Origin of the sequence: Lactobacillus melliventris (assembly GCF_013346935.1) — a bacterium.
Lineage (GTDB): Bacteria > Bacillota > Bacilli > Lactobacillales > Lactobacillaceae > Lactobacillus.
Map to the genome: position 1 here is coordinate 1 of NZ_JAAEEB010000011.1, position 56,080 is coordinate 56,080.

At 36.8% G+C, this 56,080-nt stretch carries 54 protein-coding genes, 1 tRNA gene and 1 other annotated feature; of the genes, 47 read left to right on the forward strand and 8 right to left on the reverse strand.

Going from position 1 to position 56,080, the window contains the following annotated elements; translation table 11 throughout:
- Positions 1-2 precede the first annotated feature (2 nt).
- A complete protein-coding gene (locus GYV61_RS09905) occupies positions 3-95 on the forward strand; it encodes an IS3 family transposase (protein WP_420870818.1) in 93 nt (30 codons plus the stop codon).
- Between the two features lie 57 nt (positions 96-152).
- Here GYV61_RS09905 and GYV61_RS08485 read toward each other — a convergent pair whose 3' ends face one another.
- Positions 153-1,067, reverse strand: a complete 915-nt coding sequence (locus GYV61_RS08485) for an N-acetylglucosamine kinase (protein WP_046325099.1) — start codon at positions 1,065-1,067, stop codon at positions 153-155.
- Positions 1,068-1,351: 284 nt separating this feature from the next.
- Here GYV61_RS08485 and GYV61_RS08490 point away from each other — a divergent pair, with 284 nt between their 5' ends.
- From GYV61_RS08490 to GYV61_RS08535, 10 genes are all read left to right on the forward strand, one after another.
- A complete protein-coding gene (locus tag GYV61_RS08490) occupies positions 1,352-3,379 on the forward strand; it encodes a peptidoglycan D,D-transpeptidase FtsI family protein (protein WP_194240839.1) in 2,028 nt (675 codons plus the stop codon).
- Positions 3,380-3,461: 82 nt separating this feature from the next.
- Positions 3,462-3,611: a 50S ribosomal protein L33 gene (gene rpmG, locus GYV61_RS08495; protein ID WP_081945351.1), complete on the forward strand. Its 150-nt coding sequence runs from the start codon at positions 3,462-3,464 to the stop codon at positions 3,609-3,611.
- A gap of 53 nt (positions 3,612-3,664) precedes the next feature.
- Positions 3,665-4,237 carry a 5-formyltetrahydrofolate cyclo-ligase gene (locus GYV61_RS08500; protein WP_174795490.1) on the forward strand — a complete coding sequence of 191 codons (573 nt, stop codon included), beginning with the start codon at positions 3,665-3,667 and terminating at the stop codon, positions 4,235-4,237.
- A gap of 11 nt (positions 4,238-4,248) precedes the next feature.
- Positions 4,249-4,929 carry a rhomboid family intramembrane serine protease gene (locus GYV61_RS08505; protein ID WP_174795491.1) on the forward strand — a complete coding sequence of 227 codons (681 nt, stop codon included), beginning with the start codon at positions 4,249-4,251 and terminating at the stop codon, positions 4,927-4,929.
- Complete coding sequence (locus tag GYV61_RS08510; protein ID WP_046325095.1) at positions 4,929-5,147, forward strand: YqgQ family protein; 219 nt, start codon at positions 4,929-4,931, stop codon at positions 5,145-5,147. The genes GYV61_RS08505 and GYV61_RS08510 overlap by 1 nt, the downstream gene beginning before the upstream one ends.
- A gap of 50 nt (positions 5,148-5,197) precedes the next feature.
- Positions 5,198-5,602: a rhodanese-like domain-containing protein gene (locus GYV61_RS08515; protein WP_046325094.1), complete on the forward strand. Its 405-nt coding sequence runs from the start codon at positions 5,198-5,200 to the stop codon at positions 5,600-5,602.
- Between the two features lie 69 nt (positions 5,603-5,671).
- On the forward strand, positions 5,672-6,592 hold the full coding sequence (gene miaA, locus GYV61_RS08520; protein WP_174795492.1) for a tRNA (adenosine(37)-N6)-dimethylallyltransferase MiaA: 921 nt from the start codon (positions 5,672-5,674) through the stop codon (positions 6,590-6,592).
- On the forward strand, positions 6,585-7,838 hold the full coding sequence (locus tag GYV61_RS08525) for a methionine gamma-lyase family protein (protein ID WP_174795493.1): 1,254 nt from the start codon (positions 6,585-6,587) through the stop codon (positions 7,836-7,838). The genes miaA and GYV61_RS08525 overlap by 8 nt, the downstream gene beginning before the upstream one ends.
- A gap of 169 nt (positions 7,839-8,007) precedes the next feature.
- On the forward strand, positions 8,008-9,345 hold the full coding sequence (gene glnA, locus GYV61_RS08530; RefSeq protein WP_174795494.1) for a type I glutamate--ammonia ligase: 1,338 nt from the start codon (positions 8,008-8,010) through the stop codon (positions 9,343-9,345).
- A gap of 254 nt (positions 9,346-9,599) precedes the next feature.
- Positions 9,600-10,784 carry an MFS transporter gene (locus GYV61_RS08535; protein ID WP_046325090.1) on the forward strand — a complete coding sequence of 395 codons (1,185 nt, stop codon included), beginning with the start codon at positions 9,600-9,602 and terminating at the stop codon, positions 10,782-10,784.
- Between the two features lie 92 nt (positions 10,785-10,876).
- Here the strand turns inward: GYV61_RS08535 and pyrE are convergent, their stop codons facing one another.
- On the reverse strand, positions 10,877-11,512 hold the full coding sequence (pyrE, locus tag GYV61_RS08540; protein WP_046325089.1) for an orotate phosphoribosyltransferase: 636 nt from the start codon (positions 11,510-11,512) through the stop codon (positions 10,877-10,879).
- Complete coding sequence (gene pyrF, locus GYV61_RS08545) at positions 11,512-12,219, reverse strand: orotidine-5'-phosphate decarboxylase (protein ID WP_174795495.1); 708 nt, start codon at positions 12,217-12,219, stop codon at positions 11,512-11,514. Before pyrF ends, pyrE begins: the two co-directional genes overlap by 1 nt.
- A 242-nt stretch (positions 12,220-12,461) precedes the next feature.
- Here pyrF and GYV61_RS08550 point away from each other — a divergent pair, with 242 nt between their 5' ends.
- The 6 genes from GYV61_RS08550 (at position 12,462) to carB (ending at position 20,760) form a co-directional block, all read left to right on the forward strand.
- A complete protein-coding gene (locus GYV61_RS08550) occupies positions 12,462-13,385 on the forward strand; it encodes a dihydroorotate dehydrogenase (protein WP_046325087.1) in 924 nt (307 codons plus the stop codon).
- 196 nt (positions 13,386-13,581) lie between these two features.
- Positions 13,582-14,124, forward strand: coding sequence for a bifunctional pyr operon transcriptional regulator/uracil phosphoribosyltransferase PyrR (gene pyrR, locus GYV61_RS08555; RefSeq protein WP_046325086.1), 543 nt, complete (start codon positions 13,582-13,584; stop codon positions 14,122-14,124).
- 144 nt (positions 14,125-14,268) lie between these two features.
- Positions 14,269-15,225: an aspartate carbamoyltransferase catalytic subunit gene (locus GYV61_RS08560; RefSeq protein ID WP_174795496.1), complete on the forward strand. Its 957-nt coding sequence runs from the start codon at positions 14,269-14,271 to the stop codon at positions 15,223-15,225.
- The gene (locus tag GYV61_RS08565) at positions 15,225-16,499 is read left to right on the forward strand and encodes a dihydroorotase (RefSeq protein ID WP_046325084.1); all 1,275 of its coding nucleotides are present in this window, start codon (positions 15,225-15,227) and stop codon (positions 16,497-16,499) included. Before GYV61_RS08560 ends, GYV61_RS08565 begins: the two co-directional genes overlap by 1 nt.
- Positions 16,500-17,585 carry a carbamoyl phosphate synthase small subunit gene (locus GYV61_RS08570; RefSeq protein WP_046325083.1) on the forward strand — a complete coding sequence of 362 codons (1,086 nt, stop codon included), beginning with the start codon at positions 16,500-16,502 and terminating at the stop codon, positions 17,583-17,585.
- On the forward strand, positions 17,578-20,760 hold the full coding sequence (carB, locus tag GYV61_RS08575; protein WP_174795497.1) for a carbamoyl-phosphate synthase large subunit: 3,183 nt from the start codon (positions 17,578-17,580) through the stop codon (positions 20,758-20,760). Before GYV61_RS08570 ends, carB begins: the two co-directional genes overlap by 8 nt.
- A gap of 77 nt (positions 20,761-20,837) precedes the next feature.
- Here carB and GYV61_RS08580 read toward each other — a convergent pair whose 3' ends face one another.
- Positions 20,838-23,240, reverse strand: a complete 2,403-nt coding sequence (locus GYV61_RS08580; protein WP_174795498.1) for a Xaa-Pro dipeptidyl-peptidase — start codon at positions 23,238-23,240, stop codon at positions 20,838-20,840.
- A gap of 109 nt (positions 23,241-23,349) precedes the next feature.
- On the reverse strand, positions 23,350-23,706 hold the full coding sequence (locus tag GYV61_RS08585) for an arsenate reductase family protein (RefSeq protein WP_110446250.1): 357 nt from the start codon (positions 23,704-23,706) through the stop codon (positions 23,350-23,352).
- Between the two features lie 135 nt (positions 23,707-23,841).
- Here GYV61_RS08585 and GYV61_RS08590 point away from each other — a divergent pair, with 135 nt between their 5' ends.
- From GYV61_RS08590 to GYV61_RS08600, 3 genes are all read left to right on the forward strand, one after another.
- Entirely contained in the window at positions 23,842-24,849 is a 1,008-nt protein-coding gene (locus GYV61_RS08590; protein WP_174795499.1) for a LuxR C-terminal-related transcriptional regulator, read from the forward strand.
- Between the two features lie 280 nt (positions 24,850-25,129).
- Positions 25,130-26,320, forward strand: a complete 1,191-nt coding sequence (locus tag GYV61_RS08595; RefSeq protein ID WP_046325080.1) for an MFS transporter — start codon at positions 25,130-25,132, stop codon at positions 26,318-26,320.
- Positions 26,321-26,334: 14 nt separating this feature from the next.
- Positions 26,335-27,960 carry an amidohydrolase gene (locus tag GYV61_RS08600; protein ID WP_174795500.1) on the forward strand — a complete coding sequence of 542 codons (1,626 nt, stop codon included), beginning with the start codon at positions 26,335-26,337 and terminating at the stop codon, positions 27,958-27,960.
- Positions 27,961-28,027: 67 nt separating this feature from the next.
- Here GYV61_RS08600 and GYV61_RS08605 read toward each other — a convergent pair whose 3' ends face one another.
- Positions 28,028-29,065, reverse strand: coding sequence for a PTS sugar transporter subunit IIC (locus GYV61_RS08605; RefSeq protein ID WP_174795501.1), 1,038 nt, complete (start codon positions 29,063-29,065; stop codon positions 28,028-28,030).
- A gap of 513 nt (positions 29,066-29,578) precedes the next feature.
- Here GYV61_RS08605 and GYV61_RS08610 point away from each other — a divergent pair.
- A complete protein-coding gene (locus tag GYV61_RS08610) occupies positions 29,579-30,064 on the forward strand; it encodes a hypothetical protein (RefSeq protein WP_052724654.1) in 486 nt (161 codons plus the stop codon).
- An 84-nt stretch (positions 30,065-30,148) separates the two neighbouring features.
- Here GYV61_RS08610 and GYV61_RS08615 read toward each other — a convergent pair.
- Positions 30,149-30,222, reverse strand: a tRNA-Arg gene (locus tag GYV61_RS08615).
- 201 nt (positions 30,223-30,423) lie between these two features.
- Between GYV61_RS08615 and GYV61_RS08620 the strand changes: the two genes are divergently transcribed.
- The 16 genes from GYV61_RS08620 (at position 30,424) to GYV61_RS08695 (ending at position 44,924) form a co-directional block, all read left to right on the forward strand.
- Entirely contained in the window at positions 30,424-32,187 is a 1,764-nt protein-coding gene (locus GYV61_RS08620) for a DUF2207 domain-containing protein (RefSeq protein WP_174795502.1), read from the forward strand.
- Positions 32,188-32,274: 87 nt separating this feature from the next.
- Positions 32,275-33,594, forward strand: coding sequence for a DUF2325 domain-containing protein (locus tag GYV61_RS08625; protein ID WP_174795516.1), 1,320 nt, complete (start codon positions 32,275-32,277; stop codon positions 33,592-33,594).
- 174 nt (positions 33,595-33,768) lie between these two features.
- The gene (locus GYV61_RS08630; protein ID WP_110446243.1) at positions 33,769-34,608 is read left to right on the forward strand and encodes a YitT family protein; all 840 of its coding nucleotides are present in this window, start codon (positions 33,769-33,771) and stop codon (positions 34,606-34,608) included.
- 87 nt (positions 34,609-34,695) lie between these two features.
- Positions 34,696-34,770: a sequence feature (ribosomal protein L21 leader region), on the forward strand.
- Between the two features lie 13 nt (positions 34,771-34,783).
- Positions 34,784-35,098, forward strand: coding sequence for a 50S ribosomal protein L21 (gene rplU / locus GYV61_RS08635; protein WP_046332289.1), 315 nt, complete (start codon positions 34,784-34,786; stop codon positions 35,096-35,098).
- Positions 35,099-35,111: 13 nt separating this feature from the next.
- Positions 35,112-35,405: a 50S ribosomal protein L27 gene (gene rpmA, locus GYV61_RS08640; RefSeq protein WP_038523172.1), complete on the forward strand. Its 294-nt coding sequence runs from the start codon at positions 35,112-35,114 to the stop codon at positions 35,403-35,405.
- A gap of 138 nt (positions 35,406-35,543) precedes the next feature.
- Positions 35,544-36,653 carry a M24 family metallopeptidase gene (locus tag GYV61_RS08645; RefSeq protein WP_174795503.1) on the forward strand — a complete coding sequence of 370 codons (1,110 nt, stop codon included), beginning with the start codon at positions 35,544-35,546 and terminating at the stop codon, positions 36,651-36,653.
- Positions 36,654-36,725: 72 nt separating this feature from the next.
- On the forward strand, positions 36,726-37,295 hold the full coding sequence (gene efp, locus GYV61_RS08650; protein ID WP_046325073.1) for an elongation factor P: 570 nt from the start codon (positions 36,726-36,728) through the stop codon (positions 37,293-37,295).
- Between the two features lie 17 nt (positions 37,296-37,312).
- Positions 37,313-37,771: an Asp23/Gls24 family envelope stress response protein gene (locus GYV61_RS08655; RefSeq protein ID WP_046325072.1), complete on the forward strand. Its 459-nt coding sequence runs from the start codon at positions 37,313-37,315 to the stop codon at positions 37,769-37,771.
- Entirely contained in the window at positions 37,749-38,141 is a 393-nt protein-coding gene (gene nusB, locus GYV61_RS08660; protein ID WP_110446241.1) for a transcription antitermination factor NusB, read from the forward strand. The genes GYV61_RS08655 and nusB overlap by 23 nt, the downstream gene beginning before the upstream one ends.
- A 57-nt stretch (positions 38,142-38,198) precedes the next feature.
- Positions 38,199-39,050 carry a tetrahydrofolate dehydrogenase/cyclohydrolase catalytic domain-containing protein gene (locus GYV61_RS08665; RefSeq protein ID WP_174795517.1) on the forward strand — a complete coding sequence of 284 codons (852 nt, stop codon included), beginning with the start codon at positions 38,199-38,201 and terminating at the stop codon, positions 39,048-39,050.
- Positions 39,037-40,395: an exodeoxyribonuclease VII large subunit gene (gene xseA, locus GYV61_RS08670; RefSeq protein WP_174795504.1), complete on the forward strand. Its 1,359-nt coding sequence runs from the start codon at positions 39,037-39,039 to the stop codon at positions 40,393-40,395. Before GYV61_RS08665 ends, xseA begins: the two co-directional genes overlap by 14 nt.
- Positions 40,385-40,627 (forward strand): exodeoxyribonuclease VII small subunit, encoded by a 243-nt coding sequence (locus GYV61_RS08675; RefSeq protein WP_046325068.1) that lies wholly within the window; start codon positions 40,385-40,387, stop codon positions 40,625-40,627. Before xseA ends, GYV61_RS08675 begins: the two co-directional genes overlap by 11 nt.
- Before the next feature lie 12 nt (positions 40,628-40,639).
- Positions 40,640-41,506, forward strand: coding sequence for a polyprenyl synthetase family protein (locus tag GYV61_RS08680; protein ID WP_174795505.1), 867 nt, complete (start codon positions 40,640-40,642; stop codon positions 41,504-41,506).
- Complete coding sequence (locus tag GYV61_RS08685; RefSeq protein ID WP_174795506.1) at positions 41,506-42,318, forward strand: TlyA family RNA methyltransferase; 813 nt, start codon at positions 41,506-41,508, stop codon at positions 42,316-42,318. Before GYV61_RS08680 ends, GYV61_RS08685 begins: the two co-directional genes overlap by 1 nt.
- Before the next feature lie 9 nt (positions 42,319-42,327).
- Positions 42,328-44,016: a DNA repair protein RecN gene (recN, locus tag GYV61_RS08690; RefSeq protein WP_174795507.1), complete on the forward strand. Its 1,689-nt coding sequence runs from the start codon at positions 42,328-42,330 to the stop codon at positions 44,014-44,016.
- Between the two features lie 20 nt (positions 44,017-44,036).
- The gene (locus GYV61_RS08695) at positions 44,037-44,924 is read left to right on the forward strand and encodes a GNAT family N-acetyltransferase (RefSeq protein ID WP_174795508.1); all 888 of its coding nucleotides are present in this window, start codon (positions 44,037-44,039) and stop codon (positions 44,922-44,924) included.
- A 35-nt stretch (positions 44,925-44,959) separates the two neighbouring features.
- Here GYV61_RS08695 and GYV61_RS08700 read toward each other — a convergent pair whose 3' ends face one another.
- Entirely contained in the window at positions 44,960-45,232 is a 273-nt protein-coding gene (locus GYV61_RS08700; RefSeq protein ID WP_174795509.1) for a hypothetical protein, read from the reverse strand.
- Positions 45,233-45,409: 177 nt separating this feature from the next.
- On the opposite strand from GYV61_RS08700, the gene gmk reads away from it, so the two are divergent.
- From gmk to GYV61_RS08750, 10 genes are all read left to right on the forward strand, one after another.
- Positions 45,410-46,024: a guanylate kinase gene (gene gmk / locus GYV61_RS08705; protein ID WP_110446233.1), complete on the forward strand. Its 615-nt coding sequence runs from the start codon at positions 45,410-45,412 to the stop codon at positions 46,022-46,024.
- Between the two features lies 1 nt (position 46,025).
- Positions 46,026-46,244, forward strand: coding sequence for a DNA-directed RNA polymerase subunit omega (gene rpoZ, locus GYV61_RS08710; RefSeq protein ID WP_046325061.1), 219 nt, complete (start codon positions 46,026-46,028; stop codon positions 46,242-46,244).
- A gap of 61 nt (positions 46,245-46,305) precedes the next feature.
- Positions 46,306-48,705 carry a primosomal protein N' gene (gene priA / locus GYV61_RS08715; RefSeq protein WP_174795510.1) on the forward strand — a complete coding sequence of 800 codons (2,400 nt, stop codon included), beginning with the start codon at positions 46,306-46,308 and terminating at the stop codon, positions 48,703-48,705.
- A gap of 13 nt (positions 48,706-48,718) precedes the next feature.
- Positions 48,719-49,663 (forward strand): methionyl-tRNA formyltransferase, encoded by a 945-nt coding sequence (fmt, locus tag GYV61_RS08720; RefSeq protein WP_174795511.1) that lies wholly within the window; start codon positions 48,719-48,721, stop codon positions 49,661-49,663.
- The gene (gene rsmB / locus GYV61_RS08725; protein WP_174795512.1) at positions 49,650-50,975 is read left to right on the forward strand and encodes a 16S rRNA (cytosine(967)-C(5))-methyltransferase RsmB; all 1,326 of its coding nucleotides are present in this window, start codon (positions 49,650-49,652) and stop codon (positions 50,973-50,975) included. Before fmt ends, rsmB begins: the two co-directional genes overlap by 14 nt.
- A 4-nt stretch (positions 50,976-50,979) precedes the next feature.
- Positions 50,980-51,729, forward strand: a complete 750-nt coding sequence (locus GYV61_RS08730) for a Stp1/IreP family PP2C-type Ser/Thr phosphatase (RefSeq protein ID WP_110446716.1) — start codon at positions 50,980-50,982, stop codon at positions 51,727-51,729.
- Positions 51,726-53,705, forward strand: coding sequence for a Stk1 family PASTA domain-containing Ser/Thr kinase (pknB, locus tag GYV61_RS08735; protein WP_174795513.1), 1,980 nt, complete (start codon positions 51,726-51,728; stop codon positions 53,703-53,705). Before GYV61_RS08730 ends, pknB begins: the two co-directional genes overlap by 4 nt.
- A complete protein-coding gene (gene rsgA, locus GYV61_RS08740) occupies positions 53,698-54,591 on the forward strand; it encodes a ribosome small subunit-dependent GTPase A (RefSeq protein WP_174795514.1) in 894 nt (297 codons plus the stop codon). The genes pknB and rsgA overlap by 8 nt, the downstream gene beginning before the upstream one ends.
- 8 nt (positions 54,592-54,599) lie before the next feature.
- A complete protein-coding gene (gene rpe, locus GYV61_RS08745; protein ID WP_122026198.1) occupies positions 54,600-55,250 on the forward strand; it encodes a ribulose-phosphate 3-epimerase in 651 nt (216 codons plus the stop codon).
- Positions 55,247-55,933, forward strand: coding sequence for a thiamine diphosphokinase (locus tag GYV61_RS08750; RefSeq protein WP_174795515.1), 687 nt, complete (start codon positions 55,247-55,249; stop codon positions 55,931-55,933). Before rpe ends, GYV61_RS08750 begins: the two co-directional genes overlap by 4 nt.
- Positions 55,934-56,080: the final 147 nt, after the last annotated feature.

Sequence of the window (56,080 nt, forward strand, 5' to 3'; positions counted from 1 at the left end):
GGATCAAATACTACAATCAAGCTAGAATTAGGCACACGCTAAAAGGCCGCACCCCGATTGAATATCGGAATACGGCCTTAGCGAATATGAAATAATGTTAACGTCCAATTCTAGGGGTTAACTTCACCGTCCGGTCTTTTTTATTTTTAAATTTAATGACTAGTAAAGTAGCGGTAGTCCTTGCTTTTATCAAAGATAACACCACGAGCATTTTCACCGTTAGAAATTGAAAATTGGGCTTGTGGATATTTTTCATGAACTTTGTCTTCTAAGAAGTTACGCAACATTTGGTTATTGGCGAGTACAGAACCAGTCAGCGCAATTTTCATTGGCTTAGGCTCTTCATACCGGTCCATTCCGATTGTAATATCTCTTGCAAGCAGTTCAGCTTGCTCTTTTATTACAGCCGAAGCAAAAGGATCACCTTTATCAGCTAATTGTGCCACGCTCACAGCCATTGAGGCAAAATCAGAATTGCTGGTTTTATAAAACTTGGCAGTAGCATCATTTAAATTATCGACTTTAAACAGTTTATTAAACATGCCAATTAATTCGTTGTCTTCTCGTTTATCCCAACTAAGTAAAGCAGATTTTAAAGCACTTAGAGAGATAGCATAGCCTGAGCCTTCATCACCTAAAATGGAACCATAGCCACCCGTGGTGATAATGCTGCCATGCTGTAAGCCATTGAAAACGGAACCAGTACCAGCAATAACCAGACCACCATCTTCTCCTTCAAGGCCATTATAAAGAGCCAGGAGAGAGTCGGTAACTGCTCTGGTTGGCAGATTATCAACCTTGGCAGAGATTTCAGCGGCTACTTCTGGCGCGTGACCGATAACTGATAAACCAGCCATTCCACAGAGAATCCGTTGACAATCTCCATCAATTTCATCAACTAATTCGTTGATTGCTTTTGTGATGTTAGTAATGGCATTATTATAGTCCGTATTTACTTGTCCAGGACCGGCTTGAGCCTCTGCTAGTTTTTGCCCCTTTAAGTCATAAGCTATTGCTGTAGTATGCGTTCCTCCAGCATCAACTCCAATAAGATATTTAAGTGTCATAGTTTGATCTTCTTTCTATATTTTATCCCACTTTTATTTTATTACATTTAGAAAAAATACTGAAGATTTTTCGCAAAAGTATTTGTGTGCAGTTTTGGCCTTACTGGTCAACAAGTATTCTATCTTAAAGTTTTTCCAAAACGTTACCATCTCAATAGATTTGTACTCTAGTTTTTGTTAAAATTACACTAGTTTAGTGAGGTTGAGGCTAAGTGAATTTTTTCAAGAAAAAACTGAAAACTAAAAATAATAATGCCAAAAAACAAGCTTCTACTCCAATCAGAATGAAGATAATTTTGGGTATCATTTTTGTTCTTTTTGCGGCTTTGATTGGACAGCTGGCTTATTTACAAATAGGTTATGGCTCGCGCTTTAAAGCTGAAGTACAAAAATCTAATTCGGCTATAGTTTCCAGTCAAGTTCCCCGCGGTGTTATGTATGACAATAAAGGCCGTGTACTGGTAGGAAATAAGGCTAAAAATGCCATTACTTATACCAAAAGCGTTTCAACTACAACTGAGGATATCTATGCAATTTCCAACTCTCTTAGTCATTATATTTCTATCAAGGATGAGCAGCCGACTGAACAACAAGTAATTGATTATTATTTGGCAAATAAGGAAAATAGTGCAAAAGAATCTGCCAAAGTTCCTAAATCCGTCAGAGCTACTCAGGATGACAATTTAATTAATCAAAAAATCCAAGAACAGGTTAGTGCAGAACACATTAAGCTGAATGCACGTGAGAAAACAGCGGCATTAATTTATAATAAAATTTCTGGTGCTTATACTCTTTCTACAATCTATATTAAAAATAATCATTTAACAGATAAAGAAATTGCGCAGGTGGGTGAGCACCTTTCAGAGCTTCCTGGTGTGGGTATTGGAACTGATTGGCAAAGATCTTATCCTAATGGTTCGTCTATTCGCAGTATTATTGGTTCTGTATCAACAGAAAAAGCCGGCTTGCCTAGTGATAACTTACAATATTACTTAACAAATGGTTATTCGCGCAATGATCGGGTAGGCACATCGTATTTGGAAGAAAAATATGAACCCCTGCTCAAAGGAACTAAATCAACCAGCAAAGTTTGGACTAAGAATTCAGGAGATATTGAACAGTCAAAAGCGGTTTATTCCGGGCAGGCTGGGGCAAGTTTAGTTTTGACCCTTGATGCTCAATATCAAAAACAGGTTCAAAGTTCATTAGAAAAAATCTATGCTTCTGCCATTGGGTCAGGTGCCGCTCACTATTCAAATGGTGCATATGCCATTGCTATGAATCCTAAAACTGGCGCAATTTTGGCTATGGCGGGAATCAGTCGTGACCCTAAGAAAAATAAAACTACCAATAATGCACTAGGCGTTATTAATCAATCGTTTGTCATGGGTTCGGCAGTTAAAGGCGCAATGGTAAGTGGCGGATTAATAAATAAAGTAATTACTCCTACCAATAATGTAATGCCTGATACCCCTGTTTATTTACCTAGTACGCCGGTCAAAAAGTCAGTCTATCCAATTGGTACTTTTAGCGCTTTAGACGCTGAAACTGCCCTAGAAGTTTCCAGTAATATTTACATGATGCATTTGGCAATGAAATGGGTTAATGCGTCTTATGTTCCTAAAATAAAGATCACTATGCCTCAAACAGCCTTTGAAACTTTGCGCCATAATTTTAATATGTTTGGTTTGGGTCAAAAGACAGGAATTGATTTACCGGGAGAGATATCGGGTATTCAAGGTAGATCATTCAATGATCAGGGATTAGTTCTTTCTGGTTCTGTACTTGACTTATCATATGGTAACTATGATGCTTACACGCTTATCCAAATGGCACAATATGTTTCAACTATAGCCAATGGTGGCTATCGCATGCAGCCTTATGTGGTGCAATCGGTTGGTAGAACGGCAAATAATGGTAAAAAAGTTTACATTGACTATGACAAAAAGCCTCAAGTACAATTACGCATACCTTGGACTCAAGATGAGCTTAACATTATCAGACAGGGCTTTTGGCGTGTTGTTCATGGTACAAATTCCTGGGGTACTGCTCATAAACTGAAAAAAGTAAAACCATCTATCTCGGGAAAGTCGGGAACAGCCCAAACTTTTTATTACGATCCCGATAATCCTAACCAGAAAAATCCACCAGAACTAGTTAATGCTACTTTTGTTGGTTATGCACCATCAAATAACCCTGAGATTGCTACAGCTGTGATTTTTCCCGGACTGGATCCCAAATTGGAAGGATCCTATACATTACAAATGACCAAAGCTATGGTACAGGACTACTTTAAATTACATAAAAAATAGAATTTTGTTAATATTACTGGTAATAATAATAGAAAAATGCTAAGATAATACAGTCAGAATAAAAGCGTAGGTGGTGAAAGAAATGGCAGATAACATCATTTTGGAATGCACCGAATGTGGCGATAGAAGTTACTTATCTAAGAAAAACAAGCGTAAGCATCCGGAACGTTTAAGTTTGAAGAAGTATTGCCCAGTTGAAAGACATACTACTCTTCATCGTGAAACTAAGTAATAAACTAATATAGTAGGAGCCTATGCTCCTGCTATTTTTTATATGGAAGAATCATGACAAAAAAAGAAATAAGACAACAACAAATTGAAAATTTGAGCAAATTTGCTGAAACGGCAGAAAAAGATGCTGAAGATCAGGTTTTGCTTAAAAGTATTATGAACTCTGAGATCATTAGTAATTGTCAAAGCATTGGCATAACCTCCTCCTTGAGTTATGAAGTTGACACTTCAGGTTTGATTGCTCAGTTATGGGATCAAGGTAAGGACGTTTACTTAGCACGTGCAAATGATAATGCTGAACGTACTCAAGATTTTATCTATTATAGTTATATGACGAAATTAACCAAGTCAAAGTTTGGTGTTGAAGAAGTAAATGAGCCGAATGCTCAAATCAACAATGATTTAGATCTGATTATTGTTCCTGGACTAGCCTTTGCCTTGGATTCACATCAACGTTTGGGGTTTGGCGGAGGTTATTATGACCGCTTTTTGTCAAAGCATCCTAATTCTAAAACGGTAGCTTTGGCTAATTCCAAGATGATTTTTAAGACAGCTCCCTGGAAAGTGGAAGCGACCGATATAGCTATTCAAACAATTATTACTCCGGAATCCATTCTAAAGAATTAATTGAGGCTATAATGAATCAGCGACAAAACCTGAAAAGTTGTTACATAACCGTCAGTATATTGGCCGTCCTTTTACTAGTCTTTTTAATTGAAACGGCTATTGGTGGTTCAGAAAATATTTATGTTTTAATGAAAATGGGAGCCATGAAAAATGATGCCGTTGTCATAGGTAATCAGTGGTGGCGTCTATTTACGGCTCAATTTTTGCATATGGGAATTATGCATCTGGTCTCTAACGCGGTTATGATCTATTATCTTGGAATGTACATGGAAACCATTATTGGTCATTGGCGCTTTTTAATAATATACCTTCTTTCTGGTATAGGTGGTAACTTATTAAGCTTAGCCTGGGGCAGTGATAATGCTATTAGTGCCGGCGCTTCAACAGCCTTATTTGGATTATTTGGTGCTATGACCGCAATTGCTTTGCAAAATCGGTCCAACCCTATTTTGGTGTATCTTGGCAAACAATCATTTTGGCTGGCTTTAATTAATATAGTAATTGATTTGTTTGCACCTAATATTGATATACCTGGTCACATTGGCGGATTCGCTATGGGATTTTTAGTTGCAGTAATTCTGGGTGAAAAAACGTTAAGGCAATACTCAGTTAAAAAACGTGTTATCGCTCTTTGTTTACTAATTATTTATTGTGTAGCAACTGTCAGGATGGGCATGGTAATCAATTTATAATGAAAACTTTGTATGATGTGCAGCAACTTCTTGAAAAATATGGTATTTTTGTTCATGTAGGCAAAAGAATCTGGGACATTGAGTTGATGGCACTTGAACTTGACAACATTAATCATTCACACTTAATTGACCAGCATGATTATTTAGTCGCTAAATTAATATTGCGACGTGAATATGAGTATGAAGAACGCCACAATAAAGATAAGCATAAATATTAGATTGTTTATGTGCAGCAGTTTTTAAAATTTTAGTGGGAGAAATACAACTTATGTCATCTTTTTTACTTATTCTAGACGTAGTTTTAATTGTTATCATATTAGCTTTTGTGGCAGTTTGGCTATGGAATAAAATACAAACTAAACGCTTGGGTAATGGAGATTTAACCAACGAAGAATTTAATAAAGGAATGCGTAAAGCGCAAGTGGTAGATTTACGTGAAAAAGCTCCTTTTAAACGAAAACATATTGATGGAGCCAGAAACTTGCCTTACACAATGCTTAAATACCAATATACTGAATTGAGAGCAGATTTACCTGTTTATTTGTACTCCGACTCTTTATCAGTTACTTTACGTGCTGCCAGATTTTTACAAAAAAAGCATTTTTCTTCAATTAAATGGTTGAAGAATGGTTTTGATGAGTGGGATGGACGCACCAAGAAATCTAAATATTAAATAAAAAACATGTTTGTTGCACTGATCAAACGTGTTTTTTCTATGTTATTCATGAATGAGAATGTGATTATGCAAAAAGTTTTAGCTCTCGTCGGGCCGACAGCTATTGGTAAAACTGCTTTGGCAATTGAGCTTGCTCAGAAAATTAATGCCGAAATAATTTCAGGTGATTCCATGCAGGTCTACAGAGAGGTCGCAATTGGAACCGCTAAGGCAACTCCTACAGAACAAAAATTAGTACCACATTATTTGGTCGACACTCAAACAATTTTTAAACCTTATTCAGTAGTTGATTTTGTCACGCAAGCAGAAAAAGCTATTGAGCAAATAGTGCAGAAAAATAAAGTGCCTCTGTTGGTTGGCGGCACGGGCTTTTACGTTAATGCTTTGCTTAATAAAATGCAATTAGGTGAGCCGAGTAAAGAAAGTGCAGCTATATCAGATAAATGGCAGGACTACTTAAATAAAACTGATCAGGCGGAGCTTTGGCGAGAACTAAAAAAACGCGATCCAGTAGCTGCTCAAAAAATTCCGTTAAACAATTCACGTAGAGTTTTAAGAGCTTTAACGGTAATTGATCGTACAGGACATAAGTTTTCAGAACAACAGGATAAAATTGAACCGCGATACCAGTATTTTATTATTGGATTAAATTCTGCACGTCCAGAAATTTACTCTAGGATTAATAAACGTGTTGATCAAATGATGGACGAGGGCTTACTTGACGAGGCCCATTTTGTCTATCAAAATCGTGACCAAGAATATACTATTTTACAGGCTATTGGCTATAAAGAATTTTTTCCTTATTTTGCTGGTCAGGATAATCTGGAAAATTGTATTAAAAATTTAAAAAGAGCTTCAAGAAGATATGCTAAAAGACAGCTGACATATTTTCACCACCAGTTACCCGTTTACTGGTTTGATCCTTTAGCTGATGCAAATTGTGTGCAAGAGATTTTACAGAAAGTTGAGGAATGGTTAAATGAATAATTGGCCAAAAGAATTACAAGAAATTGTAAGTGATATTGATAAAAAGATTGAGCCGCAGCTGGCAAAAATTGAGCAAAACATTCTTTTTAATCAAAATAAAGTTTTGCAGGCGTTTAAAGATAAAGCAGTAGCAGAATCGGATTTGATTGGCAGTACCGGTTATGGCTCCGATGACAGTGGACGAGATAAACTTGATCGTATTTATGCCCAAATTTTTCATACGGAAGATGCTTTAGTACGTTCACAGTTTGTTTCTGGTACCCACACTTTGGCTACAGCCATGGCTGGTAATTTATTGCCAGGTGATGAATTAACGTACTTAACCGGTATGCCTTATGACACTTTGCAACAAGTTATCGGAATTGCCGGTAATGGCAGGGGCAGTTTAAAAGCATATGGAGTAAAATTCTCTCACGTTGATTTATTACCCGATGGCAGCGTTGATTTTGCTTCTGCCCGCAAATTGCTTGCAGATCATCAACCTAAAATGGTAGTCATCCAGCGTTCACGTGGTTATAATACTAGGCCTAGCTTCACTGTAAGTAAGATTAAGCCGATGATTGCTATGATTAGGGAGGTTTCACCTAAGAGCATTATTTTTGTTGATAATTGTTACGGGGAATTTTCAGAAAAACATGAACCTACAGAATATGGTGCTGATTTAATGGCAGGCTCTTTAATCAAAAATGCTGGTGGTGGTTTAGCCAAAATTGGTGGTTATGTTGTTGGTAAGCATGAGTTGATTGAAAACACAGCGGTCCGTCTTACAGCTGGCGGAATAGGTAGAGAAGAAGGTGCCAGCTTAAATAACAATTTAGATTATTTTGAAGGCTTGTTTATATCTCCGAGCGTTACTGGCAATGCCATTAAAGGTGCAATATATGCGTCTGCACTTTTAGAAAAGATGGGGTTAGAAGTTTCTCCTAAATGGAATGAAGACAGAACTGACTTAATTCAAACCGTTATTTTCCATAATAAAGATAAAATGATTAGGTTCGCTAAAGCTTTACAGGAAAACTCGCCCATTAATTCATTTGTGGATCCGATACCAAGTAATGACACCGGTTATGAGGATCAGGTAATCATGGCAGATGGATCCTTCGTTGAGGGTGCCAGCATAGAATTTTCAGGAGATGGCCCAATCAGGCCACCATATGCTTTATATATGCAGGGTGGATTGACCTATGCCCATGTGAAAATAGCGATTACTAATGCAGTTAACGAATTATTTTTTGAAAACAAATAATAGATAATCATAAATGTAAAGTAAAACTTTGGTAAAGTTTTAATATTTTTTGTTAGACCACTTTACAATGATTTAATCATTTGCTAATCTTATATCTAGTTTTAAATGAGGAATATAATTCCAATTAAGACTATACCAATTATTGTATGATTTTTTTAGGTGGAGAAGCATGACAAAGAAAATTTCAGCAGACGACATCAGAAAAAGTGTAGCAGAGGAAGATGTCAGATTTATTAGACTAGCTTTTACAGATATTAACGGAACTCTTAAAGCGGTTGAAGTTCCAAATAGTCAGCTAGACAAAGTTTTAAATAATGATGTCCGCTTTGATGGTTCTTCAATCGACGGATTTGTTCGTTTGGAAGAAAGTGATATGATATTATATCCTGATTTTTCCACTTGGTCCGTTTTACCTTGGGATGACAGCGCAGGTGGTAAAATTGGCTGTTTAACATGTTCAGTTCATACCACAGATGGTAAACCTTTTGCTGGAGATCCACGAAATAATCTCAAAAGAATCATTGGCCAGATGAAGGAAATGGGTTTTACGGCTTTTGACATTGGTTTTGAAGCGGAATTTCATTTACTTAAACTTGATCAAAACGGCAACTGGACTACAGAAGTTCCTGATCATGCATCATATTTTGATTTAACTTCAAATGATGAAAGTGCGAGCTGCCGTAGAGATATTGTTGAAACTTTAGAGAGTATTGGCTTTGAAGTAGAAGCTGCTCACCATGAAGTTGGAGACGGTCAGCAGGAAATTGACTTTAGGTTTGATGATGCTTTAACAACGGCTGATCGTGTTCAAACTTTTAAAATGATCGTACGAGAGATTGCCAAACGACATGGTTTGTTTGCGACATTTATGGCTAAGCCTTTACAAGGCCAAGCAGGAAATGGCATGCACACTAACATGTCATTATTTAAGGGTAATAAAAACGCCTTTTATGATGAAAACAACGAGTATCATTTGTCAAAAACGGCTTTGTACTTCTTAAATGGTATTTTGGAACATGCTCGTGCAATTACAGCTGTCGGTAACCCCACTGTTAATTCTTATAAACGTTTAATTCCTGGTTTTGAGGCACCGGTATATATTTCTTGGGCTTCAAAGAATCGTTCACCAATGGTTCGAGTACCGGCTGCTGGTGAATTGAATACTCGTCTTGAAATGCGTTCAGCTGATCCTACTGCCAACCCATATTTGCTTTTGGCTGCTTGCTTAAGTGCTGGTATGGCAGGAATTAAGGAAGAAAAAATGCCGATGGAACCAATTACTTGCAACTTATTTACTTTAAGTGAAAAGCAACGTAATGAAATGGGGATTAAACCATTGCCTTCGACTTTGCATAATGCCCTTAAAGCATTTAAGAAAGACAAGTTAATTCAAGACGCTTTAGGAGAACATTTAACTCAAAGCTTTATTGATTCTAAAGAATTGGAATGGTCCCAATATACTCAAACGGTTTCTGACTGGGAAAGAAATCGTTATATGGGTTACTAAACTAACTTGCTCTAGTATAGAAACTATTTCTGAATCTGGGTAATAAATTAATTAAAGATCTTTATGTCAAGCTATGGTTAGCTTGGCATTTTTGTTTTGACAGTTTTTATAAGCAACCTGCTTAGCGGATGAATAAAAAAGCTAATAAACTAGCATTAAACGCAAAATAATATATTCATTATAAACTGTTGGAAAAAACAAATGAATTTAAGTGATAAAATAAATGAGTTGGGTTTTAAGTATAAGAGGTAAAAATGGTAAAAAGAAAACGAATATATACTAAAGACGTAATATTAGTTATGGCAGCTTCGTTCTTTTTTATGTTTAGTACGATGTTTGTAAATCCTTTAATCAATGGTTACGCCAAAAGTTTAGGTGCTAGTAGTACTTTTGCGGGGATAATTGTGGGAATTATGAGTATTGCTGCGATGTTTTTGCGCCCGATTGCTGGTAATTTAACGGATAGATTTTCCAAATATCGTTTATCCTTGGTTGGGGGAGTTTTAATAGTAGTCGGAGTAATTGGCTATGTGTTGGCGCCTACAAGCAATTGGCTACTTCTTTTTCGTTTAATTAATGGTTCGGGCTACGTTCTTTGCACCGTTTGTATGACTACCTGGCTTGCTTTTTTGGTACCGCGTGCTCATGTCGGTCAAGCGATGGGATTTTATGGCTTGATGAATGCCCTAGCCATGGCTATTGCTCCAGCGCTAGCAATTAATATTTATCAAAAAACCGGGTATCGGTTAGCAATTATTGCTTCCGGCATTTCTGCATGTTTAATGGTCATTATGATTCAGTTTGTAGGAAATAAGGCAAAACCGCAAAATATTAATAAATCTCAAGCACAGAATTCATTACTGCACATTAAAATTATTCAAAAAAATGTATTGCCCATAGCAATGCTTACTACCTTATTTGCTTTTCCTTATTTCGCCACTCAGGCAGACCTTGTAACTTATGCTGAAGAGCAGCATCTTAATATAAATGTGGGCTCGTACTTTCTAATATATGCCGTAGTATTATTGCTTATTAGAATTACACTTAAAAATCTGTTTGATACTGTCAAATTCGGTACATGGTTTTGGGTGAGTGTTGCAGCTACTTTGATATATCTTATTTTATTGGCCACAATGAAAAATAATTTTTTAATGGGTCTGGCGGCTGCTTTTATGGCAGTAGGATATGGTTTAATGTATTCTGTTTTGCAGTCAACTGCAATGCTTTTGGCACCAATTAGTGAGCAGGGCCTAGCAAGTAGTACATTTTACTTGGGGCTAGATATTGGTATGGCTTTTGGACCGATAATCATGGGCTTTGTGAATGATATGCTACCAGCTGAATATTTTTATTTGGTGCAATTAATTTTAATACCATTTATGATATTGATCTATTTACATTACCGTACTCGTCTAAACAGTGCAATTAGGCATCATTAAGTTAAATTTTGAATAAAAAGAAACTGACTAAGCTTGTTTTTTGTGCAAACTTAGCCAGTTTTTAATGCATGTTAAAATATTGAAACTACTTTTTACTGAAACTTTTCACCCCATGCCCACGGGTCTTCATGCCAAGTTTTTAAATCTTCGTATTCATTAGCATTTATATAATTCATTTCTTTTTCTTTTTGCAGCAGTTCTGGGTATGTTAATAGCGGACTATAATCAACACCGGCTTGAGCAAAATTAGCTGTGGTATCCTTTAAATAATAGGTGAATATTGAGCTTACCCCGATCACATGACCACCCTCTTTTTCAGTGGCTTTCACTGCGTTAATAACTGATCCACCGGTGGTAATTAAATCATCAATTAGAACAATCCGATCATTTTCAGTAAAAAGACCTTCGATTTGCTTACCCTTACCGTGATCTTTGGGCTTTGGCCGTACATAAATCATTGGTAATTTTAATTTAGCAGCAACCCACGCAGCATGAGGAATGCCAGCCGTCGCAACCCCGCCAATGATACTTACATCTGGATACTTTTCTTTAATAAGAGCTGCTAAATCTGAGGCAATCCAGTCGCGTAAATCTGGATAAGATACAGTTAATCTCAGATCTGTATAAACAGGTGATAACATTCCACTTGCATAAGTGTAAGGCTTGTTAGGGGATATTGTAATAATCTTCTTTTCAACTAACTTGTTAATGATTTGATCTTGATACATTATTCAAACTCCTTTTTAATTTCATGATATATTTGAGCAGGATTTTTTGCCTGGGTAATCGGACGACCAACTACAATTGCGCTGGAGCCAAATTCTTTGGCTTTCTGTGGAGTTGCAATCCGCTTTTGATCATCGTTAGATTTATTAGTTAATCTAATTCCCGGTGTAACATATAAAAAATCAGAACCAAAGTGCTTTCTTAGATTTTTGACCTCAAGTGGTGAACAAATCACGCCATCAGCTCCGGCCTTTTTTGCGGTTTGGGCTAAGCTGACAACTTGTTCAGGCATTGACAAAGAACAATTTTGCTCAGTAGACAAGACTTTTGCAGTAATTGAAGTTAGTTCTGTTACTGCTAGTAACTTTGGCACCTCACTACCTTGAACTGTGCCATCTTTTAAACCGTTCTTGGCGGCAGTAATCATTTCACTGCCCCCTAAAGCATGAATGGTTGTGTAGTAGACACCTAGATGCGCTATCTGTCTTGCAGCTTGGTATACCGTGTTTGGAATATCATGTAATTTAAGGTCTAAAAAAATGTGGTAACCTTGTTTTACCAGGCTGGTAACTAAATCTGCGCCATAATGATAATAAAGTTCCATCCCGATTTTGAGGTAGGTTTCTTCAGGCCGACCCAGATTTGCCAGTAAATTTTGCACTTCTTTTTGGTTATCATAGTCCAAAGCCACAAATACTGCTTTTTTCATTAAAAACCTCCACGAAAAAAAAGCCTATTTTGGTACGAGAGTGCATCAAAATAGACTAGCTAAAATTTGCGTCATGTTTTCAACTTGCGGTCTCTCTGTACCGTTTAAAGTTTATCATTATTGAGATTACCATTTTTATTTAAAAAATACAACCAAATTTTATTTTGAAATGGTGAAAAAATTGTGTAAAATATAGCCAAAATAATTGTACTGACAGAGAGCTTACATTTTGGGAGGATAAAATGACCAATATTAGTGTTAAATTACCCGGACTTAACTTAAAGAACCCGGTAATGCCGGCGAGTGGCACATTCGGATTTGGTGACGTACCAGCAGCAAAAAAATTTGACTTGAATGAGTTAGGGGCGCTAGTTATTAAAACGACTACCCCGAAAGCTCGTTTAGGTAATCCGCAACCGCAGATCGCGGTTGTAGATAAGGGCGTTTTAAATTCGGTTGGATTGACCAATCCAGGAGTAGATAATGTTATTGGTAATAAATTACCAGCAATCAAAAAACAATATCCCCAACTTCCTTTGATTGCCAGTGTCGGTGGTGAAAGTAAAGAAGGCTATATTGAAGTTGCGCAAAAACTATCGCAGTCCAAAATGGTTGATGCCCTGGAAATTAATGTCTCTTGTCCTAATGTTGCTCAAGGTGGAATGACCTTTGGAGTTCATCCCGAATTAGTTGCGGAATTAACTGCTGCTATAAAACAGGTTGTTAACTTGCCTATTTTTGTCAAGTTAACACCAAATGTAACGGATATAACTGCAATTGCACAAGCTGCTGAAGCAGGCGGTGCGGATGGCTTATCACTGATCAATACGATAACCGGAATGCGCATTAACATTGAAACGCGTAAACCTCTTTTGGGAAATAATTATGGCGGTTATTCTGGTCCCGCTGTTAAACCAATTGCCTTATACCAGATTAATCAGGTAAGAAAAAATACCCAGTTGCCCATCATTGGTATGGGTGGCATTAGCTCAGCCGAAGATGTAGTGGAATTTATGCTGGCTGGCGCTAACGCAGTAGAAGTAGGTAGTGCGCATTTTAAAGACCCTTTGGCTTGCCCGCATATTGCACACCAATTGCCGCAGCTTTTAGAGAAACTCGGAGTCAAAGATATCAATGAACTGGTAGGACAGGTTGAATTCAATTAATAAACCCGACTTGTCAATATGCAGCTTTACTATTGACAACTATTGCTTTAGCAAGTATATTTAAATAGATGTCCTTTTAAGTTAGTCCCGAGAGGCTAGTAAGGAAAGCTCAATTAAGTATTGACTTTTACGAAACGCTTAGTCTCAGGCAGATTAAGTGTTTTTTTATGGGCAAAGCACTAGTAGGAGAAAAAAGATGACAAAAGAAATTTGGGACGCATCTGCAATGAAAAGAGCGCTAACCAGAATTACTTATGAAATTATTGAGCGCAATAAAGGTACTGAGAATTTAGTTCTTATAGGAATTAAAACTCGTGGCGTTTATTTAGCTCAACGAATTCATGATCGAATTGAAAAACTTGAAGGTGTTGATGTACCGCTAGGTCAGCTTGATATTACCTTATATCGTGATGATCGTCATGATGCATCATTGAAGCTGGATCCTGTTGTTAATTCTAAAGAATTAGGTGTTGAAATTAGTAATAAGCACGTAATTTTAGTTGATGACGTGATTTTTACCGGTCGAACGATTAGAGCAGCGATGGATGCTTTGATGGACAAAGGCAGACCTAGTTCCATTGCTGTTGCTGCTTTGGTTGATCGCGGTCACCGTGAACTGCCAATTCGAGCAGACTTTGTTGGTAAAAATGTTCCAACTTCTTCACATGAAGAAATTGCAGTCCATGTAGAAGAAATTGATAATAAAGACAATGTAGAATTAAAACCATTGCCGCAATAAGAAATCAATTCAACCGTTTAATTGGCTCCAGAGAGGGTCAGAAGGGTTTGAGTTTATTTTGTTGAGTCATCGACTGAACTAGAGACCCTTTTGTAAACCTGGAGCTAAAAAGCTTCAGGTTTATTTTTGTGGAAAGAGTAAAAAATGAAAAATAGCAATTTTGTAACCTTAAAATCATTTGTCAGTGTCGAAAATTTAACTGTAGCAGAAGTAGGGGCGCTTATCGAGCGCGCAGAATATTTTAAAAATGGTGGAGCGCGCCCGCATTTAACTCAACCGGTTTATGTTACTAATATGTTTTTCGAAAATTCGAGTAGAACACATACCAGTTTTGAAATGGCGGAAAGAAAATTAGGTTTGACAGTCATTCCCTTTGATGCTGCTCATAGTTCAACCCAAAAGGGTGAAACTCTGTATGATACTTCTTTAATTATGGCAGCACTGGGAATTGACCTTGAGGTTATCAGACATTCGGAAAATGAATATTATGGGAAATTAATATATCCAAATAAAAACCAACACCTTAATATTGGTGTGATAAATGCTGGTGATGGTAGCGGTCAGCATCCTTCACAGTGTTTACTTGATATGATGACAATCCACGAACATTTTGGTCATTTTAAAGATCTCAAGGTAGCCATAGTAGGAGATATTACTAATTCAAGAGTAGCTAAAAGTAACATGGAACTTTTAACCAGGTTAGGAGCAAAGGTATATTTCTCAGGTCCTGATTATTGGTATGACAAACAATATGACAAATATGGTGAATATCTGCCGATAGATGAATTAGTTGCTCAAATGGATGTAATGATGTTGTTGCGGGTGCAGCATGAAAGACATGCAGGAGATCCTAACGAAGCCAAATTTGATGCTAAAAAATATCATGACAAATACGGAATTAATCAGAAACGCTATAACGCTATGAAAGATGATGCCATTATTATGCATCCAGGTCCAATTAACCATGATGTTGAGCTTAGTGGCAATTTGGTCGAAGCTCCAAAGTGTAGGTTCGTGCGTCAAATGGAAAATGGGGTCTTTATGAGAATGGCAATGATTGAAGCTGTTATGCGGGGACGCAATTTAGGAGGATTATCCTAATGGCAACAGTTATTAAAAATGGTTACATATACACTGGCGGAGAAATAGTCCATAGCGACCTTTTAATCAAAAATGGTATGATTGCCGCAATTGGCAAAAATTTAACAGCTGAAAAAGAGATTAATGCACAAGAAAAACTGGTTAGCCCTGGTCTAGTTGATGTTCACGTTCATTATCGGGATCCTGGCCAAACTGAAAAAGAAGACGTCCGAACTGGCTCATTGGCAGCAGCACATGGCGGTTTTACTACAGTCTGTGCAATGCCTAATGTAGACCCCGTTCCTAATACTCCTGATTTACTGGCAAAAATGATCCAGAATAATCACAAAGCTGGTTTAGTCCATATTTTGCAATACGCACCCATCACAGTTGATGAGGATAGTAAAGAAATTCCTGATTATGCTGGGTTAAAAAAGGCTGGTTGTGTTGCGCTAAGTAATGATGGTAAAGGAGTGCAGGATGCGCAAACTATGTTTTTGGCAATGCAAAAAGCTAGAAAAAATAATTTGCTGATAGCTGAGCACGCTCAGGATGATTCTCTTTTTAATCATGGCGTTATGAATGATGGGCCAACAGCGCGGCTACTTAAACAGGAGCCAATTACTGAGCTGGCAGAGACTACTCAAATTGCGCGTGATCTTTTATTGGCAGAAAAGACTGGGGTTCACTACCACGTTTGTCACGTTTCCACTAAAACAAGTGTTGAATTAATTAGAATTGCTAAAAGTCATGGTATTAATGTTACCTGTGAAGTGGCACCTCATCATCTTTTATTGGGGGAAGAAAATATCAGTAAAGACGATAGCAATTTCAAGATGAACCCACCTTTAAGAACCAGGGAAGATCAAAAAGCACTAATAGCGGGATTACTGGACGGTACGATTGACATGATTGCGACTGATCATGCACCACATACTGCAAAGGATAAACAAGGTGGCTTCAAAAATGCTGCGTTTGGTATTGTAGGCAGCGAAACAGCCTTTAGTGAGCTTTACACCAAATTTGTCAAAACTGGTACTTTCACATTACAGCAGTTATTAAATTGGTTGACATTCGCTCCAGCCAAGGCCTTTGGTCTTAAAAAGGCAGGAAGAATAGCAATAAATCAACCAGCTGATATTGCCATTTTTAATCTTGAGCAAAAAGCAGCTATCAATAGTTCTGACTTCAAATCCAAAGCAAGAAACACTCCTTTTAATCAAGATTTAGTATTCGGTCAAACGGAATTAACAATGGTTGATGGCAAAATTGTTTTTCAAAAGGGAGGAAAGTAAATGAGATATTTAATTTTGGAAGATGGCAGCATTTTTGCAGGTGAAGGTTTTGGCGGAGATCGGGTAACCAAAGGTGAAGTCGTTTTTACCACTGGTATGACCGGTTATCAAGAAGCAATCACGGACCAGTCGTATGCCGATCAAATTCTGGTATTTACCAACCCATTAATTGGTAATTATGGCATTACGCTAGCTGATTATGAATCACTTGAACCGGGAATAAAAGGGGTGATTTGTCACCAAGTTGCGCGCTATCCCGACAACTGGCGCATGCAGACTACTCTGCCCGCTTTTCTTAAGAGCTTAAATATTCCGGGAATTCAGGGAATTGATACCAGAAAATTGGTTAAAAAACTGCGCGCGCACGGCACAATGAAGGGTCAAATCTGCGATTCTAAGGAAAATGCTGCTGCAATTGCTGCTGATTTAAGAGCAAATAAAAATACTGCAGGAGTAGTTAAGCGCGTTTCAACTGCAAAATCATATCCTGTGCCGGGTTCAAAACGTAATATTGTTGTTGTCGACTTTGGCTTGAAAAACAGTATTTTACGTGAACTTAGTAAGCGAGACTGCAATTGTATAGTTCTGCCTTACACGACTTCAGCTGCTAAAATTTTATCTTTGCAGCCAGATGGAGTGTTATTGTCAAATGGCCCCGGCGATCCGCTTGAAATGAAGGATGCAGCTAAAATGGTGCAGGAAGTTGAGCAGAAAATACCACTCATGGGTATTTGTATGGGGCATCAGGTTTTTGCTTTAGCCAATGGTGCTAAAACTTATAAAATGAAGTTCGGTCACCGCGGCTTTAATCATCCTGTACGTGAAATTGCTACTGGGAATATTGGATTTACCTCTCAAAATCATGGTTATGCTGTTAGTCGTGATTCAATTGATCCTGAAAATTTAATGGTAACTCATGTAGAAGTTAATGATGGGACCATTGAGGGTCTACGGCATAAAAAATATCCCGCTTTTTCAGTTCAATTTCACCCTGACAGTACCCCTGGTCCGCACGACGAGGAAGGGATTTTTGATTACTTTATGCAAATGATTGATCAAAGAAAGGACAATGAAAGTCATGCCTAAAAGAACTGATATAAAAAAGATAATGGTAATAGGTTCAGGTCCAATTATTATTGGTCAAGCAGCAGAATTCGATTATTCTGGAACACAAGCATGTTTGGCTTTACGTGAAGAAGGCTATGAAGTGGTTCTGGTTAATTCTAATCCTGCTACTATCATGACTGATACTACGATTGCTGACAAGGTTTATATTGAGCCGTTAACTGTTGAATCAGTTTCCCGCATTATTCGTAAGGAATACCCTGATGCAATATTGCCTACTTTAGGTGGTCAAGTTGGTTTGAATATGGCCTTATCGTTAGCTAAAAGCGGCATTCTAGACGAATTAAATATTGAACTGTTAGGAACAAAACTTGATTCAATTGAACAGGCCGAAGACAGAGAAAAATTCAAGGAACTTTGTCAAAAACTGGGTGAACCAGTTCCGCCTTCAACCAGTGTTAAAACAGTCCAAGAAGCTTTAGATTTCGGAGATAAGATTGGATATCCCATTATTGTCCGTCCCGCCTTCACTATGGGAGGAACCGGTGGTGGAATTTGTAATGATCGCGCTGAACTTGCAAAAATTGCCAAAAATGGCTTGGAACTGTCTCCGGTTACCGAATGTTTAATTGAACGGTCGATTGCTGGCTATAAAGAGATTGAATTTGAAGTAATGAGAGATCATGACGATAATGCCATGATTGTCTGCTGTATGGAAAACTTTGATCCTGTCGGTATTCATACCGGGGATTCAATTGTTTTCTCACCGTCACAGACATTATCTGACAAAGAATATCAGATGTTGCGTGATTGTTCCTTAAAGCTTATTCGGGCACTAAAGATTGAGGGCGGCTGCAATGTTCAATTAGCCTTAGATCCAAATAGTTTTAATTATGATGTCATTGAAGTTAACCCCAGAGTTTCGCGTTCATCTGCCTTGGCTTCCAAAGCTACCGGCTATCCGATTGCCAAGATGGCAGCCAAAATTGCTGTGGGTCTGACTTTAGATGAAATTAAAAACCCAGTCACTGGTACTACATTTGCAGAGTTTGAACCAGCATTGGACTATGTTGTCTGCAAGATACCACGCTGGCCTTTTGATAAATTTGCCAAAGCTAATCGCGAACTGGGTACGCAGATGAAAGCAACTGGGGAGGTTATGGCAATAGGAAGAACGGCTGAAGAAGCCTTTCAAAAAGCCGTTCGTTCCCTGGAAATCGATCAAAAAGATTTTTATTCAGTTGAAGCCCATAAAGCCAGTGATGAAGACCTCGAAAATAAACTGGTTAGAGCGCAGGATGATCGTCTTTTCTACTTAGCTGAAGCCTTCCGGCGGGGTTATTCAATGTCAGATTTGCATGAATTAACTAAAATTAATTTTTACTTTTTAGATATTGTTAAGCATATTGTCGATTTAGAAAAAGTTATTGCCGCAAATCCTGATGATCTAGAGGTCCTTAAAAATGCTAAAAAGTATGGCTTTAGTGATCATACAGTCGCTAATTTGTGGCATGAAGATGAAGACAAAGTAAGAACTTTGCGCAAGCAAAATCATTTGCTGCCAGTATATAAAATGGTTGATACATGTGCAGGTGAATTTGTTTCTCAAACTCCTTATTTTTATTCTACTTATGATACCGAAAATGAGAGTCAGAGAACTTCCAAGAAGTCAGTGTTGGTAGTTGGTTCAGGTCCAATTCGCATTGGCCAGGGTGTAGAATTTGATTATGCCACAGTTCACTGCGTTAAAGCCTTGCAAAAGATGGGTTATGAAGCTATTGTCATTAATTCAAATCCCGAAACTGTTTCAACTGATTTTTCTGTTTCTGACAAATTATATTTTGAGCCTTTAACTTTAGAAGATGTGTTAAATGTTTGTGATTTAGAGCAACCAGAAGGTGTAATTATTCAGTTTGGTGGTCAAACTTCGATCAATCTAGCAGCTGGTCTGGAAAAACATGGTATCAAGATTTTAGGCACCAGTGTAGCAGACCTCAACCGAGCAGAAGATCGCGAATTATTTGACCAAGTAGTAAAAGAATTAGGTTTGAAGCAGCCGCAAGGAATCACCACTACCACACATGCTGGCGTTATTAAAGCAGCTGAGAAGCTGGGCTACCCAGTTTTAGTCAGACCAAGTTATGTATTAGGTGGAAAGGCAATGGAAATTGTTTACAATCAACCTGAACTTGAAGACTACTTGCACAACCATGTTGACATTGCCAGCAGTCATCCAATTTTGGTAGATGATTACCTCGATGGTCGAGAGTGTGATGTTGATGCTATTTGTGACGGAGAAGAAGTACTTATTCCTGGAATAATGGAGCATATTGAACATGCTGGTGTTCACTCTGGAGATTCTATGGCCGTCTACCCGGCTCAAACATTTTCACCTGCCATTAAGCAAAAAATCGCTGACATTACCAAAAAACTGGCTTTAAAGCTTAATTGCCGTGGAATAATGAATTTGCAGTTAATTGAGCGCGATGGAGAAATTTATATTATTGAAGTTAATCCACGTGCCAGTAGAACGGTGCCATTTTTAAGTAAAATTACCAGTATTGAAATGGCTCAGGTTGCCACTCGGGTAATTATGGGTGAAAGTCTAAAGGAGCAAGGCTATAAAGATGGTCTGGCACCAGAAACAAAAATGATTAGTGTTAAAGCACCAGTCTTCTCGTTTAGTAAACTTTCAGATGTTGATAGCTACTTGGGGCCGGAAATGAAATCAACTGGCGAAGTCATGGGCAGCGACTTGAGTTTTCCAAAAGCACTTTATAAGGCTTTTTCAGGAGCCAACATGCAAATACCAGACAGTGGCAACATTTTGTTAACCATTGAAGACCGCGATAAACAGGAAATATTACCAATTGCCAAAAGATTCGCCCAAATTGGTTATCGTATTTTTGCTACCAGTGGTACAGCCAGCTTTTTAAAGCAAAACCATTTACCTATTACTCTGGTTGATAAGATTCATCAGCACAGTGAGACTAATATTTTAAATGAATTTAAAAATGGGAAAATTGATTTGGTTATAAACACTATGGGACATGATTTGGTGAAAACTTCTGACGGCTTTATTATTCGTCAAGCTGCCATCCAGCAAAATATTCCTTTGATTACTAGCTTGGACACTGCCCGTGCACTTCTAACTGCCTTAGAAAACCGCTCGTTTTCTACAATAAGCATAAAATAAAATTTAATAAGCAAAAGAGCAACTGCGTAAACAACAGTTGCTCTTTTTGTACTTAAAAAGGTGCGTGCAGATAAATTTTATTTAATACTAAATTTAATAGCAGTTTCAGACAGATCTATTGTATAAGTAGTATTTTCAAGGGGTCTCTTGGTCATTCCCTGATCGGTTGAATAAATAATTAAGCAAAGTTTGCTGCCAACAGGCATTGTGTAGTATGTTGGCTGCAGCTTAAATTGTAAGTCGTAAAATTCACCGACTTTAATACTACTTGGCTTTTTCATATCCGCGTAATTTTGCAAATTCATATGAGATTTGGTAATTAATTTAGCATGACTCAGCTTATCCGGCATAAATTCTTGCAGGGAGTCTAATTGAAAATGAAAGCCTAATTCTTGGCCTCCTGGCATTAAGATTCTGGGAGTAGCTGTCAACCGTTTACGATCGCCGATTTCGACTAAAGCTACAGAAATTTGACCTCTGTTAAGACTGGATGCTACCCGCATTCTTATTTCTGGTCGACCAACTATTGTTACTGGATGAATAAATTCATCGGTCGTGAAGCGCAAACTTGCTTGAGCCCATTTCTTGTTGCCACAAATAAACTGGTATTGCCAGTCATTTTCTGAAATTTTGGCTTTTTTAAATTCGGTTCCGCCTACATCTGTGAAGGAAACTTTCTTTTCGCTACTTGTGTCCTTTGCTAATTCATTGTCATCAGCTGGGAAATAAACTGTTTCTTTTCCGCTGTCATTGCTCCAATCCTCTTCTTCATGCCACTTATCTGCTTTTAGATTGTCCTGAACTAAGACAGTTGGCCATTGCTGATATGCGTTGTTTTCAAGACCTAATAGTTCATGAACCAGCCACAAATTCATCAGGTCGGTAAAATCAATTGAAACTAAATTGTTCATGTTATAGTGGGGACCTTGATGCAAGAAAAGATGATGTTCTACAGGAAGATTTTTGACTTTTTGCCAAATTTTGTAAACATTTTTAGGTTTGACATTCCAATCATTGAGACCATGGACACTAATCCAGGAACACTTAATATTATTAGTATGATGACGATAATTGCGTTTTTCCCAGAAATCAGAATACTGGCCGGTTTTACGATCAGCTTTGTCTAATAAAATCTTTTGCATTGCGTCAAATTTAGGTTTGATCTTTAAGTAGTCTCCTGCATCCCATAAGTTGGACTGACAAGTTTCTGCCAGCATGTCTAGGTCTTCTCCTTGACATTCTTCTGGCGCTATTACTAATCCATGCTCACGGTAATAATCATACCAGGAAGAAATGGCAGCTTCAGAAATAACCGTTTTTAAGCCGGCAACACCAGTAGTTGCAATAGCTATTTGCAAGGTTCCTAAATAAGACCGTCCTGTCATCCCAATCTTTTTGTTGCACCAGGTAGCTTTGGTTTCATGTTGTCTGGATCTATCAGTGTAAGCAATTCTGTCCCCATGTAACCATTCAATTATTTCTTTTGCACTTTCGGTTTCTTCTGGTGCGCCGGTAATTCTGAGGCCATCACTGCCGCGGGTACCAATCGCTCCGGCAAAGACGCTGGCGAAGCCGCGAGCTAACATGTATTCGTTTAAGCCATAGGAAGATTTGCCAACGGCTTGTTCGACCGGCTTATATGACATAGTATCATCAGTGTTTGGCTTTTGAGCTTTAACGATGGGAGCAGCTTGATATTGTGGATTTTCCCAAGCGGTTGCATCACACAAATTTTCGTCAACGTTGTGGTTACGCTTTTCATTATCAATCATACCGCCAAAATAGGGACTAGCTGTGTATAATGCTGGTACAGGCATATTTTCACTTTCAATTGGTCGAAAAATGGTTGTTTGCAAGAGATCGCTCTTGCCGTCGCCATCAGTGTCAAGGTCACTTTCAACGTAAACTACTTCTCTGATTATTTTGCTGGTATCAAAAACTGGCATACTTTTGCCATTAAAATAGAGAAACTTATTTTTGGTAAATTGGCTTTTGCGGTTATAAAAATAGCCTTCACCCGCCATCACATCAATTAAAAGCTGTCCGTTTTTAGCACGAGTATTTAGTAAACGATAAAAGGCGCGAATGAGTGCTTGCTGATCATTAATATCTGCAATATAGGGCAACGCCTGCTTTTTCATGAATTTTAGAGGCTCTGCCAGTTGATAATCGTACCCAACGTGGTACCCTAAAAGTTGCAAGGCGACGTTATAGAATTGGTGAGACAATATTTTTACTGGATTGCCGTCTAAAAATTGCTTGAGTGTTTGTGTTTCTGATACAGCAAACTCGGCTAATTTTGCCTTTCGTGCACTCGCATCATTGGGGTCGACTACTGCCACTGCATTTGCTGTGAGTTCAGATAAAAGCTCTGCAAAAGAAAGCTTTTCATAATCGGCTGGTAAAAATTTAATTTGTTGCAATTCTTTAACTTCTGTTTGGTAATCAGTTTTGACATAAGCGTATTGATTGTATTTCATAAAATTCTCCTTTTTGTATTATTTTACCTGTTATTAAGATCATTAGAAAGCCAGTTATTAAAATAAAAAAGAAAGAAGGTTTTAAAAAATCTTCTTCCTCTAATGTAAATCATAGCCAAACTTCTTGGTAGGTCTTTTCATTAAAACCGCAGGTCAGTTTTTCACCTTCAACTACCAATGGTCGTTTAATCAATTTACCATTTTTGGACATCATATCTGCTGCTGCAGCAATTGACATATCAGCTACCTGATCTTTGAGATGCAGTTTGCGGTAGTCTTGTCCGTGCGTGTTGAAAAAATACTTTAACCCGCGATCCTGATGTTGGGTAAGCCAATTGATTAAGTCAGCTTTCTCGGGTGGTTGCTCTACCAAATCCTGAAAGTCAAATTTAACATTGTGCTCTGTTAACCATTTTTGAGCTGCTCTTGAAGTTGAGCAGCGCTTATAACCGTAAAATTTTATCATTTTCATGCTCTCCTTTGCTTAAATTATAGCAATGATAGAAGGCAAAAATACAATAATAAAAACATTTTTATAATTTAGGATGTATTATGTTAAACTCAGTGTATAGTTTTGAAATAAAATTTGGGAGTTGCAATTTTGCAAGAAATATTTGTTTATATTTATAATATTGCCTTTTTAGTTCTTTATTTATGGGTAATAAATGTTTCAGAATATGCTTATAAAACCACTAATAATAGTATTTTTTACTATGTGGGTCTGCTTTATGTAACGTTAATAATTGACAGTACGATAGCTTTTTCATCAGATCTGCTAAAAGTCACTAATAGTAATTACCAGATTGATACCAAAGCCTTTTATTTAATTAGAATTTTAGCATTTATAATAGGGGGAATTTGTTATGTTAAATTGATGTCCAGCATGATAAATAAGAAACCCAAAATCTTATACTATATACCTATTTTTGCTGTGTCCTTGTTAAATGTCGCTTTTGTGTTAAATTCTTATAGTGAACAAAATGCGGGAGTACTCCAAAGGAGTACCCAGGATGCTAGTATTTTATTTCTTTGCATAATTTATTTTTGTAACACTTTTAAATCAGATTCTAAAGGAAAAAATAGCAAGAAAAAATATTACGATCGTGCTGTAATATTAACTGCTATTTTTATGACGTTGTCATGCTTAGAAGGAATCTTATTTTTATTTTTGAACGATTTAAATCAAAATAGTTTTGTCATTTTAACCAGTTATATGAGAGTTATCGGTTTTAATGAAGATCTTTTTTCAATTATCCTGTCTTTATTAATTATTTGGTTTGCTAAAAGGGAAGAGGAAGAAGCAAATAAAAATAACTTAGAAATTTTAGTGCAGCAAAAAATGAATCAATATCAATCTATGCTTCACGAAAAGGAGAATGCTAGCGAAGAAAGTCAAGTTGTTGAATTCTGTAATTATTACAATATGACAAAAAGAGAATCAGAAATATTAAGACTAGTTTTAAAGGGAAAGAAGAATCAGGAAATAGCTGATGAATTGTATATTTCTGTAGGAACGGTGAAAACACATATATACAGTATTTATAAAAAATTAGCTGTTGATCGCCGCAGTCAGTTAATGCATGTTTTTATGGAATATAAAGAAAAATAAGCTAAAAATAATTGGCTAAATCTCAAATTAAGCAAAGAGACTGGGAAATCATGTTAATGGTGTGTGATTTTTCAGTCTTTTTTAGTTTTCCCAATCATTTACAGCACCGTTTTTAGTCTTTTTGGCATCTACTACTAAAGTTTAGTTTTAAAAAATACTTAGTTGCAGCACATTTTACGCCTAAAATACAACGAAAGTTGATTGTAACTTTACTCTTTTTTGATTAACTTGATCCATGAATTAATCCATAAATGGATCAAACAGAAAAGGAGAAAAAGTTATGGAGAAACAAAAATTACCTGCTTATCGCTGGGTGATTCTAACAATTGTTAGTTTGTTGTGTTTTATTGCTAATTATATTCAGTTTCAGGTTTCGGCGTTGGCCACAGTAATTATGCCTCAATTACATATTACGACTGCTGAGTTTTCGGCTCTATTAATGGCGCCAATGCTCGTAGCCGTAGTGCTTAGTATTCCGGCTGGATCTTTAGGAGATAAATTTGGCTCTAAAAAGGTAATATCAGTGGGTTGTATTTTATCCATCATTGGTGCATTTGGTCGGTTTATTGCAGCGAATTTTGCCATGATGATGATAATGCTCTTATTATGCGGTATTTTTATTTCACTTTTAAATGCCAACTTAATTAAAGTTTTGGGTACCTGGTTTAAGCAGGATACAGATGCTGCCATGGGTGTATTCTACGCAGCTTCATGTTTGGGAATAACTTTGGCTCAAATTACTAGCTCATGGTTTCCATCTGTTAATGCCGCTTACATGTTTTCATCTGTTTCATTATTAGTCTTAACTATTTGCTGGATAGTTTTTGTTCGTGATACTCCTAAAGGCGAATCATTGCCGCCAGCAGAACCGACAATGAAATATTTAAAAGTTGCTATTAAAAGTAAAAATACCTGGATTGTCTCAATTTGTGCTGGCTTAGGAATCGCCTCAACAACTGCTTATGCTGGTTTTTTACCGCAGGCGCTTAATTTAGGTCAACATATTAATAATTCAACAGCCGGAATTATGTCTTCTGTAGTTACTGTCGGTAGTTTCTTTGGCTCTTTAATTGGTCCAGCTTGGTGCAACAAGCTTGGTCGTTACAAGATGTTTTTAACCGTGACTACATTAATTGGTGCGATCGTAATGTACTTTACCTGGTATACACCAGCTGGTTTCTTTTTATGGGCCATGTTAGTAATTAATGGTTTCTTTACTGCAATTAGTGGACCAATAGTTCAAGCTATGCCAATACAATTTCCAGAAATAGGAGAGAAATATTCTGGTAGTGCTGGCGGAATAGTTGGTACAGTTTCAATGCTGATATCATATTTTATTCCAATTATTGTGTCCAAGATTGCTGGAAACGACTACGCTAAGAATTTAGGGATTGAGTCGTTAATTTTCGGATTATCGATACTATGTATATTGGCGTTGCCTGAAGTTGGTAGTAAAGCAAAAAATAAATAGAAAGGCAAGAAAAAATGGAAAAAGCAGATTTCGTTTTAAAAGGATCAGCTATTTTTACTGGTGCTGGTGATAAGCCAATATCTGGTTGCGTTTTAATCAAGGGTAATCGTATCTTAAAGATCGTGCCGTTAGATAGAATGACAGGTTATATTGATGAAAAAACCACCGTGATTAATTGTGGCGATCATTTGATTATGCCCGGCTTTAACGATTCTCATATGCACATTTCGCTAGGTTCTGTTCAAAATGATCCGGACTTTTGCATTCAAATGATGAACTGTAAGAGTGAGGAAGAATGTGTACAAATGGTTAAATCATTTGCTGATTCGCATCCTGATAATCCTTGGATATATGGTACAGGTTGGTATGCAGAAGTTTGGGATAATCCTCATACTCCCTCAAAAGAGTCACTTGATGCTTTAAATTTAGATCGTCCAGTATGTTTAAATTCATTTGACCTTCACTCCGTCTGGTGCAATTCCATAGCCTTGGACAAGATTGGCATTAAAAAAGATACGCCTAATCCTCAAGGTGGAATATATGGTCATGATGAACAGGGCGAACTGAATGGTATTTTATATGAACCACCAGCAACAAAAGCCATGATGGACGAAGTTTTAAATGTGCCAACACTGAAACAGTCTCTGCTGAAATGTCTAAAGCACTTTCGTGAATTAGGTATCACTTCAGTTGCTGATGTCTATCCGTCAGGTTTAACGAATGACAATATCCCGGAAATATTTGATGAATTAGAGCAATCTGGAGAACTAACTACCAGGATTACTTCATTTCCGTCCTTAACAGATATTGCTGGTGCTAAAGAATTGAAGAGAAAGTACCATACTAACAAGCATAGAGTTGCAGGATTAAAACAAGTTCTTGATGGCGTGGTTGAAGCTCATACTGCCTTTTTGAGTAAAGAGTATGATAATGATCCTGGGAAATTTGGTGATACTTCTTTAACTCAGGATGAGCTCAACAAATATGTTCTAGCGGCCCAAAAGGAAGGTTTTCCTGTCAAAATACATACTATTGGTGATCAGGCAAGTACAATGGCCCTTAATGCATATGAATATGCCAAAAGTAAAATTGGCAAGCTAACTTTGCACAATTCATTAGAACATATTGATATGATTAGACAAGATGACATCGACAGATTAAAGAGACTAAACGTGATGTGTGCAGTTCAACCACAACATTGTATAGGAGACTATATGAGTGGAGGATATTTGCCGTGTATTGGTAAAGAGAGGTTGTCACACACTTGGCCATACCGTGAAATACTTGATGCGGGAAGCCATTTGGCTTTTGGCTCAGACTTTCCAGCTGTATACTCTGTAAATCCAATTTGGACAATTTATGCGGCTGTAACGCGTTGTGAACCAAATGAAGGTAAACCAGATGGAGGTTATTTCCCAGAACATGCAATTACTTTGACTGAAGCTTTGCAGGCTCATACCAAGTGGTCGGCCTATGCTGAATCTTTTGAAAATGAATTGGGAACTCTGGAACCTGGTAAATTGGCCGATGTCATCGTATTAGATAGAAATTTGTTTGACATTGATCCACAAGAAATTCGTTTTGCTAAAGTTAACTTAACCTTTTCTGATGGTAAGTTGGTTTATAAGCGTGGTAAGTAAATTAAAACTAAAAAACTGATAGTTAGCGATTATGATTGATAACTATCAGTTTTTGTTTGTTTTAAAATTAATTGAAATCTAGTTCAAAGTCTTTACTTGTAAAAAGATGTACTTTGCTATTAAAGAGGTAGTTCATCAATATACCCAACGCAATTGGCAAAAAGAAGAAAAGAATTGCGATTAAAAGAATATTGAACAAATTTGCGGGCCGATTAGCCATTGCCGCTATGGGTCCGATTAAGCCGGAAAAACCAAAGCCCGCACTCATTGGTGTTCCCTGAATTTGAAAGACTGCTCCTAAACCACCCATGATACCGGCATTAATTAAAAGTGGAATAAGTAATTTAGGATTAGTCATTAAATTAGCCATTTGCATTTTAGGAGAACCCAAGAAGTGAGCAATTGATGTCCCGAAATTATTGGATTTCCATCCAAAAACTGCTAATGCAAAGGAAACGGCAGTAATACCGAGATTAGCAGAGCCAGAAGCAATACCGGAAATGCTGATTGCTGTGGCGATACCGACTGAAGAAATCGGAGAAACAATAAGCAGGCCGAATACTATTCCCATTAGCATTCCCATGATAATGGGCTGCAAGTCTGTCAGTTTTTGGACTCCTAAACCGATCAAACTAGTGAGTTGACCAACAGGTATGCGGGTCAAACAGCCGATTCCACCTGCTATTAGTAAAACTAAAAGGGGAACTAGTAAAATCGTGTATGCCTTTAATTTTTTACCAAAAAACAATACTAGTCCGTAAGCAATCATAATCGTAATCGCGATATTAATAACATCACCACTGCCTGTTACAGTGACTTTACCCTTATTCATCATGAAATTGCCAGCGCCTGCTGTTGCTGCTAAAGCGATGGATGAAGTTTGAATAGGTGTCAATTTACCAGTCATGCCGACACATACTGCACTAATTGCTGGTAATAACGCCGAAGCAAAGGTAGTTAAGGCTAAGATAAAACTCAGTTGCGGCATACTTGGTAAAAGAGCTTTTACCAGCTGGTTAATTAGGGCTCCCGGAATTAAGGCTACAACTATACCAGTTGATAAGCCGTTTAGGGTATCTAGCGTAATCTTTTTCAAAGTATTCATTTTACTCTCCTAAATAAAAAACTCACACAGATGACGACAACTGCGTGAGTCTTCAGAGAAGAAAGTACTTAAGTCTTTGAACACACAATTGTCATGAAGATTGAACTGTGTGTCTAAGACAATGACAAACTAGGCACTCAGATCAAATAGCTGAAGTACCAGAAATAATATTTAACTTGCGGTTGATTAATTTTTTTAATTGTCGTCATAATCTTTACCTCTCATAAATATTTAAGCAATATCATAACTTAATAATAAATAAAAAGCAAGGCCTAATTTAATTTAATTTGAAAACAGCTGATATAGCAATTAATTAAGCAATTTGAAATCATCCTGCTTAAGTAATACAAGTAAGCAAAATATTAAAATGCTGAACTGACGTGATCTTATCTTTTTAATATTATCCGCACTAAAAAGCCCAAAAATTAAAAATAAAAGTTTTGAATAACTCTTTAGTAACGACTAGAATATTCTCAAGTAAAATATAAATTTATTCTATTGTAAAAGAAAGAAGTGTTTATTATCACACTGTTTATTAATTGTATCAGTTTTTTGGGTGACTGGTTGTTATTCGCTTTTCCTCTTTATCAGGGATTAATGGAGCTTTATGACTATGAATGGTTTTTAAAAGAATTTAATCAATCAAGCAAAGCACAGCCTAAAATTTCTCCTCTTTACTGGATTATACCGATTGTCAAAATATACTTAGAAAAGAGACGAGCAGTCAAAATTCTAGGCAGTATTATCAAAAATGAATCGGATTTACGGACAGCTATGAGTTTTATTGACAAAGCAACTGCATGGTATTTTGTTTCTCTTGGTGGCTGGTTAAAGATGGTATCTTCTTTATATGAATTTATCGGAGAACTTCATGAAGACAGTATATTGCTGCTAGTTGGCGGAACCATAGTCTTGACATTTTTAGGAATCTTTTCAGGTTACTACCGCTTGAATCCGAAGAGACAAAGAGTATTGATTTCAAAAATTAAGAAAAACTAGAAGCTAGCAAAAAAGAACTATAACAATTCAGTTATAGTTCTTTTCTGTAAGAGTTCAAACAAATGTTAACTACTTATAACAAAATGATCCGGGTGAGATTCGAACCCACGACCCACGGTTTAGAAGACCGTTGCTCTATCCAGCTGAGCTACCAGACCGTCAATTTTGCGTATTCCTGCGCAAGAACAGTAACTATTATAGAGAAAAATTTTTGTAATTGCAACCAGAAATTGCGATTTTGTTTAAATAATTTTAAAGCAAGGTTGATGTTAGCAAAGAAGAGATTATAAGATTAATATGTTAATTGTAGTTTGTAATCGGTATAATTAAAATAATTATTTTAAATGATTGGAAAAATTATGAAACATAAATTACTAAAATTTATCTGTCTCTTAGGCATGCTTCTAGTTAGCTTAAGCCCTGTACAAAAAGTAAAAGCCGATGTTGATTATGATATTGCTAAAAATATCACAAGTGCCAAAGTTAATCCTGATGGTTCTTTGTCGATGAAAAGGGCAATTACCTACCAATTCAATAGTCGAGCACATGGCGTTTATTACCGGCAAGCTTTAAATTCAAATCAAAAAATTGAAGACGTAAAAGTACAGGTAAAAAATGAAAATCAAAAGAGACAAACAGTTAATAACTATGTTCTTAAAAAAATGAAGCGCGGATATCGCTTTAAAGTGTTTTATCCCATAAAAAATCACAGCCATTTTACTGTGACGTATTTTTATCGCATAACCAACGCCATTACTAATTATCGCGACATTGCTGAACTTAATTTTAAGATTATTGGTAATGGTTGGGACACTGACTTAGACTATGTCAAGGCCAGCGTTATTTTCCCTGGACCAGTTAGAGGACTGAAAGCCTGGGCCCACGGACCACTTGATCGCTACCTTAAAGTAAATCCGAAAAAAGGAAAAATTGTTATGATAGCTGAGAATCTTGCTGGCGACACCGGTATCGAAGTTCATACTATTTTCCCCTTGAGTATCACAGCCAAAAATAAAAATGTTAAAAATAAGAATCACCGAAAAGCAGTTATAGAGCAAGAGAAAAAATTAGCTCAAGCAACTATTAGAAATAGGCAGAAAAAAGAAAGAAGAAGTATTTGGCTAATAGCATTAGGTTTGATTGTCGGACTACTAGGAATTATTAAAGGTTTCAGAACCAAAGCAGTTGGTTTTAAGCCGCGCAAGAGTCGCGAATTGGCTCATAATTATGAAATACCTGATGTAGATCCAGTATTGGCGCAAATTTTGGATACTGCTAAAAAGCCGGATAATAAGGCCTTTACGGCATACTTAATTAGCTTAGCAGCTAAGAAAAAGATCAAGATCGCAGATTTTAAAGTTCATCGTAAAACTTATTACCAGATAACATTGCTAGACAGAAGCATTCTTGATAATGATATTTTAATCAAAACTCTATTCAATAATATTGGTGATGGTAACCAATTCACGACACAAGAATTGAAAAAGTACCATGGTAAAAAGCTTGGAAACTCTTTTGATACCTGGGCAACTAATTACTTTGACAGTAAAGAAAAACAAGTATATTTACCTGATACGTTGACCAATAGTCGGGCTAAAGTTATTGGTATTATTATTTTGACGATGGCAGTGAGCTTTGCATCTGCGGTAATTGCATTAACAAGTTCTTTAAAATATCTTTTGATAATAGTTTTTGGTGAAGCTTTAATTCTGCTATTGAGTCTTCTTGCTTTAGTTTATAGTAATAAAAAGATTGGTATATACTCTGAAAAAGGCAAAAATGAAACTGAAAAAATACGTGGTTTCAAGAAAATGTTGAGAGATATCGGTAAGTTTAAAATGAAAGATGTCGGTGATCTCATACTATGGGAAGATATTATGCCTTATGCCGTTGCTTTCGGTTTAGCAGATAAAGTCATGAAAGAAATGAAAATCGAATTCAGTAAAGAAGAGATTCAAAACAGTAATTACTTCTATTACGGTTTTATATCAAACACGGGCAAAGACAGTTTTACTGCCAACTTTGATTCTTGTTTTAGTGACGGTATATCTTCTGGCTCTAGCAGTTTCTCCAGTGGTTCATCCGGCGGCTTTGGCGGAGGTTCTGGTGGAGGAGCTTTCTAGTTTAATTATTTGACTTAAAACCTGGCCTGAAGTTTGGCTTTTGTCTTTGCTATAATTAAGTAAATTTCTAAAAAGATAGGTAAAATGATGTTCGATTATCGCAATAATTTAAAAAGAATTCTTAATCAGACGGCGGGAGATGATAAGAGCTTAAAGAATGGGCTAGCAGCAATTAAATTAATTTTGGGCATGACTGATGAACAGACTGCAAAAGTAACAGCTAAAAATAATATCGAAGTTGATCAAGAGCAACTTAATTTACTGTTAACCAGCTTAGCCCGGTTAATTAAAAATCTTGGAGATATTGCCAGTAAGAACACAGCACTTTCGGCAATTCAAAAACTAACGCTTGCTCCAAATATTAATAAAAAATACCGCCAAAATTTGGTCAACCTAAAGCAAGCAATTAATCTGCTGCAAACGCCTAATGATATGATTGATAAAAAAGTTTTTGAAGAAGCACTTGAAATTCCCCAAAAGAGTAAGAGAGATTATCGAAAGGGCAAACGCTATACAGTAATTCGTTTACTGTCAGGCTGTGATTTAGTTAACGACAACAACAGAAGAGTGTACACCATGAAAGAGTCTCAGATTCATTCTTTAAACTTAAAAAGTGGTGATATTGTAGAGGCCGTTCCTGAAGATAAGAATTCACATTATGAAGCAACTATTTTACGCGTTGTTGGCTTTCGTGAATTGCCGTCTATGGAAGTTGATTCAATCTCAACATTTAAATATGCGGTAGTGCAAGGACGCGCGGGTCATTTAGCTATTACTCGCAATGCTCAAGGAAAGAAATTACGTGTTAATGGTAAGGCGGTTCTTCTTCCTGTTGATTCGAGTAAGTATTGGGATGAAAACATTAGATTAGTTGATGGCTCAATTGTTGACTTAGCTTGGTATGATGGCGATGTTCGTTTGAAAAAAAATCCGGAAGAAGCAATTCAAATTCGCTGGATTTATGAGCTTGAGCAACCGCAGATGCCTAATAGCGCTAAAAAGAAAAGAAGCACTACTGCAGAAAAAGATGAGAATTTAACTAAGCTGGCATTGGATTTACATTATCAACGAGTAGGCATTGCTATTGGCAATAACCAGAATGAGGCGATGTTGGAAGGAATAGTCAAAAGGTATAATGGCATACCTATCCCCATTGATGCTTTCCAAGGTAAGAAAAAAATCATGGAAAATCAGATTAAGGATCTGGATATAGTGATCTTGGTAACGGCATTTGCGGCTCATGACAGTACTTGGAATATCAGTGAATTTGCCAGTAAGTATCACATCAAATTTGCAGTTAGTTCAAGTAAAGGCTATCAAGCTTTTGAGCGGGCATTATACCGTGCAGAAAAGGGTTTGCCAGCGTATGAAGGTAATCAAACAATCAATTATCAGGTTGCCGATTGATAGTCGCAATAATTTTCTTTATAATTTCTTAATAATTTAAGAAATAAAGGTCAGCTTTGTGTTTTTGGCTCATGCAATTTTACTACACGTTAAGCAGAAAAGCCCATTTTTCTTGCATAACTTGGCATTTTTCCTGTACAATATTAAATAACAATTTTATGGAAGGAAGATGAGATGAAAACAAAAACGCAAAAGCATACCTGGCAATATTGGCTTTTTTTCTTAGCCGGTTTGGAAATAATTACAATATCAATAAATTTCTTTTATGCTCCAATTAATGTTGCTGCAGGTGGTTCTACAGGAATTTCAATATTGATTGATGCTGTTTGGGGAATTAACCGCTCTCTTTCAGTATTTGTGGTCAATGCTCTGATGCTTATTTTAGCTGCCGTTTTTTTAGGTAAAGAAACATTGAAGAAAGTAGCTTTAGGTAGCCTTTTAGTACCGGTGTTAATGGCAATTACACCGAGTTTTAAATTGACTTCGAATAATATGCTCGCAGTTATCTACGGCGGAGTCTTAATGGGTGTTGGTGTTTCAATGCTATATCGCATTAACGCTTCATCTGGAGGAACTACCATTCCGCCTCTGATTATAAAAAAGTATTTTTATATTGATCCCGCATTATCATTAATGGTTATTGATATGTCTGTCATTTTTTTGAATATCTTTGTTGATGGTACTGAAGCTTTTCTGCTGGCCGCTTTTTCTCAGGTAATTACTACAATGACTATGCGTTATACAGAAACTGGGTTTGATAAAAAATATCAGGTGCGCATTATGAGTAACAATAAATTAGAAGAAATTCGTCAAATGTTGCAGCAGGATTATGATGGCTTGACCGTTTACAATGTCGTAGGTGGTTATAGTGATCAGGATAAGCAACAGCTAGTGATTGTTGTTGATACTAACGAATATGGTCAGCTAGTTGCTAAAGCTCGTAAAATTGATAGTGAAGCATTTATCGTCACCGAAAACATTGCTAAAGTGCATGGTGGTAAATGGCAAATTTAAACCTTATTTAGCAGATAAAGCAGACATTTTTTATTGCTAATTGAACCTGATAGTAGTATGATGTAGTAGTTGTATTTGTGGGTTCCTCCACATCTGCAACCGCACATTTTGAGGTCATAAGTCTTGGTTAGAGCACCTCAATTGGCGAGTCTAAGTAATTTTTGGAGGGTAGTAAATGTACGCAATTATTAAAACCGGTGGAAAGCAATATAAAGTTGCTGAAGGCGATAGTGTTTTTGTTGAAAAGCTTGATGCTGCAGAAGGTAAAGAAGTTACTTTTGATGAAGTAGTTCTTACTTCAGACGGCAAGGACGTTAAAGTTGGTACACCGTTAGTTAAAGGTGCTAAAGTTGTTGCTAAGGTTGAAAAGCAAGGTAAGGAAAAAAAGGTTGTTACCTTTAAGTACAAGCCTAAAAAGCACTCACATTCAAAATATGGTCACCGTCAACCTTATACTAAGGTTACAGTTGAGAAAATTGAATTAAACTAGAGGTGAAATAATAATGAATATTTTAAATCTTAAATTATTTGCCCACCACAAGGGTGGAGGTTCTACTGCCAACGGACGTAATTCAGCAGGTCGTCGTTTAGGCGCTAAGGCTGCTGATGGCCAAACTATTCACGCTGGCTCAATCATTTATCGTCAACGTGGCACAAAGATTCACCCTGGTAAAAATGTTGGCCAAGGTGGAGATGACACTCTGTTTGCTTTGGTAAATGGTGTAGTTAAATTTGAGCGGAAAGACAAGTACAGAAAACAAGTTTCTGTTATTCCGGTTGAAGAAGAAGCTAAGTAATTTAGTTCTTAAACCAAAAGACGAAAAGCATATGCTTCTCGTCTTTTTTCTACTTTATTTTAAAAAGTAATGATGGTATTGTATATCCCTTTAGGGTTAAAATTGAGGTAAAAGTTTGATATACAGGAGAATACAAGCATGACTGAACAAAATGATTTATTAACATTAATCAACAGGCGAATACATGAAGTAACCGAATTAATTAAAGAACGTAATGCTGATGGCTTGCTGATTTTTAATCAAGCTAATTACCGTTATCTTACCAATTTTACTGGTGAAGAAGCACAATTAATTTTAACTGCTGAAGGGGAGCGGATATTATTGTCTGACTCACGCTTTAATGACCAGATTAAAGCTGAAGCTCCGGGCGAAATTGACGTAGTAATGAAAACGAAAGATCAAGACGTTGAAATTACTAATCAATTGCAAAAAGCTAATTTAAAAAAAGTTTTAATAGAAGGAGAATTTGTTTCGGCGGTTGAATTCACGAAATTGCAAAAACTAAACCCGCAGGTTGATTTTGAGATTTGTGAAGAGTTAGTAGAACAAGTCCGCAACGTCAAAGACTCCCTTGAATTAGAAACATTACGTACAGCCATTAACATTTCGATGGATAGTTTCAATGAAATTTTGCCTTTAATTAAACCGGGAGCTGTTGAAAGGAAAATAGGAGCTAAATTAGATTACTATTTCAAAGTCAATGGCGGTGATGGACCGAGTTTTGATACCATTATTGCTTCAGGTGTACGTTCTGCCTGGGCTCACGGTGTTGCCAGTGATAAAATGATTGAAAATGGCGACATGGTTGTAATTGATTTTGGTGCATTTTACCACGGTTATGCGGCTGACATTACCAGGACTGTTGCGGTTGGCAAAGTTGACCAGGAAATGCATAAAATTTACAAAATCGTCCACGAAGCGCAAAGACGGGGCATTGAAGCTGCAGTTGCCGGCAACCACGGTTCTGATGTTGATCGAGCAGCCAGAAGCTATATTACTGAACAAGGATATGGCCAATATTTTGGCCACGGAATAGGTCATGGTATAGGACTTGAGATACATGAACTTTGTCAGCCGGCTCTGCCTTTTGGTAAACAAGAACTAATTAATAATATGGTTCATACAGTTGAACCAGGAATTTATTTACCAAATAAGGGTGGTGTCAGGATCGAAGACGACATCTTAATCAACGATAACTGTCCTGAAACACTATCAACTTTACCTAAAGACGACTTAATTTCTTTGTAAAAGATAAATAATAATTATAGTAAAATCGCTTACTAATTGGTAAGATAATATTATGGAGATGAGGTACTCAATATGACAATGATTTCAGTTAATGAGTTTAAGAATGGTTTAACTATTAAGTATAATAATGACTTATGGCGAATTGTTGAATTTCAGCACGTTAAGCCCGGTAAAGGTAGCGCTTTTGTTCGTTCAAAGTTAAAGAGTTTGAACACAGGTGCAGTACAGGAATACACCTTCCGTTCAACCGCTAAAGTTGAAACTGCAGAAATAGAAACCAAGGCTATGCAGTACTTGTATAATGATGGCTCAAGTTACGTTTTTATGGATACTACAACCTACGATCAGCTAGCAATTCCTAATGAACAAGTAACAGACGAAGCTAAATTCTTAAAGGAAAATATGAACGTAAGTGTAATTATGCATGATGGTAAAACATTAGGAATTCAATTACCGAACACTGTTGAATTGACGGTTACCAAAACAGAGCCTAATATTAAGGGAGATACCTCATCAGGTGGTGGTAAGCCCGCAACAATGGAAACGGGTCTTGTTGTTAACGTACCTTTCTTCATCAATGAAGGAGACGTTTTAGTAATTAATACGGTCGATGGTACATACGTATCTCGCGCAAATAAATAAATTTTCGAGGTAAAAAAATGGCAGATAGTTCAAAAATTGTCTTAGATGATAAAAATAACGGTGAAGAAATTGAAATAGATCCTAGTGTTCTTGAAGTTATTATGGGGATTGCTGCCGAAAAAGTGGATGGAGTTGCCGAAATGCACGGTAACGTCAAATCTGGAATCAATCGCGTTTTAGGTAGAGAAAACCATGGCAAAGGCGTCTCTGTTAACATTGATGACGAACACAATTTAACCGCCGATGTTTATGTTAGCATTGAGGCAGGAAAAAATGTGCCTCAAATAGCAACGAACTTGCAGAAGTCTTTGAAACAGCAGGTTTTACAGATGACAGATTTAACTCTTAGCGAAATTAACGTGCATGTTACCGGTCTAGAATTCCCAGATGAGGAAGAAGAGGATGGTAGTGGTACTTCACAACTGTTTTCTGACATAGATGAAAAGGGTAAAAATGAATCAACACGAAAGTCGTAGAGTCGCAATGCAGGCCGTTTATTTAGCAAACCAAGATCTTAAATATACGGCCAGTGAAGTTGAAGCCAAAACTGTTGCAATGCTTGATTTGAAAGAACTTCCTGCTTATTCTAAAGAAATAATTGAAGGAGTAATTGAAAAGCGGGATGAGTTAAAAGGTGAATTAGCCGGTTTTTTAAAGAAAAACTGGCGGATTAACCGTATTAACCAAATTTCGCTGGCCATCTTGGAAGTTGCTCTGTATGAAATAAAATACAGTAAAGAAATTGAGCCAAAAGCTGCAGTTAATGAAGCTTTGAACTTGTGTGATGAGTTTGCTGATCCCAAAGATAAACCATTTATTAATGGTATGTTAGCAAACTTTATCTAAAAATATCTTATAGTCGGCTTTATGCCGACTATTTTTTTAGAAAAGGAAATGACAAAAATGGGGCAGCTTTTAGATGGCAAGCGCTTGGCTGATATTCGTGCTCGAAAATTGCAAAAGCAAGTTTGCGAATTAAAATCGCTGGGGGTGCAGCCACTATTTTGCGTAATTAATATTGGTGACGATCCTAGCAGTAAAATTTACCTTAAAACTAAAAAGAGTAGAGCAAATCAGATTGGCATAGAGCAAAAACTGTTTCAATTGCCAAAAACGGTACCGCAGCAAGAGCTATTAAAATTAATTAAACGTCTGAATAATGAAAAAGCGGTTAATGGCATCATGATTCAATTACCTGTACCAAAGCAGATTAATTTAAATGAAGTTTTAGCTGCTATTGATCCTGAAAAAGATGTTGATTGCCTGACGCCTGCAAACATAGGACGTTTATGGCAAGGGGAACATTTTGTTGAACCCGCAACAGCACATGGCATTTTGGCTTTACTAGACTATTATCACATTACTTTAAAAGGTAAAAATGCGGTGATTATAGGTAGAAGTAGTATTGTAGGCAAACCCTTAGCTGCATTAATGCTTGAAAGGGATGCAACAGTTTCAATTTTACATTTAAAAACAAAGAATTTGGCAGAATATACCAAAAGAGCTGATATTCTGGTGACAGCAACTGGACAAGCTAACTTAGTTACTGCTGATATGGTCAAAAAAGGTGCAGTTATCATAGATGTGGGCATCAGTCGCGTAAAGGGTAAAACTGTCGGTGATGTCGCTTTTGCTCAGGTTGCACCGCTAACCAGCTTTATTACTCCGGTGCCAGGGGGAGTGGGGCCTCTTACAGTTGAATCTCTTATGGAACAGGTTGTCCAGTTAACAAGGAGAAATTATGGAAAGTGCTAAATATCTCACAGTTTCAGACCTAAATTACTATATAACGCAAAAGTTTAAAAACGATCCCTATTTACATAAAGTATTTCTTCAGGGTGAATTGTCTAATTTCCGTTATCGGCGTAACTCTCACCAGTATTTTTCACTAAAAGATGAAAAATCTAAAATTAATGTAGTAATGTTTCGGTCATATTTTGATAAAGTAAAGTTTAAGCCTGAAGAGGGGATGAAAGTATATGTAACGGGTTACGTTAGTGTTTATAGCCCACAGGGTTCTTACCAGTTTTATGCAGAATCGATGGAACCGGCAGGACTAGGAGCCTTATATGAACAACTGAAACAGTTGCAAAGAAAACTTGCAAATGAAGGATTATTCGACCAAAAATATAAAAAGCCCTTAACTCGTTTTCCTGATTATATTGCCGTTGTAACCAGTGCTTCTGGCGCTGTGATCCATGATATTTTAGTGACGGTTAACAGGAGATTTCCTCATGCAGAAGTTGATTTGTTCCCCGCTCAAGTCCAGGGAGATTCTGCTGCAGATTCATTAATATCTGCGATGAAGCAAATAGCTCAGTTTAAAGACAAATATGATGTCATGATAATTGGTCGTGGCGGTGGTTCGCTTGAAGATTTATGGCCCTTTAATGAAGAAAGTGTAGTACGACAAGTGTTTGCTATGAAAATGCCGGTTATTTCTTCAGTAGGTCATGAAACGGACACCACATTATGTGATTTAGTTGCAGATGTGCGCGCTGCTACTCCCACAGCAGCAGCTGAATACGCTACTCCTAATTTGGCAGATGAATTAATTAATATTCGTCAAATGCAGAATAGTCTTGTTTCTAGTATGCAAAATACAATTAGAATTCGGCGTGATACTTTAAATCGTATTAATAATTCTGTTATCATGCGAGAACCTACACGACTGTATGATGAACAGGCACAAACATTAGACCTTTTGCGAGATAATTTACATAATAATATGGTGCGTCAATTAGAACGCAGAAGACAAAGTTACCAGTTGGAAAAGCAAAGACTGCTTGCAGTCAGTCCTGGTAAAAAAATTGCAGCGTTATTGCAACAAACAGATTTTTATTATCAGAGATTAGTTGCTAATACCAAGCAATGTTTACAAGTAAAACGCAATGCCCTAAGTCAGACAGCGCAGCAGCTTAATGATTACAGTCCTCTCAAAACTTTGGACAGAGGCTATGCTTTTGTGACTGATAAACAAAATAAAACTGTTAGTTCTATTGCTCAAGTTAAAATAAAAGATGAAGTCAGACTGCATTTCAAAGACGGACAAGCGACAGCAATAATTGGTTCAACTAGGAGAGAAAAAAATGGCCACTAAGAAAAATAATTTTGAAGCAGAATTAAAAGAATTGCAGACAATTGTTAATAATTTGGAAAACGGTGATATCCCACTAGAAGATGCTCTTGAGCAGTTTCAAACAGGTGTCAAATTAAGCCGCAATTTGAATAAAAAATTAACTGAAGCTGAAGAAACAGTAGCAAAATTAATTGAGAGTGATGGTACTGAACGCAAGCTTGACCCCAATGATGCTGCTGCACCTGAAAAATAAAGAAGAGTAAAAATGACATTTAATGAATTCAAAGCAACATGGACTCCAGTAATAGATAACTTTTTAAGAGAACATCTTGAAAGTGAAGTTACAGATAAAAAAATAAGTCAAATCATGTCCTATTCAGTTATGGCTGGTGGCAAGAGGCTGCGGCCCTTACTATTTTTAGCAACTTTAGCTGCACTAAAAGCCAAAATTAGTGACAACGAGATAAGGATTGCGTGTGGAATTGAATTAATTCACACATATTCATTGATTCATGATGACTTACCAGCGATGGATAATGATGATTTCCGCAGAGGAAAATTAACAAGTCATAAAAAATGGGGTGAAGCTGAAGCAATTCTTGCTGGGGATGCACTATTACCAATGGGAATTCAGTGGATCGCTCAAGGAAGCAACTCAGCCAATTTAGTGAATATTATTACTAAAGCAGTGGGTCCCAATGGTATGGTTGGCGGTCAGTATTTAGATATCGACTCTACAAACAATGAAAGTGTCGCCCATGATTCTGAATTTATAAATAAGATGGAATGGTTAAAAACGGGCTGTTTGCTCAGAGCGTGTGTTGAAATGGCAGCAGATTATGGTCACGCAAATATGTCCCAAAGAAAGCAACTTCTCCAATTTGCTCATGCTTTTGGTCGTTCATATCAAATTTATGATGATTTAGTTGATGTGATCGAAACTAGTGAAGAAGCAGGTAAGAAAACGCATAAAGATTCCGAAAATGGTAAGAATAATACCCTAACTTTACTTGGAGTTGCCCAAAGCCGTGAAGAGTTATCTGCTCTAATTAATGAAGCTCAGCAATCTTTAAAAAATATTGACTCACATGTTTTAGCAGGATTTCTGGATTTATATAAAAAGGTATTGTAATGGTAAAAAAGAGAGCGGATATTTTATTAGTTCAGCAAGGATTATTTCATTCGCGGACTCAGGCTCAGCGGGCTATTATGGCCGGATTAGTTTCTGATCATAATCACCAGAGAATAGATAAGAGCGGTACCAGTTTTCCCGTTGATGAAATATTTTATATCAAAAAAAATGATAAGAAGTATGTCTCTCGTGGAGGTTTTAAGCTTGCCAAAGCCTTAAAATCTTTTCAGATTGATTTATCAAATAAAATCTGCCTTGATATCGGTGCTTCTACTGGCGGTTTTACAGATGTGGCTTTACAGAATAAGGCTAAACTCGTTTACGCACTGGATGTTGGCTATAATCAACTTGCATGGCAACTGCGAGATGATCCTCGTGTAATTGTGATGGAAAAACAAAATTTTCGTTATAGTCAGCTAAGTGATTTCACTCACGGACAGCCCGAATTTGCGATGACAGATGTTTCTTTTATTTCGCTTGATTTAATTATGCCGCCGATGTTTCAGATCTTAAAAGATGGCTGTGATGCAGTTTGTTTAATAAAACCGCAGTTTGAAGCAGGTCCACAGCATGTCGGCAAACACGGAATAGTCCACGACCACGCTGTTCATTGCGCTGTCATTAAGCATACAATTGAAAAAGCCAGAGCAATTGGATTTAATGTTCTTAATATTGACTATTCACCGATAAAAGGTGGCAAAGGTAATATTGAATTTTTAATACATTTACAAAAAGAAGAAAAAGATGGCGGAAAATTGTTATGGTCTGGGACCCCGGAAGAAGTGGTTGCTCGGGCTGTTGCCGATCTTTAGGAGAAAGAAATGTTAGTTGAACTGGATATTAAAAATTTTGCCATTATAAAAGCATTGAAGGTTCGCTTTCAAGAAAATATGACTGTCTTAATTGGTGAAACTGGTGCTGGGAAATCTATTATTATCGATGCAGTTTCTTTATTAATGGGCAGCCGTGGTCAAAAAGAAATGATTCGCAGTGGTGAGAAAAAGGCTGTTGTTACAGGCTTATTTGAAGTTGACCATGTGACTAAAAAAATTACTGAAATTTGTGAAAAATATGGTATTCCCAATACAGACAACCAATTGATTATCAGCAGGGAATTAGCTGTTAAAGGACGCAATATTGTTCGAATAAACGGTCAATTAACCACAATTAATGTTTTACGAGAGCTGGGTAATTATCTGGTTGATATTCATGGCCAAAATGACCAGCAGATTTTAATGGATCAGGATAGACAAATCGATTTAGTGGATAATTACGCGTCAAATGATTTTAAACAAGAACTCTCACTTTACCAATCAAATTTTAAAAAGTGGCAAAAATTAACAGCGCAAATTAGTCTTTTGCATAAAAATGCACAGGAAATGGCACAAAAACAAGATATTTTGTCCTTTCAAAATGACGAACTGTCTAAGGCTGACTTGAAAGATCCTCATGAAGATGATCAACTTGAAGAAGAATATAATGAATTAAATAATTATCAAAAAATCGTTGATACTGCTAATTATTTAATGCAATTATATGATGACGAGGATCACGGTATTGAAACTTTAATAGGTAACGCTCAAAGTGCCGCAAATGAACTCACAGAGTATGGTGCAAAATTTAAAGATATTGCCAAGACAATTGATGATGGGGTTTTTGCTTTAAGTGATGCACGCAGTGAATTATCAAATGTTCTTGACGAAATGGACTTTGATGAGGAAAGATTTCAATATGTTTCCAGCAGGTTAGATTTGCTTAATTCACTCAAGAAAAAATATGGTCCTTCGTTAGAAGATGTTTTTGCTTTTTATGACAAAATCCAGACTGAATTGGGTCAATATGAAGCTGGCGGACTTGATGAGGAAAAACTGCAAAAGCAGCTCAAAAATCTTGAACAAGAGCTTCAGGCTGAAGCAAAAAGTCTGCATGACATGAGAAAAAAAGTGGCTGCGAGTTTGGAAAGCAAAATCAAGCAGGAACTTTCAGATTTATACATGGCTAAGGCTCGCTTTAGTATTGATTTTAGAACGACCAAAACTTTTACTAAGAATGGTACAGATAATATTGTCTTCTTAATAGCACCAAACCCGGGTGAAGAATTAATGCCTTTGGTCAAGATTGTATCAGGAGGAGAACAATCCCGTTTGATTTTGGCTTTGAAGGCAATTTTCAGTAAAGTTGAACCAGTAGGAACAATGATTTTTGATGAAATTGATACTGGCGTCTCCGGTCGCGTTTCCGCGGCAATTGGTCAAAAATTGCATTCAATTGGTGAAAATAAACAAGTTATTGCGATTACACATTCACCGCAAGTAGCAGCTGCGGGAGATCAGAAATATTTGGTAGCCAAGAAAGTCAAAGATGGTGCTACTTATACTCAGATTGGGCCTCTAACTCAAGAAGAAACAATTACTGCAATTGCAGAAATGATGGCTGGTAGTGACGTGACGCAAGCAGCTAAACAAAATGCCAAGGATTTGATGAGGAGCTTTAAAAGAAAAAAGAAATAATAATAGTGAAAGGGAAAAGAATGGAAGTTGTTGAAAAAGTTACTTTAAATAACGATGAGACTAAACAGGCTGCTGGTTTAAATAAAAGAATAAATAAAGCTGATAACACCTATTCAAATATTTATTTAAGCAACAAGTACAACTATTTTGGTGATATGCCAACATTTGTCTTGGCTTATGAAGGACAAAAGTTAATCGGCTTAACAATGCTTTATGCTGATGACGGTCCTGATGAAGAAGTAGAGGTTCATCTGGTAGTTGATCCTGAATTTCGCAGGCACCATGTTGCTACAAAAATGTGGAAACGTGCCAAACATATTTTGTTGCAATATGGTTATCATAAGTGGGAATTTCCAACAGAAAAAGCTTTTTTGGCAAAGAATCCAGCATTTTTAACCAATTGCAAGTTGACTGCAGTGAAAGAAGATTCTGATTACTACATGCGGACTGAAAAACCTTTGCCACTTAATCAAGCAGATAAATTAAATCAAATTTTAGCAGTTAAACTTTTAACCGAGAAATATGTTGATCAAGTTGCTAAGGCTCACAGCAATGCTTTTGGAGAAGCAATTGCCACATCTACTAAATATGTTAAAAATGCGTTGGCAGATAAGGATACTACAAGCTTTATTTTATTAAAAGGTAATGAAGTTGCTGGTTATTGTGCTGTGGATCATGGTGAAAGAGAGGACTATTTCTTCGGCTTGTTTATTGATAAGCTATTTCGGGGACAAGGCTTTGGGACATTTTTTATCAAAAAGATGATTGCAATTTTGCAAAAGGAAGGTAGTAAAGTTTTTGCTTTAAATGCTGACATCACCAATAAAACGGCAATTCACATTTATGAAAAAGCTGGTTTTAAAATACTAAGTGAGACACTGTATTTAAAAAGCCAAGAATCAAATTGATTCCTGGCAATAAATTATTTTAGTAAAATTGACTATTAAAGATCAATTCTGAAAATATTATCAATATCAATAATCTTTATAATCTTTTTATTTACTGAACGCAAAATAAAGCGCCCTGCAGAAATACGGTTGATAATTTGGCCGATTTCACTTGTTCCGTCCTGATAACTGATTAGCACATATGAGCGGCCAAGTAGAGCTCTATTGAGTTCAGCTAAAATTTCATAATTATATTGGCTGTAAATACTTAATTTTTCATCGTCATAATCGAAAAAATAGTGACAAAGTTTTTTTAGTGAGTTTTTCATCAAACCATCCCTTGTATTTAACCGAACATTTGTTTGACAACTTATATTATAAGAACATCTGTTCTAAAAAACAAGTATTAACTTTAAATTTTTTTGTTGGTTAAAAATACCATGACTTGAAAATATTATCATTTTAGTGCAAACTAGATACAATAGCTTTTCATAAGGGAGTTTGGCATGACAGAAAAAGGTTTGTTACTTGTCCTTTCGGGTCCCTCGGGAGTAGGTAAGGGTACCGTTAAAAGTGCAATTGTGAAGAATAAAGTTTTTCCATTTGAATATTCCGTGTCCATGACCACCAGACAGCCACGGCCTGGAGAGATCAATGGTAAAGATTATTTTTTTGTTACTGAAGAACGATTTAAGCAGGCAATCAGTCAAAATGAACTTTTGGAGTATAATCAATATGTGAACCATTATTATGGCACTCCTAAGGCACCAGTTGCGAAAATGCTTGATGAAGGTAAAGATGTTCTGCTGGAAATTGACGTTAATGGTGCCCAAAAAGTTAGACAAGAAATGCCTGATGGGGTGTTTATTTTTCTCACGCCACCTGATTTGCATACATTACATACCAGGTTGGAAAATCGTGGTACTGAATCAGAAGATGTGATTATGGGTCGGATAAAGCAGGCTCGTCAAGAAATTCTGGTGATGCAGGATTATGATTATGCTGTTGTTAATGATACAGTTGCCAATGCAGTTGATCATATCAAGGCGATTGTCGAAGCAGAACATGTTAGTGTAAAACGTGTCATTGATACTTATCGCAAAATGGTTAAGGAGGACTAAAATGAGAGTTACATATCCATCTATTGATAAATTGTTGGCACAGGTTGATTCAAGATATTCTTTATCAGTTCTTGCGGCCAAAAGAGCACATGAATTGGAAGACGGTGATCCTGAAGCTTTAAAAAGCTACAAATCACAAAAACCAGTTGGTAAGGCTTTAGAAGAAATAGAAGCTGGTAAAGTTACCGTTGATCCCAATCATCGCGAGGTTAATCAGTAATTAATAAAATTTATGACCTCCATCCTAAAAGAGATGGAGGTCATTTTTTGAAGGTGATTAAATGATTGCACAAGTAATCGTTGATGTTGCGGCTAAGCAAACGGATCGAGTCTTTGAATATCATGTGCCAAAGGAACTTGGTAAAGTTGAAATAGGCTCAAGGGTCTTTGTCCCATTCGGTCCACGCAAATTACAAGGTTTCGTGGTGGGATTAAGTTCAACAAGTCAATATCAAGGTAAATTAAAAGATTTACTTTTAGTGGTTGATGAAATGCCGCCGCTAACTTCGGAATTAGTAAAGCTGTCAAAGGATTTAGCTGATAATATTTATTCTTATCGCATATCAATTTTAAAAGCGATGCTTCCAAGAATTATGCGGGCCAACTACCGTAAAATTTTGGTACCTAATTCCGCAAAGGCGCAAAAAATGGGTCTTTTCCAGGGAGACCCATTAGATTTAACTAAAATAACAGATAATAAGCAAATTGCCGGAATACGTCAATTATTGCATTCAAATGATGCCAAAGTTGAATACCTTGTTGAAAATAAAGCCCGGGTTAAAACTGAAAACGAATATTCTTTATGCAAAACTAAGAAAGAATATGTCAGTATCTACGAGTCATTAAGGAAAAATGCTGTCAAACAAAAGCAGCTCATTATGTATTTAATCGAAAATTTTAATAATTTTCCTTTAATGCAAAGTCAAATTGAAAATAATACCCACCTCAATACAGTTTCATTAACCAATGCTATCAAAAAGGGCTGGCTTAATAAAAAGCAGATAGAAAAATATCGTGATCCATTGACAGACTATAGCCGCAAAAAAAATGAGTCTAACAAAATTAAGCTAAACAATGATCAAAAAGAGGCACTTGACCATATAGTACCAGCAGTTAAGGTAAAAGAGTCACGAATCTTCTTGTTGGAAGGTGTGACTGGCAGCGGTAAAACTGAAGTCTATTTAAATGCTATCAGCGCTACGCTAAAAGAGGGCAGAAATGCTTTAATGATGGTTCCAGAAATATCTTTAACTCCACAAATGGTTGACCAAGTCAAAAGCAGATTTGGTCAACAAGTTGCTGTTTTGCATAGCGGCTTGTCTGAAGGTGAAATGTATGATGAGTGGCGCCGCATACGACGTAATGAGGTCCGTGTTGTGGTGGGAGCCAGAAGTGCAGTTTTTGCGCCCTTAAAAAATATTGGCTTGATCGTGATTGACGAAGAGCATGAATCATCGTACAAGCAGGAGGACAATCCGCGCTATCATGCTCGGGATGTTGCAATTTGGCGCAGTAAGTATCACTCTTGTCCCCTAATATTAGGCAGCGCAACCCCGTCTCTTGGAAGTAGAGCACGTGCACAAAAGGGCGTTTATCAGTTGTTGAGGTTACCACATCGTGCTAATAAACAAGGTCTACCCAAAGTTGACATTGTGGATTTAAAAAAGGCAAACTATACTGGTGGGCAGTTTGATCTTTCTACCGAAATGGTTAAAGCAATAAAGCAAAGAATAGCTAAAAATGAGCAGATAATTTTAATGTTAAATCGGCGGGGTTTTGCTAACTTCATGCTTTGTCGTGAATGTGGCTATGTCATGAAGTGCCCAAATTGCGATCTGTCATTGACTATGCATAAAGATACAAATAAAATGCAGTGCCATTATTGTGGTTATGCGACGGCAATTCCTGAAAAATGTCCAAATTGTCAAAGTAAAAAAATACGTTTTTTGGGAACTGGTACCCAAAAAGTGATGACAGAACTAAATCAATTATTACCAGGTACTCGTGTGTTGCGCATGGATGTAGATACCACAAGAAGAAAGGGTGCATTTAAAAAGATTTTAGATGCATTTGGCAATCATGAAGCTGATATATTGCTGGGCACGCAAATGATTGCTAAGGGACTGGATTTTCCTAATGTAACACTGGTAGGGGTTGTTAATGCTGACACAGGTCTTTGGCTGCCAGATTATAATGCTTCTGAACGTACTTTTGAATTACTCACTCAAGTGGCAGGCCGAGCCGGTCGAGCTCAAAAAAAGGGAGAGGTAATCATCCAAACATTTAATCCAGGTCATTATGCGGTTAAACTAGCTAAGACACAGGATTATGAACGTTTTTATCAATACGAAATGCGTGTTAGACATGCTGGTAATTATCCGCCATATTTTTATACTGTTTTGGTTTCAGTAGCTGCGAAAAAAGAACAAAATGCTGCCAGAGAGGCTTTTAAGATAAAAAAATGGTTACAACCCAAATTACACCAAGCAACAATAGTTTTGGGCCCTACACCTAGTGCAATTTCTCGTCTAAAAAACAAATATTATTATCAAATACTGGTAAAATATAAAAAAGAAGATAATCTTAACCAGTTATTACATCAAATCCAAGATTCGGCACAAAAAATGAAAAAGTATGGCTTAACTGTCTATATTGACAATGAGCCTGAACGCATAATGTAAAGGGGAATGTTTAATGACATCAATAATTTTTTTAGGAACACCTAAATTTGCCGTGCCCATTTTAAAGGCTCTTGCAGACGAAAAATATGAAATCAAGGCAGTGGTTACTCAACCTGACAAAAAAGTTGGCCGCAAGCAACAAGTTACTGAATCACCAGTTAAAGTTTTAGCTCAAAAATTGAATTTACCAGTTTTTCAACCTGCTCATTTGGCAAAGTCGGAAGAACTAACACAATTAATAGCTATGCAGGCAGATTTGATTATCACTGCTGCTTATGGTCAGTTTTTACCTAGTAAATTTTTACAATCAGCTAGAATTGCTGCAGTTAATGTTCACGGTTCATTATTGCCGAAGTATCGTGGTGGGGCACCCATCCAATATGCTCTGATCAATGGAGATAAGCAAACTGGAGTAACAATTATGGAAATGGTTAAGCAAATGGATGCCGGTGCCATTTATGCTCAAAAAGCAATTGACATTCAAAAAAATGATACAGCAGGAACTGTTTTTGAGAAATTGTCTTTTTTGGGACGTGACTTGTTGCTTCAGACTTTGCCTCAAATTATTGCAGATCCTCAGAAAAAAACGGCTCAAGATGAAACTAAAGTAGTATTTTCTCCAAACATTAGCAAAGAGCAGGAACAAATAAAAATAAGCATGACTGCGACGGAAGCCAACAACTTAATTCGCGGTCTTAATCCCGCTCCCGGAGCTTATTTGCTGGTTGATAATAAAAGGTTTAAAGTATGGCGGGCCGAAGTGGCTCCAGAAACTACCACTCTACCAGCTGGAACAGTAGTTGCTAATAAAAAACGTTTTGCTATCAGTTTTGCCAATCATACGGTTTTAAATTTACTTGAGGTTCAACCAGCAGGAAAGAAAAAAATGACTGTAAAAAGCTTTTTAAACGGACAAGGAAAAAGCTTTGCTATAGGTGATAAAATTGTCGGCTCGTAAAAGCGCCCGATCAGTGGCCCTGTCTACTTTAATTCGTGTATTGTGTTCAGGTTCCTATTCAAATATTAGTTTTAATAATAGTCTGCGTGAAGCTAAGCTTAGTCAAGCTGATCAGAATTTAGCAACTAGAATTGTTTACGGCACTATACAAGAAAAAATTTATTTGGAGTATCAACTTCATGATTTATTGAAGACAGAACTCAAGGAAGATTACCTCTGGCCATTATTATTGCTGTCTGCTTACCAAATCTTGTTTATGGACAGCATTCCCGCTAGAGCGGTCCTAAATGAGGCTAATAAATTGGCAAAAGAATACGGTAAGAGGCATTCTGCTGGATTTAAAATTGTCAACGGTATCTTACGTGCTTTGTTAAGAAGAGGCTCAATTTTGCCAGATAAAAAAGACAAGACGCTTTATCTTAGTGTCAAAGAAAGCACGCCTAAGTGGTTAGTTCAGTACTTGATTAGTCATTGGGGTGAAGATAGAGCCGCTGCCATATTAGCTAGTATTAATAAGCCGTCTAAAAATACAGTGAGAGTTTCAAAATTGGCTGATTATATTTCGGTCAAAAAAGAGTTATCAAATTTAGGATTTCTTCCTGCTGATTCTCAAATTGCTTCAGATGAACTGATTTTAGCACATGGGGGAATCTTTAAAACTGACTTATTTAAGCAAGGAAAATTGACAATTCAAGATGAAGCTGCTAGTTTGGCGGTAAGCGCTTTTGCTTTTAAGGGTAATGAAGAAGTTCTTGATGCCTGTAGTGCACCAGGAGGTAAAACTGTTCAGATCGCTGAAAATTTGAACCAGGGTCATGTTACCGCCCTTGATATACATGAAAATAAGCTGCGTTTAGTTAAAGAGAATGCCAGCAGGATGCATGTGGCATCAAAAGTAATTGTCAAGCCACTTGATGCTAGAAAAGCAGATCAAGAATTTAAAAAAGAGCAATTTAATAAAATTTTAGTGGACGCTCCTTGTTCTGGATTAGGTCTTATTAGGCGGAAACCGGAAATCCGTTATACTAAAACATTAAATGACTTAACTAAATTGCAACAAATTCAATTAAATATTTTAGATCATGTAAGTTCCTTATTAATTCAAAATGGAGAATTAGTGTATGCGACATGCACTATTTCCCAAGAAGAGGACGAAGACGTAGTTAAAGCTTTTTTAAAAAGGCATGATGAGTATGAATTACAGCCTTTTACAGCGGGTAAGCTAAAAGCCCCAAAGGGGATGCTTAAAATCTTACCGGATAGTTATGGTAGCGATGGCTTCTTTATTGCTAAGTTTAAATTGCGAGGTTAGGATTTTGATAAAAACAGCATTTGCTTCTAGTATTGGACGAATACGCAAGAGCAACCAGGATTCTGTACAGGTTTTTAAAAATAAAAAAAATGCTTTGTTGGCTATTGTTTGTGACGGCATGGGCGGACATCAAGGTGGAGATGTGGCTTCGACTATGGCTGTGAGTCATTTGGGTCACAATTTTGGTGTCACCGACTTTTACGATTCAAACAGTGCACGTAAATGGCTAAACGTTCAGCTAAGTAATGAGAATGAAACAATTTTAAGAACTGCTGACCGTTTTCCAGATTTAAATGGCATGGGGACAACAATAGTATTGGCTGTGGTTTTTAACGATGAAGCTTTAATCGCCCATTTAGGAGATTCAAGGGCCTATGGCTATTCAGATGGCCAATTCGTTCAGCTTGTAGAAGATCATTCTCTGGTCAATGAATTGGTTAAACTGGGGCAAATTACTAAGCAGCAAGCTAGAAATCATCCTCAAAAAAATATCATTACTCAGTCACTTGGAGTTTCCAGCACAATTGATCCGGAATATAAGCAGATTGCTTTAAATGATAATGATATTATTTTGCTTTGCACTGATGGCTTAACTAATTCATTAAGTGATCCCCAAATCCAACAGATACTTGCGACAAAAGATTTGTCTTTAAAAAGTCGTTGCCAAAAGCTGATTGACGAAGCTAATCGTTTGGGTGGTGAGGACAATATCACTGCTTGTTTAATTCTAAATGAGGGTGGTGACAAGCAATGATCAATAAGGGCTATTTGTTAGGCGACCGCTATCGTATAATTGATACTTTAGGTGAAGGCGGCATGGCAAATGTTTATCTAGCTGAAGATATTATTCTGCAGCGAAAAGTCGCCGTTAAAATTTTGCGGCTCGATTTACAAAAAGAACCTCAGACCTTGGCCCGTTTTCAAAGAGAAGCACTTGCTACCAGTGAATTAAGTCATCCAAACATAGTGATGGTTCTGGATGTTGGCACTGACCATGGTTTGCCGTACATGGTTATGGAATATGTGGATGGTCCTGATTTAAAAGAATATATTAGAGCAAATTCACCCTTGAATTTAGGTAATATCATTAAAATCATGGACCAAATACTGAGTGCAATGTCATTGGCTCATAAGCATAATGTTATTCACCGGGATCTAAAACCGCAAAATATTTTAATGGACAAGCATGGCAATATCAAAATTGCCGATTTTGGTATTGCCGTGGCCTTAAACCAAAATTCTGTCACCCAAACCAATTCTGCAATCGGATCTGTTCATTATATGTCCCCCGAGCAAACTAGAGGTGGACTGGTAACCAAACAATCTGATATTTATTCTTTGGGGATTATTTTATATGAATTGATTACAGGAAATGTGCCTTTTAATGGCGATTCCGCCGTTTCAATTGCTTTAAAACATGCTCAAGAGCCAATTCCTTCAATCAGAAAACAAGATCCTAATATTCCGCAACCATTAGAGAATGTAGTTTTAAAAGCAACAGCTAAAGATCCGCGCGACCGATATAATTCTGCTAAGGAAATGAAAGATGACCTTGATACCAGTTTGGAACCGGGTCGGGCTAATGAGCCAGTTTTTAAACCCACTCATGGCAATAATGATGATGAAACCATTATTTTGCCGAATTTCAAACCTAATCGAGTAGTCGAAAAGACTGATGCGGAAAATAGAACTCAAGACAAGACTGCTGACTATCACAAGAATCGTTCCAGCTTTACGCAAGCTTTGCGTAAATATAAATGGTGGTGGCTTTTTGTAGGCTTTGCAGCAATCTTAATAATTGGCTTGATGTTTTTTGTGCTCAATAATAACAAAAATAGTGATATCCGCATTCCCGATGTGACAAATCTGAGTGAGAAAAAAGCAAGAAATAAACTTGAAAGTGTTGGCTTAAAGGTTGGCAAAATAAAGCATAGAAATTCCGATAGCATTGATCGCGGCAAAGTAATTGAAACTGCACCTGTTGCTGGCTCAGAAATAAAACGAGGTCGCTATATAGACCTGTATATTTCTGATGGAGCAGGTATGGTTCAAGTACCTGATGTCACTGGTGATGAATATAATATTGCTGTCCAAAAACTTGAAAAATTAGGTTTTGAAGTAATTCGTGAAAATCAATTTTCATCCAGTGTTCCACCTGATCATGTCATTTCTCAGAGTGTTGCTGCCGATGTTGAAGTAAAGCCGGAACAAACAACAATTACGTTAGTAATATCTAAAGGAAAAAATCCGCGCTCAAAGCATCATATGATTAGATTACCTGATTTAAAAGATTATTCTTTAAAGCAGGCACAAGAATTTGCTCATAAACACGGCTTGACACTGCAAGTTAGCTCTGCCTATTCCAGCAAAGTGAAGAAGGGAATGATTATTTCCATGAGTCCAGCAGCAGGTACACAGGTTCCTCGTGGAAGTACAATTTCTGTTAATGTTTCAGAGGGAGCAAAAAAGGAACGCGATTTAACGGCAATTAAAAACTTTACGGTTAGCTACGAAGATAATGATGAAGATGATTCTGATAATAAGCGCGGTAATCATGTTCAAATATATATTGCGGATGATAATCACTCAATTGATAATATTTACCGGGATTTATATATCAAAAAAGATATGAATTTCTCAATCCCATTCGAACTTAGGGACGGCCCTGGCCAACTGAAAGTAGTACGCGATGGCCAGGTAATTTTAAATGAGAAGGTCAAAAATGATTAGAAAGGATCAGGGAATTGTTATTGGTCTGATTGCAGGCTTTTATGACGTTCAAACTGCTAATGATATTGTAAGAACTCGTGCCAGGGGAGTTTTTCGCAAGAATAAATTAAAACCAACTGTTGGTGATCACGTTAAAATCCAAATTGATGACCAAGGCACAAATTACCTGGTGGAAGTTTTACCTCGCAAAAACCTGATTGGTCGACCTGCTTTAGCAAACGTGAATCATGTTTTACTAGTAATGTCAGCAGTTCAACCCGATTTTTCTTTGCAGTTATTGGATCGCTTTTTAACTTTCTTTTCATGGCAAGGCGTTGCTGTAAGTATTTACCTGTCAAAGAGCGATTTACTAAGTAGTTCAAAGCTAAACAAGATTCACGAAGACTTGCTTTACTATAACGCTATAGGATATCGAATTTATTATAGCCAAGAAGAGGTCGCCAATAACCTGATTCATGAGATTGCCAATAAAGACATCTGGACTCTTGCTGGACAATCAGGAGCAGGTAAATCCACTCTAATTAATTCACTTCAAAGTGACGTCAAGCAGGAAACAGGCGCCATTTCTAATTCCTTAAATCGAGGCAAGCATACCACCAGAACAGTTAACCTTTTTCCTTTAGGAAAAGGTTATCTTGCAGATACTCCAGGCTTTTCAGCAATTGACCTTACGCCAATTAAAGTAAAAAAGTTATGTGATTATTTTATTGAATTTAAAAAAGCCAGTAGCAATTGTAAGTTTCGTGGTTGTCAGCATTTAAACGAACCCGGTTGTGAGGTAAAAAGATTAGTTGAAGCGGGAAAAATTAAAAAAAGCCGCTATGATGATTATTTGTTAATACGCAAAGAAATAGAAAATGGCAGGCTGCCCGAGTATTTAAAATAAGGAGAAAAATAGTGATTGCACCGTCAATTTTAAATATTAATAATCTAAATTTGGAAAAAGATATTCAAACGGCGATTGATTGCGGCATCAGCCGCTTTCATATCGATATTATGGATGGACATTTTGTGCCAAATTTGTCGTTTGGTCCGCAGCTCGTATCTGATTTTAAAAAGACTTTTCCGACAAGTGAAGTTGAAGTTCACTTAATGAGTAATAACCCTGATGTTTTGGTACCTGCTTTTGTCAAAGCGGGTGCACAAATAGTGTTACTTCACTATGAGGCAATGAATGAGGATAAACTCAATTACTGGCTGGATTATTTAAAAGAAAACAATGTTAAAGCGGGTTTAGTTCTTAATCCAGATACTGCAGTTTCTGTTTTACAGCAATTTCTTAAGAAAGTTGATCAAATTTTACTAATGACCGTTTATCCCGGTTTTGGTGGTCAAAAATTTATTCATGAATCTTCTTCAAGGATTAAACAGGCCGTTAGTTTAAGCGCTGGAACAGTACCAATTGAAGTTGATGGGGGAATTAACAAACAAACTGCTAAAATTGCTAAGGCTGCAGGAGCAAAGATCTTCGTTGCTGGCTCTTATTTATTTTGTCAGAATAGTATTAAGAAGCAAATTACGGAGTTAGAAGGCATACTGCAATGAAATCCTATGCACTGCTAGGCGCGCCTAAACAGTTATGGCCTGACGATCTCAAAGAACAATTTCTAAAAGCTAATAGAACTGGTGATTTAGTAATAGGTGTCGATCGCGGGTCGCTTCTTTTACAAGAAATGGGCATTAAAGTAGATGTGGCCGAGGGAGATTTTGATTCACTAAAAAGAAATGAATTAGCAGAAATCGAAAAAAATGTTGCTGATATTAGATATTCGAATCCAGAAAAAGATTGGACTGATGCTGAGCTGGCTATTCGCTGCGCCTTTTTAGATTACCGTGTTTCTCATTTGACTATTTTTGGTGCCACGGGTGGACGCTTGGATCACTTTTTGTCTAATTTATTTATGGTTCTTAAGCCCGAATTTAACCAGTTTACAGAAAAAATAACACTTATTGACCAGCAAAATTCAATTAAATTTTATAATGCTGGAAAACATTTAGTTAAAAGGCAGCTAGGTTATCAATATTTTGGAGTAGCAACCTTAAATAAGGTACTGAATTTAAATATAAATGGAGCTAAATATAATTTGGCTAAATTTAGTAGTGCAAATCCCGTCTCGTTTAGCTCGAATGAATTTTTACCAGAAAAAGATACATTTGAACTTTCATGTGCAAAAGGAGTAGTAGCGGTTATTCAGTCCAAAGATATTAATCGTTTTCAAAATATTTAAGCAACAAAAAAAGCAGAAGATTTCTTCTGCTTTTTTATTTCCCAAAATCTGTTTAAAAGTTTATGTTTAAATAGAGATATTCTTATTGCTCTTTCAATTAATTTTCAAGTCAAAAAAAGACAAGTTATAGTCTGTAGTTTTACTTGA

Excerpts from the sequence above, each read along its gene's own strand:
- GYV61_RS08485 (WP_046325099.1), bottom strand. The coding sequence starts at position 1,067 with ATGACACTTAAATATCTTATTGGAGTTGATGCTGGAGGAACGCATACT.
- GYV61_RS08490 (WP_194240839.1), top strand. The coding sequence starts at position 1,352 with ATGAAGATAATTTTGGGTATCATTTTTGTTCTTTTTGCGGCTTTGATT.
- rpmG (WP_081945351.1), top strand. The coding sequence starts at position 3,462 with ATGGCAGATAACATCATTTTGGAATGCACCGAATGTGGCGATAGAAGT.
- GYV61_RS08500 (WP_174795490.1), top strand. The coding sequence starts at position 3,665 with ATGACAAAAAAAGAAATAAGACAACAACAAATTGAAAATTTGAGCAAA.
- GYV61_RS08505 (WP_174795491.1), top strand. The coding sequence starts at position 4,249 with ATGAATCAGCGACAAAACCTGAAAAGTTGTTACATAACCGTCAGTATA.
- GYV61_RS08510 (WP_046325095.1), top strand. The coding sequence starts at position 4,929 with ATGAAAACTTTGTATGATGTGCAGCAACTTCTTGAAAAATATGGTATT.
- GYV61_RS08515 (WP_046325094.1), top strand. The coding sequence starts at position 5,198 with ATGTCATCTTTTTTACTTATTCTAGACGTAGTTTTAATTGTTATCATA.
- miaA (WP_174795492.1), top strand. The coding sequence starts at position 5,672 with ATGCAAAAAGTTTTAGCTCTCGTCGGGCCGACAGCTATTGGTAAAACT.
- GYV61_RS08525 (WP_174795493.1), top strand. The coding sequence starts at position 6,585 with ATGAATAATTGGCCAAAAGAATTACAAGAAATTGTAAGTGATATTGAT.
- glnA (WP_174795494.1), top strand. The coding sequence starts at position 8,008 with ATGACAAAGAAAATTTCAGCAGACGACATCAGAAAAAGTGTAGCAGAG.
- GYV61_RS08535 (WP_046325090.1), top strand. The coding sequence starts at position 9,600 with ATGGTAAAAAGAAAACGAATATATACTAAAGACGTAATATTAGTTATG.
- pyrE (WP_046325089.1), bottom strand. The coding sequence starts at position 11,512 with ATGTATCAAGATCAAATCATTAACAAGTTAGTTGAAAAGAAGATTATT.
- pyrF (WP_174795495.1), bottom strand. The coding sequence starts at position 12,219 with ATGAAAAAAGCAGTATTTGTGGCTTTGGACTATGATAACCAAAAAGAA.
- GYV61_RS08550 (WP_046325087.1), top strand. The coding sequence starts at position 12,462 with ATGACCAATATTAGTGTTAAATTACCCGGACTTAACTTAAAGAACCCG.
- pyrR (WP_046325086.1), top strand. The coding sequence starts at position 13,582 with ATGACAAAAGAAATTTGGGACGCATCTGCAATGAAAAGAGCGCTAACC.
- GYV61_RS08560 (WP_174795496.1), top strand. The coding sequence starts at position 14,269 with ATGAAAAATAGCAATTTTGTAACCTTAAAATCATTTGTCAGTGTCGAA.
- GYV61_RS08565 (WP_046325084.1), top strand. The coding sequence starts at position 15,225 with ATGGCAACAGTTATTAAAAATGGTTACATATACACTGGCGGAGAAATA.
- GYV61_RS08570 (WP_046325083.1), top strand. The coding sequence starts at position 16,500 with ATGAGATATTTAATTTTGGAAGATGGCAGCATTTTTGCAGGTGAAGGT.
- carB (WP_174795497.1), top strand. The coding sequence starts at position 17,578 with ATGCCTAAAAGAACTGATATAAAAAAGATAATGGTAATAGGTTCAGGT.
- GYV61_RS08580 (WP_174795498.1), bottom strand. The coding sequence starts at position 23,240 with ATGAAATACAATCAATACGCTTATGTCAAAACTGATTACCAAACAGAA.
- GYV61_RS08585 (WP_110446250.1), bottom strand. The coding sequence starts at position 23,706 with ATGATAAAATTTTACGGTTATAAGCGCTGCTCAACTTCAAGAGCAGCT.
- GYV61_RS08595 (WP_046325080.1), top strand. The coding sequence starts at position 25,130 with ATGGAGAAACAAAAATTACCTGCTTATCGCTGGGTGATTCTAACAATT.
- GYV61_RS08600 (WP_174795500.1), top strand. The coding sequence starts at position 26,335 with ATGGAAAAAGCAGATTTCGTTTTAAAAGGATCAGCTATTTTTACTGGT.
- GYV61_RS08605 (WP_174795501.1), bottom strand. The coding sequence starts at position 29,065 with ATGAATACTTTGAAAAAGATTACGCTAGATACCCTAAACGGCTTATCA.
- GYV61_RS08620 (WP_174795502.1), top strand. The coding sequence starts at position 30,424 with ATGAAACATAAATTACTAAAATTTATCTGTCTCTTAGGCATGCTTCTA.
- GYV61_RS08625 (WP_174795516.1), top strand. The coding sequence starts at position 32,275 with ATGTTCGATTATCGCAATAATTTAAAAAGAATTCTTAATCAGACGGCG.
- GYV61_RS08630 (WP_110446243.1), top strand. The coding sequence starts at position 33,769 with ATGAAAACAAAAACGCAAAAGCATACCTGGCAATATTGGCTTTTTTTC.
- rplU (WP_046332289.1), top strand. The coding sequence starts at position 34,784 with ATGTACGCAATTATTAAAACCGGTGGAAAGCAATATAAAGTTGCTGAA.
- rpmA (WP_038523172.1), top strand. The coding sequence starts at position 35,112 with ATGAATATTTTAAATCTTAAATTATTTGCCCACCACAAGGGTGGAGGT.
- GYV61_RS08645 (WP_174795503.1), top strand. The coding sequence starts at position 35,544 with ATGACTGAACAAAATGATTTATTAACATTAATCAACAGGCGAATACAT.
- efp (WP_046325073.1), top strand. The coding sequence starts at position 36,726 with ATGACAATGATTTCAGTTAATGAGTTTAAGAATGGTTTAACTATTAAG.
- GYV61_RS08655 (WP_046325072.1), top strand. The coding sequence starts at position 37,313 with ATGGCAGATAGTTCAAAAATTGTCTTAGATGATAAAAATAACGGTGAA.
- nusB (WP_110446241.1), top strand. The coding sequence starts at position 37,749 with ATGAATCAACACGAAAGTCGTAGAGTCGCAATGCAGGCCGTTTATTTA.
- GYV61_RS08665 (WP_174795517.1), top strand. The coding sequence starts at position 38,199 with ATGGGGCAGCTTTTAGATGGCAAGCGCTTGGCTGATATTCGTGCTCGA.
- xseA (WP_174795504.1), top strand. The coding sequence starts at position 39,037 with ATGGAAAGTGCTAAATATCTCACAGTTTCAGACCTAAATTACTATATA.
- GYV61_RS08675 (WP_046325068.1), top strand. The coding sequence starts at position 40,385 with ATGGCCACTAAGAAAAATAATTTTGAAGCAGAATTAAAAGAATTGCAG.
- GYV61_RS08680 (WP_174795505.1), top strand. The coding sequence starts at position 40,640 with ATGACATTTAATGAATTCAAAGCAACATGGACTCCAGTAATAGATAAC.
- GYV61_RS08685 (WP_174795506.1), top strand. The coding sequence starts at position 41,506 with ATGGTAAAAAAGAGAGCGGATATTTTATTAGTTCAGCAAGGATTATTT.
- recN (WP_174795507.1), top strand. The coding sequence starts at position 42,328 with ATGTTAGTTGAACTGGATATTAAAAATTTTGCCATTATAAAAGCATTG.
- GYV61_RS08695 (WP_174795508.1), top strand. The coding sequence starts at position 44,037 with ATGGAAGTTGTTGAAAAAGTTACTTTAAATAACGATGAGACTAAACAG.
- GYV61_RS08700 (WP_174795509.1), bottom strand. The coding sequence starts at position 45,232 with ATGAAAAACTCACTAAAAAAACTTTGTCACTATTTTTTCGATTATGAC.
- gmk (WP_110446233.1), top strand. The coding sequence starts at position 45,410 with ATGACAGAAAAAGGTTTGTTACTTGTCCTTTCGGGTCCCTCGGGAGTA.
- rpoZ (WP_046325061.1), top strand. The coding sequence starts at position 46,026 with ATGAGAGTTACATATCCATCTATTGATAAATTGTTGGCACAGGTTGAT.
- priA (WP_174795510.1), top strand. The coding sequence starts at position 46,306 with ATGATTGCACAAGTAATCGTTGATGTTGCGGCTAAGCAAACGGATCGA.
- fmt (WP_174795511.1), top strand. The coding sequence starts at position 48,719 with ATGACATCAATAATTTTTTTAGGAACACCTAAATTTGCCGTGCCCATT.
- pknB (WP_174795513.1), top strand. The coding sequence starts at position 51,726 with ATGATCAATAAGGGCTATTTGTTAGGCGACCGCTATCGTATAATTGAT.
- rsgA (WP_174795514.1), top strand. The coding sequence starts at position 53,698 with ATGATTAGAAAGGATCAGGGAATTGTTATTGGTCTGATTGCAGGCTTT.
- GYV61_RS08750 (WP_174795515.1), top strand. The coding sequence starts at position 55,247 with ATGAAATCCTATGCACTGCTAGGCGCGCCTAAACAGTTATGGCCTGAC.